Source organism: Novosphingobium sp. PC22D, from assembly GCF_002556635.1.
Taxonomy (GTDB): Bacteria; Pseudomonadota; Alphaproteobacteria; order Sphingomonadales; family Sphingomonadaceae; genus Novosphingobium.
The window spans coordinates 1-42,497 of record NZ_MWMO01000023.1 but is presented as its reverse complement, the minus strand read 5'-3'; the positions used below and the strand labels follow the sequence as shown (position 1 = coordinate 42,497).

Below are 42,497 nucleotides of genomic sequence, written 5' to 3'. Positions count from 1 at the left end.
AAAACCAAAGAGTCCTACCTCGGCTTCGTCAATCTCGTCTCAGCCCTGCAATGGATACCCTTTGTCCACGAAACCTAGTCGCCGTTCGCCGGCGCTGCCGCAAATGCCGAAAGCCGCCATTCGTTCATCCGGGCCGCGAACGCCCGCATCCGCCCCATCGTCCAACATAGGACGTTGATTTCATAGAGCCTGTTAGCGGGCGTTCGTGATCTTAGCGCATCCGGGGCTAGGCCCGACCCGTAACCAAGTATGCATGTGAGATGTGACGTCCCAGCCCGCGTTACGGAAGCTATCGCGGCAGCGAGCCTCAATTTCGCCATCGATTTGCAACACCGTATAGATGATATCACTAGAAAGTTGGTGGAGGTGAAGCTGGGTCGTTGATCAGATGAAGAGCGAACGCTTAGGTATTTTGATAGACACGAAAAAAATCCTTATACCTCGATAGTCATTAATATAAAGTGCGCCTGATGTTATCTAAGAAGATAGTGAATATTTGGAATTATTAGAATATTCTGTGGAACTGTTGCTAAAAAATCCTGTAATAATTAAAGTTATCACATAAGCCTGTTTGACGGCCCCTTATAAGGTGCATAGAACGGCTGCCGAGGCGGGCAGGGACGATCGAGCGTGGAAAAGACGGTTTTCTGGTCCTGGCAGAGCGATCTTGACGGCCGTGTCACGCGCGACTTGGTGCGTTCAGCGCTCGACCAGGCGATCGGCATGATCTCGGCCGATCTCGACGAGGCTGATCGTCCGAGCCTCACCTCTGACACGCAAGGAGTCGCCGGTTCGCCGGACATCGTCGCTACCATCCTGCGCAAGATCGACGAGACGGCGGTTTTCGTGGGCGATGTCACACCCATCGCAGTCTCGGCCGACGGGAAGGCGTGCGCCAATCCGAACGTGCTGATCGAGTTGGGCTACGCCCACCGCGCACTCGGTGAGAACCGGGTGCTGCAGGTCTGGAACACGGCGTTCGATGGGGCAACCCTCGATAAGCTGCCGTTCGACATGCGCGGGCGGCGCGGACCGATCGCGTTCCACCTGCCTGTTGGTGCCGATCGTGAAGAGCTGCGCCGCGTTCGCGCGGATCTCGCAAAGCGCTTGGTAGAGTATCTTGAGTTGGCGCTGGACCAGCTACCTGCGCCGCTTCCCGAAGCCGTTCATTGGCAGCCGCATTTTGCTGGTGATCCAGACCTATGGTTCGATCGCGCCGAACCGCAGTTAGTGACCAATCCGGCCCACGGTACGAGCAAGTTCCTCTGGAGGGACAAGCATCCCGGATATGCGCGGCTGATCCCCTCCAAATGGGCGACAAAGCCTGGCGTCAGGAAGGCGCTCGCAGAACATCCCGGTCATCCGGCGCTGCTCGCCCGCGCCAACTCTCTAACCTACGGCATCAGCCGGGGCGGGGCGGTCGTGTACTGGCCGGGAACAGAAGAACAGGGCGTGCATCCAACCGTCGCTGTAACCCAGTGGTTCGAGCGAACTGGGGAATTCTGGGGCGTCGGTGGGGGCTTCCTGTTTGACCGGGAGAACGATCGCCTCACCTTGGCGACCGGATACTTTTATCAGCGATGGCTTCATTTTCTCAAGCGCAACTGTGCGCTCGCACTCGAGCATGGTGGCTCGCTGCCGATTCATGTGCGCCTCGGGGTCAGTAGCATCAAAGGCAGTTGGTGGCCGCGCGGCCGGTTCGATTTTGGCGATGATGGCTATGCGGCGGTCGAAGATTCCTACGAGTATGACGCGACGCTGACCTCGATCGCGCCCGAAAATCTTCAGCGCATAGCGGTGGAGGCGTTTAACGGCCTTGCCGCGGCCTATGGCGTGGAGCCGTTTACTCACGAGCAGATTGTCAAAGAATCGAGGCTCTGAGCATGGACATGTTGCCCAGGCCTTCGCCGGAAGCCCCATCTCCTCCTGCCGCCGGGATCGATCTCGCTTGGGAGGTGACCAAGCTGAGCGCCCGGCAAACGATCACCGTGAACGCGGTTCTAATTGCAGCCTATCAAGCCGCCAGCTCGCCGCACTCGATCCGCGCGCTGAAATCGGACCTCGAGGCGTTCGACCTCTGGTGCCGACGGACAAAGCGGATAGCGCTGCCGGCGCCCCCCGAAATCGTGGCCGACTATCTCGGCTCTTGGGCGGGGCAGGGGCTACGGTCGCGTTTCCGGCGGCGACGGCGCAGTCAACTTCATCGGTATCTACTCGGGACGGTTCCATACGAACAACTCCTCCGACGCCCAACTCGGTCGTGTCTGGCCGGCGGTGTCCGTGAGAGAGGTTGTGGCAGCAGCCGAAGCCCGCGCCCTGGCTGCTCGGCAGGCCTAATATCGACCGCCCGGAAAATGACAAAGGCCTCTTCCGCTGGGACCGGCTGCGCACCTTGTGGGGTGAGCGCTGCAGGATCGGGAGGATCAATGCCACCAGGAGGCTCATCTGTCTGGCTAGACGGTGAGAGCTACCACATTCCCAGCCCCAAATAGCTTCTCGGCCGATTGCAGCGCCGTCGGCGACAAAGTCTGGGTTGCTAAGACAGCCAGCTTTTTCTTCGGCCTGGAAACCGCCACGTAAAAGAGATTCCGCGCCCGATAATACCCCTTCTCGTTCTTCGCGGTGATGGCGCCGGTCGTCAGCAGCTCAAGCAGCTGGGGCCAGTTATAATGGTTCCACCCGCCGCCAAGCACGACGATGACATTGTCGAACTCCGCACCCTTAACGCTGTGCTGTGTCGCAAACGGCGTCTGGCCTTCGATAAATTCGGCGAGCCGGACCAGTTCCTGGTACGGCGCCTCTCGAACGAGGCCATGCTCCTGAAGCGCGCGCGGCAACTCCGCACCATCTTCGGCTGCCGCAAGCTCCTGCTCGCGCCTAACAATCCGGTCCGGTAGCCGAGGTCGACCTGTCTCCTTCAAGAGGTCTACGACGTCGCCTATGCTTCCGTTGGCGCGCGCGTCCGCTAACGCGGCCATGTCGGTCGCCCACGCGACCTTGTCTTCGTGCGAGCTGAGCTCTGGTCGTGACCCAAGGATTCTGAACATGTCGCCGAAGCGCTTCTCGGTGAAAGCACGACACATCGGTTCCACGGTGTCGACAAGGAACGCGATCAACGGGTCCTCCTTCTTCGCGAAGGAGTCATTGTAACGATAAGCCTTGGCGATGGTGGGATAGCCGCGCTCAGCGGCAATCGCGTTATGCGTCAGCATAAGAATCTTCGTTTTCTCGGATGACAGATCCCACCCGTCCTGCTTCAGCCTCTCCGTCAGCTTCGCCATGAAACCCCGGCTGACCTCGGGCGGCGTGTCGTTCTTGGATGACGAGCTGCTGGTCCGTTCGCCGGTGTAGGAATTGGCATGAAAGAACCGTGCCTCGCCTTCAGCGCCGGGATCCTTGACGGCCTGCTTCAGCTCCGGTCGCAACGCGTTCAGCACGTTCACCACCGCGGGCACCGACCGAAAATTCGAACCCTTGTCGATCGGCTCAAGGGAGGGATAGGCCGCCAGACCATAGTCGCTTCGGTAGATGGTCTGCCAGTGATCCCCGAAGAAGCCGATCCTGGGACCGGTGCCGGTGGCTAGAAAGTGCTCTGCCAGCGCCGCCATGAAATGCGGGTCGGTGTCCTGATACTCGTCCACGAAAATGACGGGGTATGTGGCGGCAAACAGTGCCCGGAATTTCGGCTTGCCGAGCAGTTGCGCCATGAACCGCGGAACGTGGTCATGATGGAGAGTGATGCGCCTCTCGTCGATACCGAAGAAGCCCAGCTGATATTCCACGATCTGATCGGCGACCCCGCCTGCTTCAGCGATCTTGTCCTGCTTGCCCTCAAGGGCCGCGACGAGCGCCCGTAGATCCTTCTGGAACCTGGACATGAACCCCCAGCAGAACGCGTGGATGGTTTCCACAAGGATCGCTGGGTGCTGCTCGATCTCTTGCGCGATTTCCTCCCGCGCCACCTCGGTATAGGTTATGCAGGCGACCTTCTGGCCCACCCGCTGCAGGTCGCGACCGCGCTCGTTGATAAGCTTCTTGAGCGCCTCGACCAGCGAATAGGTCTTGCCGGCGCCGGCGCCGGCTTCCAATCGGAAGTTGCGACCTTCGTCCAAGCATGCGTCGACCCGTTTCTGCGCCTCCTTGGCAGCTTCGATCGCAGGGTTCGTCATAGATTGTACTGCTGCGCGGAGTTTGCAGGCGCGGCGGAACTGTCGTCTGAGCCTGTCGCGATCGGCGGCGCGTCCCCGCCGACACCAGCAAGCAGTGGCGAAGTTTCCGGAGGCGGTGGAGGCTCGGATAGCCAGGTCAGGCCTTGCTTAATGTATTTAGGAACGGCCCAATCAGCTTCCTGGATGGCGAACCGCAGGGCGGTCTCCGATTTGCTGAGGTCTTGTGCCATCTCCCACGCGAGCAATCCGCGATCGCCTTCCTCAGGCAGGCCAAACCGCTCAGGATTTGCGAGGATCAACGCATCCTCACAGCTCCGCCCGCACCAGCTCGAGCCATCTTCCGGCACCTGGTAAGCGATTGAGCGATAGAGGGAGAGCTTATCTTCCGGCGTCTTGGCGCAGAGCGCCTCGATGCTGATCTGCTGCCCCTTGGGGACCGAGAACCAGTTTCGGATCGCGGCGTTCGAGCTGTGCTCGCCTTCGGCGCAAGGACATTTGACCGCGCGCGGCTTATCCTTGGTCTTGTCGATCCGAACCGCATCGATGTCGGTGATGATCAGGCTCTTCAGTTCGAGGAAGTCGAGGAGTGGGTAGAAGATGTGCGCGTAGGCGCCGCCGACCTCGATCGTTGTGAGATATTGGCGGCCGAGCTTCCGTTCGGGCGCGAGCCCTTCGTCCACGAGCCGCACGATGCGGGGCATCAGGATACGCTCGGTGGTCCCCTCGACCAGGATCGCCTTGTCCGCGAAATACAAATCGCATTGGGTCAGGGTCATGTACTGATGGAGGAACTCGCGATCCTCCTGCGGGATAGCGGCGCTGCCTTTGCGGAAATCCTTGACCTTGGTACGCCGCGTCCCTGCCGCATCCTGGCTCGAACTCAGAAAATAGCGCACCGCTTCGAACGAGGCCGCGTTTGCAACGTGCGGCGAGTGTGTCGAGATGACGAACTGAACCTGCCAGACCGGCTCGCCAACATATTTGGCGGAAAGTGCCGCGACGGCGGCGTTCAACTGTGCGATCAGCACCTCTTGCATTTGGGGATGCAGGTGCGCCTCCGGCTCTTCGATGAAAACGAGATGCGTGCCGGGCCGGAGAGAGCGAGCGCGGTACGCCTTATGAAAGGTCTCGAGTTGCAACAGCATGTAGATCAGGTTGCGGGTGCCTAGGCCGTTATAACCCTCGGGTAGATGGACGCCGTGCTGGCCGGTGTAGAAGATCTTCGTGTGATCCGAGAGAAGCGTCTCGACGTTGAGCGACGTTTCAGGCCTCAACTCGGCGTCGTTGACACCCGGGAAGCCGAACGCGCTCAGTGCCGGCAGCAGGTCCTTCACCATCGTGTCGAAATCGTTCTGAATCGTCTGTTCGATCTGACTGACAGAGGTCTTCAGCGCGGCCGCTAGGGCTTGGTCGCTCTCCGCGGCCGTAATCGAGCTCGCGGTCTGGAATAGCGTTCCGAGGAGCCGCCCGATCACGGCGGTATCGCTCGGCTTGCTACTGTCGAGTGTTCGTTGAGCGCGCACGAAGCCGCATTGAACGAGCGCCGACAGTGCGCCGGTCCCGTCGAGCATGCGGAAGTTGGCCGGATCCGTGGGGTCGATCGCAGTCACACTTATGCGATAAGCTCGAGGCAATGTGTCACGGAGTTGGCGGTAAAAATGGGCGATTCCGTCGCTGCCGTCCTCTGCCTCCTGAACATCGAACAAGGTAGCGAGCGAGGCTGACGACGCGGCATATTCGATCCGCGCGATGGCGGTCGAGCAGCCAGGATCAAGGTCGATCACGAACGGTGCGAGAGGACCCAACTCGCCGATGTCGGGATCATATTTGATCGTGAGCGTAACCGCGATCGCCGGAAGGAGAGCGAGAACCTCCTCCGGGTCGCCACCGGACTCGCGCTTCGCCTTCGCTTCGAGAAACTTGCCTCGGGTGCTGGCCGAGAAATCCTCCAGCCTGAACTTGGGGCCGTGCTCACCTGCGAGACGATCAAAGATCTCCGTGAGCGAGGTTTTACCGCTGTTGTTCCGGCCGACGATGACGGTCGCAGTCGGTTCGAGCAGCAGCTCGACGTCTTCCAAGAGCCGGAATCCCTGCACCTGAATCTTTTCGATGAGCATGAATTCAATCTCAGCTTCGGATGGTTTGAACTAGACAGGCTCGCGGCGAGCGGATTGTTGTTAGCCGTCGTGCCGGCATTGCCTATAGAGAGCGGACCCGCCCGGCGGTGGGTATCGCCTAAGCCGCGGCACGGAGGAGTATCCTGTTTCCGGGTACGTGGCGGAAGGCGCGATCCCGGCACGTCAGCAATATGATCTGCATCCGCGTCGATGCCTCTGTCAGGATCTCGATCATCGTATCGAGACGGCCATCGTCGGAATATACCAGCGGATCGTCCAGGATCAGTGACACGGGCTTCCCTTGTTCAAGCAGCAAGTCCGCAAAGGCTATGCGGGTGAGGACGGCGAGCTGCTCCTGGGTGCCGCGAGAGAGATTGGCGCAGCTTTCGTCGACACCAGTCCGGCTGACGCTCGCCAGGGATAGATCCTCGGCAAAAGTAAGATCGCAGTCTGGCAGCAGTTGCGAGATATACCGCTTCGCGCGCTTCGCGACCGGACCGACGAACTTGGCGGCAGTCTCGTTTCTTGCGCTTTCCAGCGTGTCGCGGAGCAGCTTCAGCGTGTCTGCTTCCTCCGTGACGCGTTGGAGCGCAGCATTCGCCGCTTCGACTTCTTCTTGAGCCGCCGCAGCGCGATCGGCCAGGCCGAGGCCGCCTTCGCTTTCGATCGTCCCCTCAAGCCGGGCGATCTCAGTTTCGAGTCTCGTGCGCGTCTCAGCAGCGACCCGGACGCGATCATCAATGACCTCGATCTTGCGATTGATCGCGCCGACATCATGGGCCGATGCGTTCCGCTCGGCCTCTTCCAGGCGGACGGAGGCTTGCGCTGCCGTTTCCCGCGCCCGCTCTAGGTCCACATCAAGCGTCGCCCATTCCGGCCGAGTTTCGATCTCCTTGAGGAGCGCCGCCGCGTTGGTAAGGTCGCTTACCGCACCCGCTTCAATCAGTGCGAGCGGAGCATCGGCTTCTTCGGCACGTCGCAGCGCCGCGATCGCACTGTCCTGCGTCCCCTCAGCTCGCGCGAGCTTCGTGTCGGCAGCCTCGACGGCGGCGGCTAACGCGCTCACATCGGGAAGCGCCGCTTCCACCTCAGCCGCCTCCGGCTCAAGTTGAGCGACAAAGAGCTTTAACGCGTCGGCCCCGGCTGCGATTTGAAGTGTCTCGTCCGCGGGTGTCGCTGCATCGATCCGCGCAGCAAGCGTGCGAAGTTCGGCTGCGGCATCGCGAGCCGCCTCGTTGCGAGATCGAGCAGCCGCAAGATCGGCTACATGGAGCTCCTCGAGCGCAGACTGCCGTTTGCGGATTGCCGCAGCGAGGGTCTCTTCAGCGCTTGCAGCCGCGGCCGGCGGGCTGACGACCAACATGGTTCCTCCGATCGCGATGCTGGCAGCACGGGTGATGGTGCGCGCGCCAGCGGGCATCGGTTCACCGTCGATCGTTACTCCCTGGATGGCGCCGGACAGCGTCAGTCGGGTCGCGCCCGCGTCCACGACGGCTTGAGCTTGGCTCACCGCACGATCGTTCGCTTCGAGCGCTTCGAGCGCCTTGGCCGGAATGGCGGTCACGGCACGCGCCTTTGCCTCGCCATGCAACTGCTCGAGCTTCAGCAACTCGTCATGGCGACGGCGAGCGGCAGCGATCGCCGCTTGGCGGCGGCTGAGGCAGACAGCCTGTTCACCCGCTGCAAGCGCCGCTCGGGCGTCATGACGCTCGCCGCGCACCGCCTCGAGGTCCTCGCGTGCCGCAGCGAGCTTGGCCTTGCCGGTCGCAAGCGCCTCGCGGAGCTCGGCACGTTTTGCGCGCGCTGTTTCCACCGCAGTCGTGGCGCTATCGCGCGAGATCGTCGCCGCCCCGTGGCGAGATTTCAGATCTTCCAGCCCCTTCAGTTTCGCAACGGCCGCCTCCTCCTCGGCCTTTCGGGTCGATAGGATTTGCGCGGCCGCGCGGGCAATCTCAAGGGAGTCGACAAGCTCCTTGCGTGCTTGCGCATCTGTCTCGTCCGCAATCTCCCGCTGGATGATTTTGAGCCGCCCGCGCGCGGCATCGAGGTCGGAGAAGCTCCTCTCCAATGCGGCAAGGCGTTCACTCGCCTCGCGTGCGGCCGAGATCGCAGCTTCAGCCCGTTCCCGCGCGTCGTTCTGCCGGCCGCGCTTCTGGCCGGTCGGCGACCAGTAAAGTTCATATTGCGCGTCAATCCGTTGGCGCACGCGCCGATAGGCGTCTCCGCCCATAATCGAACCGACCTCAGCTTCGAGCGTGGACGCGATCGTGTCGCGAACGATCTGCCCAGGAGCCGAGACCGAGAGAGCCTCGGTCTGCGCGACCCACAGCAATCCCAGCGCCCCGTACGTTGAAACATCACCCCCGCGACTGGTGTCCCGGACCGAGCCAAACAGCGTGTTGAGCCGTGCTTCCGCGTCATCGCCTTGGGCCCGGCCCTGCGGGCCCGATATCTCAAGCGAGGGGCTCCTGAGGAAGCGCTTCGTCAACGACCAGGGAGAACCGTCGACGTCGAACGTCACCTTGATCTCGGGACCCACCGCCTCGCCGTACGGCGCAAAGGATTGGGCGAGCTGGTTACGCGTGTTGTGGCGAACGAAAAAGGCGGCACGGAGCGCCTCCAGCAACGTCGATTTGCCGGTCTCGTTCGGCTCGATGACGATGTTCAACCCGTCCGAGAGATCCTCGATTGCAAAGGGCGTCCGGAACTTCCGAAAGCCATCGACCGCAATTTGTCGGATGACGAGGCTCATGCCTCCTCCTGACGGCTGTACTCGACGAACAGTCGCTCGAGCGCGCGCTTCGCGATGATGCTGTCCGGACCGCCTGCGTCGATCTTCGCATTGAGCTTCGTCGCCGCCGCCCCGAGCATGCCTTCCACGGCCAGTGCTGCGAGGTCTTCCTCCCTCGGTCGTCCGACCAGATCGTCCGCACGAACGGCCAGGTGCCGCAGGCGATGACCCAAGTCGTTTTCGAGACGCGCGAGCATCGCGATCCGGTCGCCAAGGCTGGTGATGCCCGCCAAGCTTAGCTGGAGAAGCGTGTTGGGGGCATCGACATGGGCAAGGAGACGGTCGCATTCGGCATCTAAGGCAGCCTTGTCGTTGACCGTCCAATCGCGCGTGAGCCACTCGAAGCGGCCTGTTCGGATCGGCGTCACCGTCGGTGCAAGGTCGGGCTGGAGTTCGACAACGAGCGCGGAACCCGGTTCATCGCGCTGGAAGCGGTCCGTCTCCGGAGTTCCGGAATACCATGTCCGCGAATCGACCTTGAGAGTCCCCTGCCAGTCGCCGAGCGCGAGATAGTCGAGGTTCGACAGCCGAGCACGGTCCGGCGCGATCTGGTTCTTTGTCTCCCCGCGCGATCCAAAATCACGAACCGATCCGTGAGCGACGCCAATGCGTAGCCGGGCGCCTTGCGTCTCCATCGTATCGAAGAGCGTTGTCGGATCTTCCAAATTGTGCCGGTGGATGAGCGGTGCGGGCAACAACCAGATCTGCTCCTCGATCTCGCGGGGTTCGAGTTCCGAGAGGATGACGATCTTCTCGCCGGCTCGCTGCCGAACGCGATCCCACAGGCCACCATTGCGCGCGAAGTCGTGGTTCCCGGGCAGTAGCCACCAGCGGCAGGCGTGTCGGCCCATGCGCGAGATTGCCTGCACGATGGTGCGATCTTCCGGGCCTTCGGTATCGAATATGTCGCCGGCGACAATAACGTGCTGCGCGCCATGTTCGGTGGCGGCTCGTCCAAGCGCGTCGATTGCGTCGAAGCGGGCTTCCGTCAGGGCACCGCGAACGTCGGGATCGAAGCGACCATAGGGCTTTCCCAGCTGCCAGTCGGCGGAGTGAATGAACTTCATCTCGCCCTTATAGCGTCCCCGTGCGCAGACAGAAACTCCATCTGCTTTCATGAGGCGCAGGTCGTTCGTAATCTGCGAGAGTATCGCAACCCGAACACCGGGGAGGCATAAACGGCAGCTTTGTGCGGTCGGTTCTCTGCAAGCTGCCCTTCCGCTTCCGGCTCAGTTAGCGACATTATAGCCCCAACCCCCGCCCGCGCCCGAACGACCAGTCCACGCCGCCGTCGCCACGCATGACGCCGGAGATGTGCTTGCCCATCTGCCGGTCGAGCGAGGGGGACCAGGGCACGAGCTGGAATCCGAGCCCATTGTCGATCATAGCGAAGCGACCCGAGGCAAGGTTCAGACGCTGGCGCACCGTGCCCATGACGTAATCGCCGGTTTGTGACGGCGTATGCGGCAGGCCGATTTCCGCCGACAGTTTCTCGGCGGTGGCATCCAGTTCCCGCCGCCGGAGCGTATCGAGCAGATTGCGGGCGAAGACGATCTGTTGCCCTTGCCGCCGCGCCAGGCCCTCGTTGACGAGATGCTCCGCTCGGGCTTCCATTGCGTCCTTGACCTCCGCCCCAAAACCGCCGCCGAGATCACGCATGCTACCCGACATGTTCCGGCGATCGAGCCAGGTAGCACCGGGCGCGCGGACCTGTGCGTTCAGGTCGAAGTCCGAGCGCACGGCCAGTGCCATCCGCTGTCGGCCTTTGCGATCCTCGAAATGCCTTAGCTCGACGATTGCGCCGGGCCTGCAATCGCCGGTTGCGGCGATGTCGGGAAGCTGGATATGGTGCGTGTGTCCGTCGATGCCGTCGATGATCGCATAGGCCCTGCCGGTCAGATCGTCGTGCAACCCACGCTCGACCAGCCTGCCCATTACAGGCTGCCCAAGTTCGGGTTCAAGCACATAACTGGCGACGCCCCGGTCGATGCCCCGCTCTGTCATGGCGCGGTGCATCCGCTTGATGATGTCACCACGCGCCTGCAATTCGCGCAGCGCGGTTTCGGCATCGCCATGCATGGTCCACTGACCGGGCGCGACCTCGCCAGCGAGGCCAAGCCCTTCGAGCTTGCGCAAGCGGCCGATGCGCAGCGCATGATCCGGACCGGGCCGCGCTCCCCGTTCGGGCGCAGTGTCGATGATGCCGTTGCGGTCGCGCTCTCGTGCCAATCGGTGATCGATATCGGTCCAGCGTTCGGCTTCGACTTGCCGCTCCAGCGACTGGTGGATTTCGAGATCGGTGCGCAGGCCGAGTTCCTGCGTGACGATCTCGCGCGCCTGTGCCCGCATTCCCTCGCGGATGTAGTCGCGCGCAATCACGAGATCACGGCCGTCCTCGCCGACGCCGCGCACGATGACATGGACATGGGGGTTGTCGGTGTTCCAGTGCTCGACCCCGCGCCAGTCGAGACGGGTGCCGAGATCCCGTTCCATCTGCGTCATCAGTTCCCGCGTGAAAGTCTTGAGGTCGCGCATATGCCCGGCGTCATCGGGCGAGACGATAAAGCGGAAATGGTGCCGGTCATCCTCGCAGCGCGCGGCAAACTCGCTGCGGTCGAATTCGTCACCCTCGGTCCCGAATAGCATGCCACGCTCGCCATCACGGGTGACGCCGTCGCGTTGCAGGTAATCGAGATGTGCGCCAAGCGACGAGCGGCCTCCATGCCGGACCACGCGCGCCTTGATTACGACGTTGCGAGCCCGGCCACCGAGGCGATGGGCGGCGCGAATGCTCGCCGCACGCCCGCGTCCGAAGGTCGAAAACCCCGCACCTGAAGATCGCGCGCGTCCCGCGCCAAGGCCTCCAGCTCGCTGGGCGGCGGCAAGAGCCTGCGCGATGGCGGGCCGTGCGCGCTGCCCGCCTAGCGTGCGGATGCGGCCTGGCCGGACACGGAAGTCATCCTCGCCTTTCATGGCCGGGAATCCTGTGATGTGCGGCAAAGCCACGTAAACGGTGGGAAATGGCAAAAGGCACACATCGCGGACATTGCCGCGCACCTCGCGGCGGAACGCCGCAAAGCCTTGGTAAACAAGGCCACGACCGGCTGCGGATGGCTCCCCACATCGCGGCTTTTATCTTGCCATCGATTTTGCTTCGTCAATTCAATAGACTTGTCACTGCTCTGCCGCCCTCCAGCGGGGCGGAGAGCACGCCATTGGGCGCTGTGGGTGGCAACAGCCGTCATTGCCCTGAAAGCGATACGAAAAGACCGTTTGCCGGCGGCTCGACAGCACCGGGTGGCGCGGTCGGCGAAGAATCCGAAGCTTCGTCAGTCACTGCATCCTCCGTATTCGGGATGCCATCGGCCCGTGCGGGAAACAGGCCCGCGCGGCGCCAGGCAAATGGATCGGGCGGTGGCGCCGCAGCAAGCTTCGCGTAGCCGGAATTGCCCGTGACCGCTGTCAGCTTCGCGAGATAGGCGCGCGTCTCGCGTGGCAGCGGACGGCCCCGCGAAAGATACTGTTCGTAGCGACCCGGCCCGGCATTGTAGGCGGCGAGCATGGCGGCCTCACTGCCGTAGCGGTCGTGCATCTCGCGCAGATAGGCTGCGCCCGCCATGATATTGTCGCGCGGATCGAACGGGTCCGATCCCAGCTGATAGCGCACGCGCAGATTGGCCCAGGTCGCGGGCATGATCTGCATCAGGCCCATTGCGCCAGCGGTCGAAACAGCGCGCCTGTCGCCATTGCTCTCGACGCGCATGACGGCCCATATCCAGTCTTCGGGAATGCCGAACCGGCGTGCCGCTTCTGCCACATGCACTGCGTAGGGATGGCCTCCGGCAGTACCGTGTGCAGGTTCTGCCGTAGCCGAAGGCAAGCCGGCCATCTGCAAAGCGATTGCCAAAGCGGTGGCAAATGGCCTGCGTTTCATGGCGCGATTCCTCGCCAGATCAGCGGTCCGCCCGCCGTATCGCGGGTGAGCATCGGCGTCGCGCGGCCCAGCATTGTTGCCGCCTCAAGCGGGCCGAAATAGCGGCCGTCCATGCTGTCAGCCACGAACGGGTTCATGAACAGAAATTCGCCCGACCGAAGTTTGTGACACCCCTGCCAGACAGGCAGAAGGCGCCCCCGACTGTCGCGTTCAAGCGCGACGGCGACGGGCTGGCGATCGACGCTCACCATGTAGCCGATGCGGCAAACACGCTGCCCCGCTTTTGCCGCGACATGTTTCAGAAGCGGCACGCCTTCCGGGAGATAGCCGCGCTCGGCTATCCAGCGTGCCCATGGCTGCGGCGGGGTAACAGCTACCAATGCACCGGACGGCGGATCGTTGTCGGCGTGTATCCGGTAGAAACCGATCGGTGCGCTCGCGCTGGCGTTCCAGATGACGCGCGGACGCGGATCGGCAAGTGCCACCGCGACGAACAGAACGATAAACACCTGCACGGTAACGGCAGTGGCGACGACATAGCCAAGGCGAGTCATCCCTCGATCTCCCGTCGCTTGAGCCAGGCAAGGTGGCGTTCCATCGTATAGGGTCGTGGGCTCTGTCCGGCGGCGATACGGTTGTGAACATGGCGCCAATGGTCTGGTGCGGCTTCGCAAGGATCGACGCCGGCGGCCTCCACACTGTCGATCGCGGACAACACCTGATTGACCTTCGGCCAGCCCTCGATGTGCAGCAGAATTTCACCGCCGGGCCGCACGAACGGCAAGGTCGTGTATGCTTCGCCGGGCGCGACTGCGCGCAGCACATCTATGCGCGAACTGATCGTTCCATAGTCGTTCGCCATCCAACGCACGAATGCGAAGATCGCGTCGGGCCGGAATCCGACGACGCGGGTCTTGCGCGTGACAATGCGGTCCTGCGCGATCCGGCCGAAGCGTATCCAGTGCTCGAACTTTTTCTCGATCCACGTCAGCTCGACTTCGGTCAGCTGCTTGCCCGCAGAGCCCAATGCGCAGCCTCTGTGCGCACCACTGGGTGCGTCGTTATCCATTGCCGATCTCCTGTAAGGCGCCGTCGAGCAGACGCCTTGCCGACGAAGCAGCGCGCGATCTGTCCACAGCGGCGAGCTGCGTTAGCAAGAATCCGAAGGATTCGATTCTATTAGCACTGTTAGAAGGGGTGCGATTCCGTGAGGATTTCTGCGGGATTGCGGGCCACTCGCGTTCCCGATAGTCCGAGGATCGCGTTCCTGATGGTCCGAGTCCGGGTGTTCCCGATGGTCCGAACCTCATGACCGGCTATCCACAGGGTCAATGCCCATTCGGCGCATGGCGGCGTCGAGTGGATGCTCCGGGATGGGCGCGAAGTTCAGCCGATCACGGCCAAGTGCATGTTCGAGCTTGAGGACGTAACCGGGTAGAGGCTGGCGGGCGACGATCGCGCGCAACTCGAAAGCGAAGCGGCGCAGCGGCGAAAGCACGCCGGACTTCATGTGAAGGTGGGGAACGTCGAAGCTCCAACCGCCTTCCTGCCTCCCGCCATGCTTGCGCACGATGCGGTAAAGCCAGCGCTCCAATCCGCCAGTCAGATCGAAATAGGCCCGGTCTATCGTCAGCACGAGCGCGCGGTCGAGCACACCAGCATAGAACCAGTCCGGCAGGATCAACTCGATCCCGAGCGCCCGGCCCTGGCCGTCCGCTAGTTCACGCCATTCGTTGATCCACGAGAAGCGATGACGGCGACGCTGATGCTCCTGCCGGATCGACGTTGCGACAGTGGTGGATTGCAGCCGGTCGAGCGCAGCCTTGAGCCGTTCGTAGCTTGCCTTGCCGGTGCCGCGCCGGGTGAACGCCAATATCTCGTGTGGCGTCGTTATCATGAGACGCGAAGTGGGCCGGCCGGCATCGCGCGCCTCGATGAGCTGGCTTGCCGCCCAGATCAGCACGTCGGCATCCCAAATGGTCGCCATGCCATGTTCTGGCACGGCCTCGACCGATATGCGGGTCTTGCCCATACTGAAATCGATCGGCGCTATGCGCCTGCTCTTGGCCAGACTGAAAAATGGCCAGGCCATCAGATCCTGCGCATCGCGCGGCGTGAGATTGCCGGGAACCGAACGGAACAGTTCCAGCTGCGTCCGTTCGGCGCCGGAGCGGGTGGAAGGAGGCTGTGCAACGCCCATGGGTCTCAGCGTCGCACGCAACCAGTGGGGAGGCGCTTGGCTGGGTGGACAACGCCATTGCCAGGATCGGAGGTCGAACGGCGCAATCCCTGTTCAGCCCATGCTTCGAGATCGTCTACTCGATACACAATCCGTCCACCCAGCTTGTGGTAGGCAGGTCCGGTGCCGAAACAGCGGTGCTTCTCAAGCGTGCGGGGCGACAGACCCAGGTGAACAGCTGCGTCCGGGGTGCGCAAGTAACGCGGGCGTATTGGGGCTGGAACGGCGTCCATAAGAAATCTCCGCTAGGTGCTGGGGGCGGCGGCCAACTGCCGCCCCTCGCGGAGTGGAATGGCGCATCGGTGAGGTCGGGTGGGAGTGACAAGCTTGCAGGCCGAGCATCCGTCACCCCTTGGCGCCGCTGTGAGACTGTCCCGTTCAAAAAGATGAGGGGCGACCCCGGCCTCAACTGAGGCGGCAATGGGGCGGAATGTGGGAAAGGACTTGCCTGTAGCCGGTCGACGCCAATCTTCTTGCTTCCGCCATAAGGCGCAGCGTGTGGCGTCTCTCGCTCGAACCTTTCCATGTGGCGCCCTTCAACGGCCGCATTTTCGGAAAGATCTGGGAAAAGGCGATCTCGTGGGTGCTGGCTCCTGCCAGCCGCGCATCCAGGATGGTCAGCAGCCTTGCCAACCGCTGACGCTGGTATGCGGTGGGAGCAATCAGAGGGTTGGTGGCACGGCGCTTTCGGCCCCACAAGGCAACTAGAAAGTCTCGCATTGCCTCGGTCCGAAGGAGCACGAAGCCGTCGTCGGGCAAGACGAAGATAGCAGCGTCTGATTGACTGTTGCGCTGAACCCAGAGTCGAAATCGTGCCGAACCAATCTGTAAGATGGAATGTTCCCCATCCGTACAGCTGCAATTGTGGGTCCTGACCTTACTCCAGGGTGGCTTTCCAAGAATCAGGCTGGTGCGTCTTTGGCAGATGATTGTCGTGCCGAGCACGCCTGGAGACCAGTGCGCGGGTTCCATAATTGGAGATTTTTCCGGATCGCAGGGGAAAACTAAGGCCCCACCGTCGAGCCAGACCCTCCCTCTCTTTCACGGCAAGTTCGGGGGCTAATGCAACGCGTTGCTCGGTTCTGGAAAAGTCCCGGCGGTAATCCGGGTTTCGTCGCAAAAATTCCTGCGCGAAATCAGCGTAATCGTGGTTCTCATATCGACCGTTCGTGTCGGGCGATTGCCATGATGTATTACCAGACATCCTCGGTCTCCCAACCTAAGGGGCACAGGGCCGGGATGCAGGCTCCGACTTCGCCAGAGCGACAGCAAGTCACCAATTTTTCAGTACATTAGCCGCAAGTGAGGATACCGAAATCGGGGTAGAGTCACTTGAGAGGTCATCAATCGATCTCTGTGAACGCCTATCGTTGGGTGGCCAGTTGCCGATAGCCGGCACGGGCCATCCAGCGCGCACGCGCGAGATGAGTCTCGTAAACCGTTTTGGCCCGCTCAGGCTCAGCGTGCGCATCGATATGAAAGATGATGGCGGCAACCTCCCGCCAATCTGCGCCTTCCGCAACGGCGTCGAGCAAGCGGAGATAAGTCACGAAGTTCCGCTCGTCATAATCAGTGATGGTGTCAGCCTGAGGAGGAGTAACCTCAAATCCAGTCGAGATCATTTACGTTCTACCCGGCTTGCGGCAGCGGCCCGCCAAGAATGCTCTATCATCATTTGCTTGCAACGCGGTGACGAACCTCAGTGCCGGGAGAGGACAACAGATATCCGCCTACGAGCATAAGGGCGGCTTCCTTATCGATGCGATATTGCCATGAAAATATAGCAGCTTGGCGTGCAAGCACCGATTTGACGAGTATACTCCGTGGTTAAATACTCTGCAATGCCACTTTGTCAGTGGCATGAGCTTGCGTGAGACATTTGCGCTGAATCTCCGGCAGACCCGGGAAGCTGTGGGACTTTCTCAAGAGGAATTGGCTCACCGTGCCCAAATCGACCGCACCTATGTCAGCAGTCTTGAACGCTGCCAGTACGCTGCGACTCTGGATGTAATCGAAAGGCTGGCCAGGGCATTGAATGCCGACCCGGCCTCGTTGCTGCAAAAGCCGGTCGATCTTCATCAAAGCTAGGACCGCCAAGCTTTGATATGCTGGATCCGCGTGATCATCCACGCTCCGGAAACAACGGCAAGGTTCCAGCGCCAACCTCGTTGGACCGCGCCTCGCGTGTCAATTCGTAGGGGCGAAGGGCAGCGATGACGCGCGCAGTCAGGGTTTCGATGGCCACTTGCCGATTGAGCTTTCGCGTCGCTGTCATCACATCGCGTAGTGCATATCCGGGCGCAGTCGTCAGCGCGATTGCTATGACGTCGCGCAATTCATCGTTGTCGGGCCGAATCATCATGCACCCATGAGAACATAAATAGAACATATTGGCAATCGCTTCTCCTCATGGCTCGGAGCGGCAACGTCAATCTCTAGCGGATGACCGAGGAGCATGACGACTTGGCTCGCTTGCCGCTGATGACAACAAGTGTCGCCGAAAAATGGAAAGAACCCCGCCCGGCATGTGCCGGGCGGGGAGCCCCTGCGGGGGTTATTCGCCGTTCGTTTTCCGGCTGCGGGTCCAGATCAGGCTGAAGTTCTCGCCATCATCATCGGCGAAAAGGTTCGCGTAGATCGGAGCGACGAAACTCGGATCGTCCAGCTTAACCGAAAGGTAGTCGCGACCTTCCTGGCTCTGCTTGCTCCACGCGGCACCGATTTCGGCGCGGCCGACAAAGACTCGGTGCGAGGGCGCGTTTTCGCTTGCCTGTTCGCTTTCTTCGACGATGCGCACATTCTTCTGCTGCACGCTCATGGTGACGATTTCGCCCTTGTAACCGTTGGACGTCTTGGTGAAGTTGCCGATGTTGGCCATGATGAAATTCCTTTGCTGTTGCTCGAGCCTGCGCCCATCGCAGCCTCGATGGCTGGGCAAAGGCGGATGGGCGCGGCCGGCGCATCCCGTCAGGGACCGCAGCGAAGCGGAGGAGGGCAGCGGAGCGGGGCTATTTTGTTTCGCGATGCAAAAGAGCGCGCGAGCGCTCGGCGGAAAATAGCCCCGCGCTGCGCCTTTGCGCCCGAGGCCGCGCAAGGGCGAAGCCCGGCAGACGCCAGACACGCCATGAACGAGGCAGCCGGTGGAGCAGGCACTACAGCGATGGAAGAGGGACGAAGGCCAGCCTGACTTCGCGAGGCCCAACGAATGTGGGAACTATCGGTTAAGCGTGACCGCAAGGGAGGCTGAATGCCATCCGTTGGAGCCGAGCAGTACAGAAAAAGGTGGTCTCGCGGGCTTCTTGGGACCGTGGCGAGCGATGCCATGGAGGCGACAAGTTGGAACGGTCGTGCACCATCTTGGCGCTGGCGCCGCGATCTTAGATCCCGGTCGTCCTGCGGCTCTGCTCCGCCATGATGCGAAATTCGACCGGACCCGTGTTCAAGGCAAAACTGAACGGAGGACAAGGCGGGAAGCGGGATCGTCCCGCTTCCCGCTCCACGACCAAAACCATTCAGGCGGCCAACGACTCATTCTCCTCCAGGGCCGGCGCGTCGGGTCCGACCTCGATCCCGCGATCCCCACCGCCGCAGGTTTCCCTATCGGTATCGTCAGATTCGGTGAGCCAGCGCGCGCGATCGGCGGCGGCTACCGTCCCGACCCCGCCGCGCGCAGTATAGGCAGAAGGCGGGAATGTCATCCAGCGCGGCACCCACCGCTCGACCTTGGGGCGTTCGTTCGCGCCGGTCAGGTGGTCGGCGATCAGCCCCTTGAGCGTGGCGCCTTTTTCAGTCGCATTGGCGCTGGCGACGGCAGCGCCACCGACTTCGGACAGGATCGCCACCAGTACTTCCTTGTCGCGCAGAAGCGCGAAGAAGGCATCGTCGGCCTGCCAGTGATCAGCCATGTCGATGGCAAGGCGCGAACCGAGAAGTTCGATCAGCTCGCTGCCGATGGCAAGCGTCTCCGCCATGGCGAACGCCATGACCTGCATCACATGTTCATCGCTCAACGCCAGCAGGCGCAGCACCAGCGGCACAAGGTCGGCCCCATATCGGTCCTGACACAGACTCTCGCGCTCGACATCGAAGCCCAGCAGATCGAGAAGCTGTTGACGGCGCGCCGAATAGGCAGCCTCGGCGGAACAACCGGAAACGCTGTCATTTATCGCCGCATTGCGGCTGAAATGATCCGCCGGTTTGACGCTCCAGTGAACCGAACCGCAGATCATGTGCGCAACGGCCACTCGCAAGGCGAGCGCGGAGTCGCTTGCCAGAGCCTCGCGCACTACGGCATGCCGATGAAGATCGACATAGCTTGCCAGCGTCGCAGTCAGTTCGGGCCGGTTTGGCTTCTCGTCCACCTGCTCGCCGCGCGCGCGTTTCGCCGCCGCCTGCGCTTCGCGGCGGGTCACATAGCCTTCGTGGAACACCGCCTCGCCATTGACGCGCAACTGAATATAGACGCGCCCGCCTTTGCGCTTCGACGCATGGTCATATTCCCAGATCGAAAATTGCTCCATGGGCGGGACGATCACCGCCTCGGCCCAGCCCGCTTCGAGATAGGCAGCCTTACGCCTTTCGACCTCGGCCATCTGCGCTTGCCAGAAAGCATCGCTGTCCGCGAAATAGCCATCCTCGCCAAACAGATCGGCAACGATCTGGCCGGAATAGCTTTCCAGATCAAACAGTGCGACAGCGGTCGAAATCGACGTACCGCCGAACAGCCATGATTTGAGCTGGCTGCCGCGCGGGGCATAGGTTTCGGGATCGTCGAAGAGCGCCAGCCAAGCCTTTTGCTGCGCTTTGCTCGCGAGTGTTAGGTGACGCATGGTTGCGGCGTCGATCTCGTCGGCGCGGTAGGCTTCACGGATGCGCGGCAGGAGATTGCCGAGCGCGAGAATACGTTTCACCTGCGTTTCGGTGAGCGCGAAGATTGCGGCAATGTCATCAACGCTGCGTCCTTCCTTCACGAGGCGGGTGAAGCTCTCCCATTGCGTGACCTCATCGGGTTCCTGGCGCAGCAGGTTCTCGATCATCGAGATTTCGAGCGCCTCGGCGTCGTCGCCTTCGCCGATGACGATGCAGGGAAGGCTGCGTTCGCCGCCGCATTCCTTGGCGGCTTCGATACTGGCGAAATAGCGCCGCTTGCCCGCCAGTATCTCGAAATGCTCGGGTTTGCCGCCAACATCCCCCTTGGGGGAAGAAACGCTGCGGACGAACAGCGGCGAGAGCACGCCGCGCGCCTTCACCGATGGTAATATGTCACTGACGTCGGGCAGGTTGCGGCCGCGCCGCATATTGAGGGCCGAAACGGAAAGTCGCTCGAGCGGAATCTGGTCGATCTGCATGATATTACTCCTTTTGGTTCGCTTGGACTGGGGTGGCCCCGCCCTCCGTTCGGGGGACTTGGGAGGCGAAAGGCGGGGCCGGTTGGTCCCGCATCGGGCGGACGGCCAGATGCGGGCATCATTCGCCGCTATTGGCTTGGGGGCCTACGGCGGCGAATGTCTCCGCTCGCGCGACAGCGCCGCTTCCGCACGGGCAAGGTGATTGGGATGTTGGGTGATCTGGCCGCAAAGCCGCGCAGCTTCGGCGTAGACCGAAAGCGGGTGCGTCGCGGCGAAGGAAAGATCGCGCTCGATGGAGAGGCCGAATGGCAGGCGCACCGAAACGATTTCGGACAGGCTGGCCGATCCGAGTTCCGGAAAACCGAAACCAAGATCACACAGGCCGAACAGCGTATCTCCGTCGCCGTCGAGTTCGGAAAACAGCCAGGTCGCCGCGCCAACGGGATTGAAGAACTTGACGACCGGCAGGTGGTCGCCCTCGCATCGGCCATTGGCCAGCAGACTCTCGCGAAGGGATGGAGTGAGAAGGTCCATGTCAGCGCCTCCGGTTCAGAACATTTCGAGTTGGTTGCGGGCGTTCGTGTCGAACAGCCCATGATCGGCGGGCCGCTGATCCTTGCGGGGCAGCAACGGCGCATTCGCGAGCACGGCGAGCCGGTCGCCCAACGTCACCGGGGCAACTCCGGGCACCAAGGTCTGGCAACCGGCCTCGGTGTCCTCGGCCTCGAACGCACGGCCACGCGCGGGCCAGTCAGTCTCCCTGCTCACGCCGCCTGCTCCTTGGCGGCAGCGTCGTATTGCAGCAGAAACTCGGCAGCCTTGCTGGCATGACTGGCGGCCTTGAAGATCGCGCGATTGTCGGCGCGCAGCACTTCGAGCCAGCTGCCGAGATAGTCGGCATGGCGCACCGATGGTTCGATACCAAGCGCCGCACAGAGGAACGCGGAGGCCAGTTCGGCAACCAGTTCCTCACGCGCATAGGGAGCTGACCCAAAGCGTCCTGTCTGCTCGCGGTCGAGCCGCGAACGGTGGCCGGTCCAGTGGCCCAGCTCGTGCAGGGCGGTGCGGTAATAGTCGATCTGGTGATGAAAGGCCGGTTGTGGCGGCACCATCACGAAATCGGCAGACGGCGAATAGAAAGCCTGTGCCCCGCCAATCCTGAAATCCGCGCCGCTGGCTGCGATCAGGTCTTCGGCAGCGCGGTGCAACTCGCGTTCGGGCAATGGCGCTGGCTCGCTGACCAGCCCAGCGGGCAGGCCGTCGCACTGCGCGGCATTGAATACAGTAAACCGTTTGAGAAACGGGATTGAGCGGACTTCCTCGCCGCTCTCGACCTGCTCGCGCCCATGTCCGTTATCGGCGTCCTTCGGAGTGAAGCGGTCGGCATAGAATATCGTGCGCCCGCGTTCGCCCTTGCGAACGCAACCGCCAGCGGCCAGCGCCTGCCGAAAAGTGAGCCAGTCCTGCGAGGGATAGCCGCCCTCGATGACGGCTCCCCACAGAACAAGGATATTGATTCCCGAATAGGGCCGCTTGGTCACTGCATTGTGCGGCAGGCCCGGCGCGGCCTTGGCCTTGCTCCATGGCCTGACCCACGGGAATACGCCTTCGTCAAGCTGCCCGATGATCGTCGCTGTGACTTCATCGTAGAGCGAAGCGCGGGAACGCTCCCCGCGCGCGGCGCTGCGCGCCGCCCTTCCACGCCTGCCATCATTCCGAACCTTTGACTTTCCACGCGCCATCGTCGCCTCCCGAACTGCCCAAATCCGCACACCGGCCCCGGAAGGGGCGGGGTGGGCGGTGACAGCGACCAGAAAGGCGCGGGACGGACAGCCGCACCCGCATGGAGCGAGTGGCTGAATGGTCAGCCAATCCCAAAGGGCTGCAATGGTAATGGAAGACCCGGTCCCGCAGGGCCGGGTTGCGGCTGGCCGGACCGTGCCTAGACGGGAGCGCCGCCCACCCGCCACTTCCGCGGGCCGCACCAACAACGCCGGCGCGCTCGCGTGCCGTCCGCAGCAACCTGTTCTTGCCGCCAATCTCGGCGAGCGGCCAGCGAGCTGCGAAAGGAACGGGAATGCGCACCCTGAATGAAGGCGTAAGCTACCAGTTCGAGAACCGGGCGCTCCGACGGGGCCAGTCGTCGGGGAGGCCGGTTCTTGTGCCAGCCGCAGCCGTAATCAGAGTGCGTGCGGGGCCCGGAACGATGATGCCGCGCCCTCAGGAGCGCATCGCCAGATGCGCGGAAACGAGCGCGTCATAAGCCCCGCTCCGATTGACGGGCGTTGCGGGGTGTCCCCGCAGAAGGGGTAGCCGGAGACAGCGAAGCGGCTCAGGCTCAGGGGAAGGCTTTCCCCACCCCATGCTCCACCCGACCTTCTTTCCGCGGTTTGCAAGTATCCGGGGAGGCCTAAGACCTCCCCGGCTCAGTCCAGCGAGATTACACCATCGACAGCCTGCCATTCGGCAGGCCGTATCAACTGCTCATGAGCAATCCGGACCGACTGGATCTCCGCCTCGATTTCCCTGCGCCAATGGTCGAGAAATCCGAACAGGACCGGGAAATCCGGCGCCGCATCATACTCCTGCCACGCAAAGAGCTGCACAAGCGAAGGATGGTCGGGAAGGAAATAATAGATTTCCGCAGTCGTCAGCCCGTACCCTTCAATTTGGGCAATAAAGGCTCGATCGCTCATTGCACCGTGGGCCGCCCGGATTGAGGCTGGTCGACCAGATGCATGGCTGCGAGTACATCATCGACAGAGACCGGGCTTTCGAGGTCCGGAGGTTTCCGTAACGCCGGATGATCTCTCACGGCATACTGATCGGAGGCCCAGGAGGCCAGGATTGCGCGCTTCACCTCGGGCTCAAGCGAGGGACTGCGAGCGACATCGAAGGGATGAAGGTAGCGTGAGAAAGGTTGCGACATAGGAACTTCCTCCTTTCTGGCTCGTCGCTAGTTGCTCACTGCGGATCGCTCCGCCCGCAATATTTTGGACTTCGCGCATCGCTCGTCAAGATGCTGAGAAGAGGCACCAATATTGGCGTTTGGCACTTGGGACAATCGAGTGCCAAAAAATTTCTTCGGACCTCTTGAAGCCGTTTTTCCCCAAAACTAGATCGCGCGAGTCTCCTGCCGAAAGCGGGGGAGGCGCCTTTAGTCATATCGCTTGTACAATGGAGGTTATGCATGCATTTCCGCCCCTTGCACGATCGTGTGCTGGTTCGCCGCATCGAAGCGGAAGAGAAAACCGCAGGCGGCATTATCATCCCTGACACCGCGAAGGAGAAACCGACGGAGGGCGAAGTTGTCGCCGTTGGGCCCGGCGCGCGCGATGAAACCGGCAAGCTGGTCGAACTCGATGTCAAAGCCGGCGATCACATTCTGTTCGGAAAGTGGTCCGGCACCGAAGTGCGGATCGAAGGCGAAGATCTGCTCATCATGAAGGAGAGCGACGTCCTGGGCATTATCGAGCACACCGCCGAGCTCAAGAAAGCGGCGTAATCGAGAAAGCCCGATCTTCAGTTCAACCGAAGGAAGAGAAAGGAGCAGGCCAAAATGGCTGCAAAGGAAGTAAAATTTGCGTCGGACGCGCGTGATCGCATGCTCCGCGGCGTGGATACGCTTGCAAATGCGGTCAAGGTTACTCTCGGCCCCAAGGGCCGCAACGTGGTGATCGAAAAGAGCTTCGGTGCTCCCCGCATCACCAAGGACGGCGTGACCGTCGCCAAGGAAATCGAACTAAAGGACAAGTTCGAGAACATGGGCGCCCAGATGCTGCGCGAAGTGGCCAGCAAGCAGAACGACAAGGCAGGTGACGGTACCACGACCGCTACGGTCCTGGCACAGGCCATCGTGCGCGAAGGCGCCAAGGCCGTGGCCGCCGGCATGAACCCGATGGACCTCAAGCGGGGTATCGACACGGCCGTCAATGCGGTCGTCCAGGATCTGGAAAGCCACGCCAAGCAGGTCTCGGCCAATAGCGAGATCGCGCAGATCGCGACGATTTCCGCCAATGGCGATGCCGAAGTCGGCCGCATCCTTGCCGAAGCGATGGAAAAGGTCGGCAATGAAGGGGTCATTACGGTCGAGGAGGCCAAGAGCCTCGAAACCGAACTCGAAACCGTCGAGGGTATGCAGTTCGATCGCGGTTACCTCTCGCCTTACTTCGTGACCAATGCAGAAAAGCTGAAGGTGGAGCTCGAGGATCCCTATATCCTGATCCACGAGAAGAAGCTGTCGAACCTCCAGGCGCTGCTGCCGGTCCTTGAGCAGGTCGTGCAGTCGAGCCGTCCGCTCCTCATCATTGCCGAAGATGTCGAAGGTGAGGCCCTGGCCACGCTTGTCGTCAACAAGCTCCGCGGCGGCCTCAAGGTGGCTGCTGTCAAGGCGCCCGGCTTCGGTGATCGCCGCAAGGCCATGCTCGAGGATATCGCCATCCTCACGGCAGGCAACGTGGTCAGCGAGGAGCTTGGCACCAAGCTCGAGAACGTCACGCTCGGCATGCTGGGCCGCGCCAAGAAGGTCATCATTGACAAGGACAACACGACCATTGTCGATGGCGCCGGCAACCGCGCGGACATCGATGCGCGCGTCAGCCAGATCCGGGCGCAGATCGAGACCACGACCAGCGATTACGACCGTGAGAAGCTGCACGAGCGGGTGGCGAAGCTCGCCGGCGGTGTCGCCGTCATTCGTGTCGGCGGCGCAACCGAGGTCGAGGTCAAGGAGCGCAAGGACCGTGTCGACGATGCGCTGCACGCGACCCGCGCCGCGGTCGAGGAAGGCATCCTGCCGGGCGGCGGCATTGCCCTGCTGCGTTCGCTTAAGGCCCTCGATGGTCTCAAGGCAGCGAATGACGACCAGCAGTCGGGCATTGACATCGTCCGCCGCGCGCTGCGGGCCCCGGCACGGCAGATCGCGGACAATGCTGGCGAGGATGGCGCTTACATCGTCGGCAAGCTGCTCGAAAGCGATGACTATAACCAGGGCTTCAACGCCGCGACCGGCGAATACGAGGATCTGGTGAAGTCCGGTGTCATCGACCCGGCCAAGGTCGTCCGCACCGCGCTGCAGGATGCAGCGTCAGTCGCCTCGCTGCTTATTACCACCGAGGCACTGGTCGCTGAACTGCCGAAGGAAGACACGCCTGCTCCCATGCCGGCGATGGATTTCTAATACGGCCGCTGGCCCCGGCGCTCGCGCCGGGGCCCTTCACACTCTTTCTGGTTCCAATCGGCATGCGGGGAGCTGGGCAATTCTCCCTGCCTGCTCCGTGCATGGAGGATTGAAACATGAAGATTGCCCAGATTGCTCCGATCGCCGAAAGCGTACCGCCGCGCCTTTATGGAGGCACGGAAAGGATTGTTTCCTACCTGACCGAAGAACTGGTCCGCCAGGGCCATGATGTAACGCTATTCGCCAGCGGGGACTCAACGACCGCAGCGGAACTGGTTCCGATTACGGAGACCGCGCTCCGCCTCAATCCGTTGATTGTCGATGCCATTCCTCATCACATGATCCTGCTTGATGAGGTTGCGAGGCGGGCCCACGAGTTCGATGTTCTCCACTTCCATATCGACCTGTTGCATGCGCCGTTGACCCGCAGTTTTGCGAACAAGACGCTGACGACCCTTCACGGTCGTTTGGATCTTCCCGATCTTCAGCCCTTCTATCGCCGCTTCTCGGATATGCCCTTGGTGTCCATCTCGGACCACCAGCGTCAACCGATGCCGCCCGTCAACTGGGCGGGCACCGTCTACCACGGGCTTCCGCGCGATCTCTTGCCAGCCACACTGGAAGCGAAGGGAGACTATCTTGCCTTTCTCGGTCGCATTTCCCCTGAAAAGCGCCCCGACAGGGCAATTGAGATCGCTGCTCGTTCCGGCATGCCGCTCAGGATCGCCGCCAAGGTAGACAAGGCCGATCAGACATACTGGGATGAAATGATCGCTCCGATGATCGCGGCCAATCCCAATGTCGAATTCATCGGGGAGATCGACGAACATCAGAAGGCGGAATTTCTGGGCAATGCCCGTGCACTTCTGTTTCCAATCGACTGGCCCGAACCTTTTGGGCTGGTGATGATCGAGGCGATGGCCTGCGGTACGCCCGTCATCGCCTTTCGTTGCGGTTCCGTACCGGAAGTGATCGACGAAGGGGTGTCAGGTTACATTGTCACCGATGTGGACGAGGCGGTCCAGGCCGTGCAGCGGCTTGACGCGCTGGACCGTGCGGCCGTGCGAACGGCATTTGAAGCACGTTTCTCGGTCGAACGGATGGCCCAAGACTATGTGAAAATCTACAAGTCACTGCACAGAGGATATCTGGATGGCCTGGATGTCGACAGGTTAGTCGAAGCAGATCCGACACTCGAAAGTGAAGCCTGATTCAGGCGAGGGGAAGCGAGATGGATATGGCCGTAGCTGGTTCAGATTCTGCCCGGGCGACAGAGCCCAATGGCATCGCGAAAGCACCAACCCAGTTCTTCGTTCCGGCAACTGCCTCGTTGCATGAACGAAGACCGCGCACGCTCAAGCACGGCGATACGTTCGCGGTGTTCGATCACAGTGGCGATGCCATCAGCGGCCATGGAAGTCCGGAAGGGCTGTATCACCGGGATACACGCCATCTCTCGCATTTCTATCTGACACTCATGGGCGGAGTGCGGCCGATTCTTCTCAGTTCCGCATTGAGAGACGACAATGCGACGTTGACCTGTGATCTAACGAATCCGGATATCCACGATGAGGGTGGCGAATGCGTCTTGCGGAATGACCTCGTCCACATCCGCAGGACGCGCTTCCTCTGGAACGGCGTCGCATATGAACGGCTGTCACTCTTCAACTACGACGATCAGCCGCATCGATTGTCAGTGGAGATCGGTTACGCCGCTGATTTCGCCGATCTGTTCGAGGTGCGCGGCACGGTTCGCCCAAAGCGCGGAGAGCGATGCTCTCCGGTGTTCGGTGATGACCATGTGGTGCTGAGCTATATTGGCCGCGACAATCTGACGCGTCATACCACTCTGAGGTTTTCACCGCAGCCACAGGTTATCAGCCACGATCAGGCTGTCTTCTCATTCAAATTGGGGGCAGGCGAGCGGCAATCCATTCTTATTGAGGTGCATTGCGGGGAAGCGGATCTGAACCAGGATCTGCGTACCTCTTTCATACACTCGTTCCGGGCTGCAAGGAGGGCGTTGCGCGCATCTTCCTCGCGGGCTGCCGCAGTCGCATCATCCAATGAGATTTTCAATCAGGCGCTTCGCCGCTGTGTGGCCGACATCTACATGCTTGTCACAGACACGGAGCATGGCCCCTATCCATACGCCGGCATTCCCTGGTTCAGCACGATCTTCGGGCGCGACGCGCTTATTACAGCGTTGGAAACGCTGTGGATCGATCCGGAAATCGCTCGCGGTGTCCTGTCCTATCTCGCGGCGAAACAGGCAAAGGAATTCGATGCGGCCGCCGATGCAGAACCTGGCAAGATCCTCCATGAGGTTCGCCGCGGTGAAATGGCGGAATTGGGAGAAGTGCCGTTCCGCCACTACTATGGCAGCATCGATTCCACCCCCCTCTTTGTCATCCTGGCCGGCGCATACCTTCAGCGTACAGATGACGTCGAATTCGCCCGAGCCATCTGGCCGAATGTCGAAGCCGCCCTGCGTTGGATCCAGGACCATGGCGACCGGGATGGCGACGGCTATGTGGAATATGGCCGACACACGCAGGAAGGGCTGGCCAACCAGGGCTGGAAAGACAGTTACGACTCTGTTTTCCATGCAGACGGCCGCCTAGCAGCTGGACCGATCGCGCTCGCTGAAGTGCAAGCTTATGTCTATGGAGCGTGGGAAGCCGGGGCCGCGATGCTTGATCGACTGGGTAACGCCAAGGAGGCCCAGTCACTGAGAATGCGGGCCGAGGCGTTACGCGAGCGGTTCGACCGCGACTTCTACGACGAGGATCTCCGTACATACGTTCTTGCACTGGATGGAGAGAAACGGCCCTGCCGGGTTCGTTCGTCCAATGCGGGACACGTTCTCTTTACCGGGCTTGCCAAGCCCGAGCGCGCCGCTGCCGTCGTCGAGACGTTGATGTCGCCTTCCAGTTTTTCCGGCTGGGGCATTCGTACAATTGCCACTACCGAAGCCCGATACAATCCCATGAGTTATCATAATGGCTCGATCTGGCCGCATGACAACGCGTTGATTGCGGCGGGCTTCTCCCGTTATGGATTCCGGCTGGAGGCTTCGATGATTTTCGAGGCCTTGATGGGCGCTTCAACTTATGTCGACCTCCGCCGTCTTCCGGAGTTGTTCTGCGGCTTCCCCCGCCGTCCGGTCCAGGGTCCGACCTTTTATCCGGTGGCCTGCATTCCGCAGGCATGGTCCGCAGCCGCGCCGCTCTTTCTGATTCAATCGAGTCTCGGCCTCAGTTTCGATGCGAAGGCCGAACACATCATTTTCAGCGAACCTGTTTTGCCGAACTTTCTGGATGAACTCCACATTCGCCACGTTCGCGCCGGCGATGGACATGCCGACATCATGTTGAGGCGCTCGGGTGAGAAGGTTCTGGTCGATGTTCTGGATCGTACGGGCGACGTGCGAGTTCTGTCGATGGTCTGATGAGGAAGAGCCATGGAACGACTGATCGTCATTTCTAGTCTCGTTCATGCCTTAGCTGAAGGCGAAGCCGAAGCGCATGGAGGTGGCCTGCCGCAGCCAATCGTATCGGCAATGGCAGGTCGGAATGCGCTGTGGTTTGGCTGGTCCGGCAAAGTCACCGAACGCTTTACCGGTTCGTTGAAACTCGAATGCCGCGACGGGATGCGGGTGGCGAGTGTCGATCTGGACCCTGCCGATATTGATGAGTTCGTGAATGGGTATGCCAACCGGACATTGTGGCCGATGCTGCACGGCCGTACCGATCTTGCGGAATTCGAACGTCATTTTACGGACGGCTATGAGCGGGGCAATTCCCGTTTGGCTCGGTCTATTATGCCCTTGATCGAGGAGGACCACCTTGTCTGGGTGCACGATTATCCCTTGTTCCTGGTCGCAAACGAACTTCGCGCGTTGGGATGCGCCAACAGGATCGGCTTCTTCCTGCACACGCCCTGGCCGCACCGTTCGATACTGACCGCTCTGCCTGACCATGCCAGGATGGTTCAAGCCTTGCTGTGCTATGACGTTATCGGCTTTCAAACTGAAGATTACCGACAGGCCTTTCTCGACTATCTCGAGAGCGAACTCGGCATCTCTCCGATTGAAGATGACCTGATCGAATTCGAAGGCCGCTGTATCAGGGTTCTCGCTCTGCCCGTTGGTATTGATGCAGCCGAATATCGAGATTTGCTGGCCAGCCCCGAGGCACGGGCCAGCCATCAGGCTTCCATGGAAAGCGCGAATGGCAGGAGCATGATCGCCGGAGTCGATCGGCTGGACTTTTCAAAAGGGCTACCGCAGCGTTTTGCCGGTTATGACCGTTTCCTCTCCGCGCGGCCCGATATGCAGGAGCAGATTTTCCTGCTCCAGATCGCACCGCCCGCGCGCAATGACATTCCGTGCTACAGTCATATCCGCGAAGAACTCGAAGCTCTTTCAGGCCGCATCAACGGCAAACATGCGACCTCGAACTGGGTGCCGATCCGCTATGTGAACCGTGAGCACAGCAGGCAGCAACTTGCGGGAATCTTCCGGGCGGCCCGGATCGGGCTCGTGACTCCGCTTCAGGACGGCATGAACCTCGTGGCGAAGGAGTTCGTCGCGGCACAGGATCCTGAAAATCCCGGAGTGCTTATTCTGTCGAAATTCACCGGAGCGGCGGCTCAGCTGAAAGAGGCGCTCACCATCAATCCATTCAGCGCTGACGAATTGGCGGAAGCTATCGAACAGGCGCTCAAGATGCCGGTCGCAGAGCGCAAGCGTCGCTGGCGCTCGCTATACGACATCGTGAACCGGGAAGATGCGGCTTGGTGGTGTGACAGTTTTCTCCAGCGACTGCGCGGCTCATCCGAAATCGAAAGGCCGGTGCTCTTGTCGCAAGCGGCGTAGGAGCAATTCAGGCGTTCTTGCAGGGCTTGTCCAAAAGCCATGTCTTCACGCCAGATCGGGCGCGGAGCTGAAAAGCCTGCCTTCGCGGGTCATAGAAGCGCGCCTCGTCCGACAGGATGAAGAGATTTGCGAGAGCAGAGCGCGCCAATGCAGGATGCACTGATTCAGATCAGTGCGCCGCCTACCACCTGATGGAAGAAGAGCCTCATGGTTGGAGAGCTCTTACACTTTGTCTCTCTCAGCGGATGGGCTTCCAGCGCTTGCTTGTGGCGGTCCCGTACCTCCGATCGGACAGCCGGATCGGCTGCCTGCCTTACGCAAATAAGCGCCTGCCAAGTCGAGGCGTCGGCATGATCTTCATGCCGCTGGAAATGAAGGCCGGCCCAGTCTGGAAATTGCCTTAGGGAAGGAAGCACGATGGATCAGAATAAGAAGGGCCGCAAAACACGGGTACTGCATCGGGTCTCGGTCAGAGGTCTCTATGCTGCGTTGCTCCTCGGCGTATCCGTCAGCGCCAGCGCCCAGGAAAGCGACAAGGAATCTACAGCCCCGCCGAGCCAAGCGGAGGCGACGGAAGCAGTTGGAGCATCTGTTGGCGAGAAAGCAGGTGATGAAGTCACCAAGAAGCGCGCCGAACTTCTTTCCGAAGCTGTGGAGGCGCTCCAACAGACCAAACTTGCGATCGAGCATCTGGACAAGCAAGACGGAAAGAAAGCGCTGGATGCCCTCGCGACAGCTACGGGCAGGCTCGACATAATCTTGGCTCGGGATCCGGGCCTTGCGCTGGCGCCCGTTGATGTCGTGACCAGCCGCACAGACATCATCGCGACAGTCGCCGACGTCAGGAAAGTCCGGGACAGAATTGAAGCCCTGGTAAAGGAGGGGCGTCTGCAGGACGCGCGAGTGTTGATGGAAACCTTCGCCAGCGAGATTCGGATCCACACCACCAATATTCCCCTCGCAACATATCCTGCCGCCATCAGAGGGGCTGCTCGTCTCATCGATCAAGGCAAATTGGCTGAGGCAAAAACCGCTCTCAACACTGCTTTATCGGCCCTGGTGATCGAGGAAGAGATTCTGCCGCTTCCACTTTTGCGCGCTCAGGCGATGCTGAATGCCGCAGAGAAGCAGCTGCACGAAGGCTCTGCGAAGGCGGCGGACGAAGAGTCGGAGAAATCGCAAATCGACCCGACCATCTTCATCGACAATGCCTCGTATCAGGTGGAGCTCGCGAGGGCTCTGACATACGGCAATGACAGCCTTTATGAAAAGCTTGCTCGGGACATAGAGGATTTGAAGAAAAGGGTCTCTGCCAAAAACGAATCGGGGGATCTGTTTGAATCAATAGGCAAGCAGATCGATAATCTCGAAACGACAGTTAATGATTGACGAGAAGGAGGCGGAATTGTCTGACGAACCCTTCCTTGAAACTGTTCCAGGAAAGCTTCTCTGGATACTGGCAGCTTTGCTGGTGATCGCTCTCCTCGTTTGGTTCATTGGCCCGTTTGGCCAGGAGGAGGAAAAGGAGGTCACCTATGTTCCGGGCGCTAAGGATATCAGCGGTGGGGAATTGATAGTAACCGAACCTGATCCCCTCGCGGTCCCGGTGGAACTGCCCAAGACGCCAATGACGCCTGTTCCACCTGAAAAGGCGGAGTCAGCTTCAGAACAATAACCGCGCCTCTCACTCTGCCGTTCCCCGATCCGCGTTTTTGCCTCGCACTGACCTTTCACGTACTGGGTTGCCCGATATCGTGGTGGAGGCGCGGCTCTGGATGGCCTGAGGCAAGCGACTTTCGCGGGTTCCATCAAGACCACATAGACGTTCAAACCCTGCGTCGAATGGCGCGCGTATGAGCAGTGTCGCATTATGCGCGCAGGGCGGGAGTTACGCGGCGCGCGGACACGCTGCATTTCGCCGAATTTTCGGGTTCACCAGGAATTGAAACAGGTCGTCGTTCACCTAAATCAGTGCTGAATAACAGGTTGGAGGACCCACAGTGAACACGATGAAGACATTCATTCTGCTCGCTGCCTTGACCGCGCTTTTCATGGGCCTCGGCTACATGATCGGCGGCTCCAGCGGCGCATTGATCGCGCTCGTACTGGCGGCGGCGATGAACTTTTTCACATACTGGAATGCGGACAAAATCGTATTGTCCATGCACAGGGCTCGCGAAGTGAACGCCACCAGCGCCCCTGAATTCTATGGAATGGTTCGTGAGCTCGCGATCCGGGCCGGTTTGCCGGTTCCCAAAGTCTATATTATCGATAGCCCTCATCCGAACGCCTTTGCGACCGGACGCGATCCCGGCCACGCTGCGGTTGCAGCAACGACGGGTCTCTTGCGCATTCTTTCGCACGAAGAGATCGCAGCCGTGATGGCGCATGAGTTAGGTCACATCCGCAATCGCGATACGCTGATTATGACGATGGTAGCTACGATCGCCGGCGCCATCTCCATGATCGCTAATTTTGGCTTCTTCTTCAGCAATGACAACAGGTCCAATCCCTTGGCGCTGCTCGCGGCAGTCGTGGTCGCACCATTTGCGGCGATGATTGTGCAGATGGCTATAAGCCGTACTCGGGAATTTGGTGCTGACCGTGCCGGTGCGGAGATTTGCGGCAATCCTGCGGCCCTGGCTTCGGCTCTGAGGAAAATCGCCTCCCCGGCCCGGAGGATTCCTAACCCGGTTTCCGAACGCAATCCCGCAGCGGCACAACTCTACATCGTGCCAACGCACGTTTCAGAGCTGTTCTCGACGCATCCGGCGACCGAAAGGCGAATTGCTGCTTTGGAGGCTATGCGGGGCCAACAAGCAAACCGAGTGAGGCGCCCCAATGCGATTGGGCGGCTCGGACCATGCTGAGCGGTCAGGTTTGTGCAACAACGCAGGATAGTTGGGGCTGGTGGACGAAGACCCACGTCCATCGCCCCAACTGCCGCAGGTACATTCGGTGCAGGTGTGTTGGAGCGAGAGTATTCTGCTCCCTTGGCCGTGCGGTCGTCCAATTGCCATCCGCAGTGCGCTACACCTCAGCTTGCCGTTCAGCCGGTGCGGGGGCCAAGCAGAATAACCGCCGCCCCTATAAGGCAAATGGAAGCTCCCGCAATGTCCCAGCGGTCGGGGCGCAGGCCCTCAACCGCCCAGAGCCAACCCAACGACGCAAAGATATAGACACCTCCATAGGCCGCGTAAGCGCGGCCCGCAGCGTCGCTGTCCACCAATGTCAGCAGCCAGGCGAACAGTGCGAGTGATACTATTCCCGGCACAACCCATAACGGCGACTGTCCCATCCTCAGCCATACCCAGAAGGAAAAGCATCCGGCGATTTCGGTCAACGCTGCGCCAACATATACGAAGGGCGTGACTGTCATTCGCTTCCTTTCTCGACCATGTGCAGCGCGCGCTTGGAGGATCCGGCAATCCGCGACTGTCCACCATCCCATAACGCGACGAATGCGGCCCGTTCCCGTTACAACGCGGTGGTATTCGTTGCCTTGCCGAACTTGCCAATCGCGAGCGCCATTCCTGAGTCTGTAGCAGCCACAGAGTGCAGATAGTCGATCATTTACGGCAAATCGAAGTTACGGGCATTGATGATGCCGAAACGTCGGCGAAAATGTCATTCCAACCAATGCTTCATCTTTCGCAACCTCTCTGCTGCATGAGCCGGCGCTCGGTACAAATTGGGACAGTTTACCCGCCTGATGGGTAAACTTTCGGGACAGAGCGGCTTCATATTGCCTCCAACGCCTCCGCAGTGGAGCGTCATTGGAAAGGAACATGAACATGAAGAAGCTTGCACTTGTCACTGCCGCTTTCGCCACGGTCTTCAGCACCGCCGCCATGGCTGCCCCATCCTACGGCCAGAACAACGGCCGCGCGGGACACGGTGTGGAACAGCGCCACGACAGCCACCAGGACAACCGCAACTCGTCGTCTCGAGCCGAACAGCGCCGCGATAACGAACGGCAGGTCTACAAGACCTCGACGCATGGCTGGAAGAAGGGAGACCGTTTCGACAGCCGCAAGGCCGCCAACTTTCGGGTGATCTCGCAGCCCAAGGCCTATGGTCTGAAGGACGCCCCGCGCGGCTATCGCTGGGTACAGTCGGATAACGACGTGGTGCTGGTTGCGATTACCAGCGGCGTGGTTGCCGCGGTGCTTTCGAACATCCTTGCCTGATGGGGGCATGATGTCCAAAAACAGGCCCCGATGCCAAGAGCATCGGGGCCTTCCGGCACGAGGAGACGGGATTTTGGCGCAAACGCTTTCCGGACAGCCCCATATCCTTCTGGTGGAGGATGACCGGGACATTCGCGATCCGCTCGCGAGCTATCTCGGCAAGAACGGCTTTCGTGTGATCACCGCCGCCAATGCCGCCGATGCGCGTGAGATTGTGGCTGCCCATGCGATTGACCTGGCGCTGCTCGACATCATGATGCCGGGTGAGGACGGACTGGCGCTCGCGGGCTTTCTGCGCGCAACAGGCAGGCTGCCTATCATCTTCCTGACAGCCAAGGCGGAGGAAGTGGACCGGATCATCGGCCTGGAAATCGGCGCTGACGATTACGTCACCAAGCCTTTTTCACCGCGCGAACTGGCCGCCCGGATCAAGGCGGTGCTGCGGCGCGCGAACGAGGGCGGACAGGCTGTCCATCCTCCCGGCGCGGAGGCTTTTGCTTTCGGCCCCTGGGTTCTGCGCACCGGAGATCGCGAGCTTGTCGACAAGGACGGTGTCGCCGCGCCGCTCTCCGCGGGCGAGTTCAACCTGCTCCATGCCTTTGTCACCCATCCTCGCCGGGTGCTGAGCCGTGACCAGTTGCTCGACTTCACCCAGGGCCGCGAACTGGCCGCTTTCGAGCGCAGCATCGACAACCATATCAGCCGGCTGCGTCGCAAGATCGAGGCAGATCCGTCCGATCCGCAGCTTATCAAGACGATCTGGGGCGGCGGTTACATGCTGGCGGCCGATGTCAAACGGCTGTGACTCGCTTCCTGCCTCGGACGCTGACAACGCGTATGGTCCTGCTGCTGGGCCTGGCGCTGCTGCTGGCCCAGCTCGCCAGCTTCGCGCTGGTGTGGAACGACCGCCAGGAGATCAGCCGGGCGCGCAACGAGGCCCCCGCGATCACCCGCTTTGCCGAGGCGGCGGGCGACATCGCGGCGGCCGATCCTGAGTATCGCGATCTCCTCGTCAAGGATGCGTCCCGCCGCGGTGCCGGGTTCACGCTCGTCTCCAATCCGTCCATCACGGCAAGCGAACGCGACAGCGATCTCGAACAGCGTGTGAGCGAGGCGCTGGCAGATACCGGGCTCGGTAACACCGAAGTCGAGGCGGCTCGCCTTGCACCGGTCGGGGGAAGCGGTCCGGATGCGGACCGGCCGGTGCTGCGGATCGCGGCCCGGATCGCCGATGATACCTGGATCGCGGGGCGGTTCCGCTCGCGCCCGCAGGATCCGACGCTGATCTACAGACTCGGGGCCGCCACGTTGCTGCTGTACCTGTTCGTGCTCGGCGCCGCGGCCTGGGGCACCCGTAGCATCAACCGCCCGCTGCGCGAGCTGACCGATGCGGCGCACGAGTTCACCGGGCGCTCGTCCGCGCCTGCGCTACAGCCGCACGGTCCCGACGACGTGCGTGAGGCGATGGAGGCGTTCAACGCTATGAACGCGCGTATCATCTCGCTGCTCGAGGAGAAGGATTATCTGCTCGGGGCGATCGGCCACGATCTGCGTACGCCCCTGGCTTCGCTTCGCGTGCGGATCGAGAGTATGGAGCCGGAAGAGGACCGCGAGGCGGCGATCGCCAAGATCGAGGAAATGACCGCCATGCTCGAAGACATCCTGGTCCTCGCCCGCACCACCCGCGCGCAGCGCCGCCCGATGGACCTCACCGCGCTGGTCGAAGCGCTCGTCGAAGAATATGCCGAACTGGAGCGCCCCGTCACCTTCGAGCCCTCGTCGCGTGTGACCGCCGAGATCGCGCCCGACCTGCTGCGCCGCGCACTGCGCAACCTCATCGACAATGCGGTGATCTATGCCGGCTCCGCGCAGCTCAGGGTTCTCGGCGAGGACGGCAAGGCGATCGTCGAGCTGCGCGACAGCGGCTCCGGCATTCCGCCCGAAGAGCGCGAGCGGGTGGTCCAGCCGTTCCAGCGCCTCGAAACCTCGCGCAGCCGCGAAACCGGCGGCTCCGGCCTCGGCCTCGCCATTGCGCGCAGCATCGCCGAGAGCCATGGCGGCAGCCTCGAACTGCGTTCCAACGCGCCGCAAGGTCTGGCGGTAAGGCTGGGCATCGCCGAACGGGAAGCGTGAGATAGGATTGACGAGCTTCGCCAAAGGCGGTCAATAGTCGATTGTCTGGATCAGCAGACAAATGCGCCATTACGTGTAGCCAGAGTTTTGTCGAGTCATGGCAGCTAGGCGCCGGCACGAGACAGTCAGCTTTTTTCTGTGTGAAGCGAAATCCGGAAAATCCGCTGATATCCCGCGTGAAGTGACGATCATGTCCGTCGCGGTGTATCGGAACAGACTTCCTCACATGCCGGTAGGTAGAGAGTGACACAAAGGCCGAGGCCATCGACGCTTCCCGGCTCGGCGCTCACGCTTCCGCCGTGGCGTTCCATCGCGTGCCGTGTGATAGCAAGGCCAAGGCCCGTGCCGACCGGTTCGTCTCCGTCCCTGTCCGTCACTCGGCAGAACGGCGCGAAGATTGCGTCCAGCATCTCGTTGGGCACGCCGGGGCCCATATCGCAGACCCTGACGACAAGTCCATTCGCCGATGCATTCCCCTTGATCGCGACGACCGACCCGCTCGGCGCGAACTTGACCGCGTTGCGGATCACGTTCTCATAGGCGCGGTAGAGCAGTTCACCGTCGGCATTGACCACGAAGCGCGTCGGCAATCGACAGTCGATTGTGCATTGCCTGGCACGGGCCTCGAACTCGGCATCCTCGACGATAGCGTGGAGGAGATCGACAACGTCCAGCTTCATCGAATTGAGTTCAGCAACGCCGGAATTGAGCCGGGCCAGCGTCAGTATCTCGCCGATCAGCTTGTCGAGCCGCTCTACCTCGCGCTGCATGCGGTCGAGGCTGCCTTCAATCTGCTCGGGGGAACGCCGGGCGAGGCCGATCGCGACGTCCATCCGGGCGAGCGGGGATCGCAGTTCATGCGAAATGTCGTGAAGCAGTCGGTCTTGCGTTGCGACCAGCCTCTGAAGTCGGTCTGCCATACCGTCAAATTCGAGCGCCAGATCGGCGATCTCATCCACCCGGGTGCCCATGCGATCAGATAGACGGATTCCGAAATTGCCTTCGCCGATATCGTGAAAACCGGTGCGCAGAAGGGCGATAGGCTGCGACAGGTAAAAGGCCACGATGGCGCTGATGACCAGCGAGACGAAAAGGCCGGCTAGGACCGGAACCCAGATGCTCGGCCGGGTATCGTCGGCAATTTGGTAGGAAAGGCGGTAGCGCTCGCCTTGCGCAGAGATAATTGTCAGGCTGGCGGCATCGGACGGCATATCAGCGGTGCCGGCCAGCAGGTCTCCGGCTGCATTGCGCAGCGACACGTCATCCGCGCTGCGTGCGATCAGCCCCCGTGCCGCCTCCGGCCCGCTTTCCTGCAGCGCCTGCGCGATCGCAACAAATCCGGAGGAGTCGGCATTTCGTTCGGCAGCATCGCTCCTCGTCAGCTCGTAAAACCCTATGCCCAGCGCGAAAGACAGGAGGGTGGCCAGCGTGAACGCTGCGAAAAGCTTGCGAAACAGGCCGCCCGATCCCCGGGCGAGCGATAGCCGCGCATTAGGCCGTGGCAAGCTGGTAGCCCTGTCCGCGCACGCCGATGATCCAGCTTTCGCCATCGGGCCGCGGCCCGAGTTTCTGCCGGATCGAACTGATATGCACGTCGATCCGCCGGTCATAGGGTGTGAGCGCCCGGCCCAATCCATCAAGCGATAGCTGCTCCTTGGCGACTATCTGGCCACCGTGGCGGGCAAGCACTTCCAGCAGGCTGAACTCGGTGCTGGTAAGCGCCAGCACCTCGTCATGCCAGTGCGCTCGGCGCGATCCCGGCCACATCACCAGTGGCCCGGCCTCGATTGTTTCTCTGGCCTGCACAGCCGGATCGCCGGGCACACGGCGCAGGATCGCTCGCATCCGCGCCACCAGCTCGCCCGGTGAACAGGGCTTGGGCACGTAATCGTCGGCCCCCAGATCGAGCCCGGCGATGCGATCGACATCAGCCCCGCGTGCGGTCAGCAGCAGCACCGGGATATCGCTCTTGCGGCGGATCCGGCGCAGCAGGTCGATCCCGGTCACCCGCGGCAGCATCACGTCGAGCACGATCAGGTCGAAGGCGCCACTCAGCGCCTCGCTCTCGCCACTGGAACCGTCATGGGCGGCGGACACATTGAAGCCCTCCGCCTTGAGATACTGCGAGAGCATGAGCGTCAGTTCGCGGTCGTCGTCGATGAGCAATATATTGGGCATGATCTCATGTCGCCTATGACGCCTTCTCCCGGCGGCTCTCCAACTTTTACTGATCTTAACATGCATTTTGCATAACTTAACGTGGCCGAACACAAGTTTTGGCTGCACTGCGATAGTGGTGCAGCCCATATGAAGCTGCCCCGACGTGATGACGATATGCCGGTGATTCGCCGCAGGACAACCAGGCAGCGGCTGGTCATTGCCGCCGCGATGACCTCTGCCCTGTTGCTCGCCGGATGCACGCTCGGCCCCGATTATGAACAGCCCCGGCTGGCGGCAGTGCCGGTCCAGTGGGAAGCGCCGCAGCCCCACGACGGGGATCTCGCGAACCTCGCTGACTGGTGGGCGCAGCTCGACGATCCGGTGCTCGTCCGCCTGCAGCAGACCGCCGAGGACTTCAGCCCAAGCCTCGGTCAAGCCGTGGCGCGGATCGATCAGGCGCGCGCCAGCCTCGCCACCAGCCGGGCGGACGGCCTGCCGCAAGTCAATGGCAGCGGCTCCTATTCGGTCGCCGGCCAGATCGATATCGATTCCGGCGACGAAACGGACGAGAACGGCAATACAGTCACAACCGGCGATGGCCTCATCGTGACCAGCGACGGCCTCCAGGCCGGGCTCGACGCCAGCTGGGAAATCGACCTGTTCGGCAAGGTGCGCCGGCAGAACCAGGCCGAGCGCGCCCGGATCGAGGCGCGGGTGGACGATTGGCATGATGCGCGCGTCTCACTGTCCGCCGAAGTCGCCGATTACTACGTCCAGCTGCGGGGCTGCGAACAGCTTGCCGATCTATATGATCAGCAGGCCAGCTCGCAGGACGAAACCGCGCGCCTCACCCGCATCAGCGCCAATGCCGGATTTACCGCGCCTGCCGATGCCCGGCTGACCGAGGCCTCTGCCGCCAGCACGCGGGCTTCGCTGAAGGAGCAGCGGGCGCAATGCGACCTGCTGGTGAAGAGCCTCGTCACCCTCACCGGAATGAGCGAGGGCGAATTGCGCGCGCTGCTGGCGCCTCGCCGGGGCGAACTGCCCGGATCGCTCGAATTCCGAGTGGCTTCGGTGCCCGCCGATCTCGTGCGCCAACGCCCCGATGTCGCCGCAGCGGAACGCGAGTTGGCCGCGACCAGCGCCGAAATCGGGGCTGCCGAGGCCGATCTCTATCCCAGCCTGTCGCTGGGCGGGTCAATCCCGCTCGCCAGCGGGGTGGCGCAATGGTCGTTCGGACCCTCGCTCAGCCTGCCGATCTTCGACGGTGGCCGCGCCCGCGCCGGAGTGCGCAGTGCCGAGGCCTCCTACGACCTGCAATATCACACCTATCGCGAAGTCGTGTGGTCGGCCGTGCTCGAAGTGGAGCAGTCGCTGGTCCAGCTCGATGCCGCACGCGGCCGCGCCGACGATGCCGCCGAGGCGGCCGATGGCTATCAGGATTATTTCATCGCGATCGAGCGGCTGCGGGAGGTGGGATCGGCCAATGTGCTCGATCTCGAAAGTGCCCGCCGCAATGCGCTCGACGCCAAGCGCAATCTCGTGAGCCTGCGCACCGCCACCGCCCAGTACTGGATCGCCCTCTACAAGGCGCTCGGCGGCGGCTGGGACGAAGCGCAAAGCCCCGATTACACGATTCCAGCAGGAGACCAGACCTCGTGACCTCCATCAAGGCCAGAGGCCGCCGGTTCGCGGCCATCGCCGCGCTCGCGGCGGGCGCGCTGATGCTCAGCAACTGCTCCGCACCCGAAGAGGGCGACAGCAAACCAGCCGCCAGCCTGACCGTGCGCGTGACCACGCCGCAGGAAGACAGCTGGCCCGAAGTGCTGGCCGCGACCGGCGCGATCAAGCCGTGGCAGGAAATGGTGATCTCCGCCGAAACCGGCCCCTACCGGATCGCCCGGCTGAATGTCGATGTCGGCAGCTGGGTCGGCAAGGGCGCGGTGCTCGCCACGCTTTCGCGCGATACGCTGGAAGCCGAACGCGCCCGCCTGCAGGCGGCGATTGCGGAGGCTCAGGCCACTCTCAGCAAGGCCCAGAGCGATGTGCGCCGGGCCAATCTGGTGAAGGATACAGGCGCCCTGTCCGATCAGGAAATCGAGGGATACCGCGTTTCCGAACAGACCGCCCGTGCCAGCCTCGAAGCCGCCCGGGCCGAATTGCGCGCCAACAGCGTTTCGCTTTCGCAGACGGCAGTGCGCGCGCCCGACGGCGGTGTGGTGTCCTCGCGTTCGGCCGATCTGGGCAAGGTGGTAAGCGCGGGCGAGGAATTGTTCCGCATGGTCCGCCAGGGTATCGTCGAATGGCAAGCCGAGCTTACCGCAGAACAATTGCAGCGGGCCGAGGCCGGGCAGTTGGCCACCGTCACCCTGCCCGATGGCAATGAGGTGGTCGGTACCGTCCGTCTCGTCTCGCCCACACTCGATGGCGATACCAGCCGTGGTCTCGCCTATGTGCGCCTGCCTGTCTCCTCCGGAGCGCAGGCGGGCATGTATGCCAATGGCGGCATCGAACTCGATGCCCGCAAGGTCATGACCGTACCCGAAACGGCCGTGGTGCTGCGCGACGGCAAATCCTATGTCTTCGTGATCGGCAACAAGAATGTCGTCACCGAGACCGAGATCACCGCAGGCCAGCGGCGCGATACGCGGGTCGAGATTTCGGGCATCGGCAAGGGTACGAAGATCGTCGCCACCGGTGCATCCTTCCTCAGCGATGGCGCCACCGTGCGTGTGCAGAGCGATGGCAAGCAAGGCTCAAGCGCCCGGAAGGCCGCCGAGAAGGACGCCGAATAGTGAATATTTCCGCGCTATCCATCCGCCATCCGGTTCCGGCGGTGCTACTGTTCATCATGCTGACCGTCTTCGGCGTGATCGGCTTCCAACGGCTTGAAGTCCAGGATTTCCCGGATATGGACCAGCCAACGGTGACGATCAGCGCCTCGCTCGAAGGCGCTGCACCCGATCAGCTGGAAACCGAGGTGGCGCGCAAGATCGAAGATCAGCTGACCTCGCTGCGCAAACTCGATCACGTCACCACGACGATCACGGAGGGCAGCGTCTCGATCTCGGTTTCCTTCGACATCGACAAGGATTCGAATGAGGCGGTCGAGGAAGTGCGCAATGCGGTGGACGGCGCGCAGTCCGAATTGCCCGCATCGATGCAGCAGCCGACCGTCTCCAAGAATACCGAGGACAATTCGGCGCTGCTGACCTATGTCATCACCTCGCCGAATTACGACGAGGAGGAACTGTCGTGGTTCGTCGACAACGATCTGTCTAAGAGCCTGATCTGAAATTAAGTTGAGTGGTATCAGCGGGTTAGCTTGACGGCTGCCCAAGTCGTTGATTCAGCGGTT

39 protein-coding genes are annotated in these 42,497 nt (G+C 61.7%); 16 read left to right on the top strand and 23 right to left on the bottom strand.

Going from position 1 to position 42,497, the window contains the following annotated elements:
* Positions 1-630: 630 nt before the first annotated feature.
* Positions 631-1,881, top strand: a complete 1,251-nt coding sequence (locus tag B2G71_RS21800) for a hypothetical protein (RefSeq protein ID WP_098108766.1) — start codon at positions 631-633, stop codon at positions 1,879-1,881.
* A 572-nt stretch (positions 1,882-2,453) separates the two neighbouring features.
* Here B2G71_RS21800 and B2G71_RS21790 read toward each other — a convergent pair.
* From B2G71_RS21790 to B2G71_RS21730, 12 genes are all read right to left on the bottom strand, one after another.
* Positions 2,454-4,169, bottom strand: coding sequence for a UvrD-helicase domain-containing protein (locus B2G71_RS21790; protein WP_098108765.1), 1,716 nt, complete (start codon positions 4,167-4,169; stop codon positions 2,454-2,456).
* A complete protein-coding gene (locus B2G71_RS21785; RefSeq protein WP_098108764.1) occupies positions 4,166-6,286 on the bottom strand; it encodes an AAA family ATPase in 2,121 nt (706 codons plus the stop codon). The genes B2G71_RS21790 and B2G71_RS21785 overlap by 4 nt, the downstream gene beginning before the upstream one ends.
* A 118-nt stretch (positions 6,287-6,404) precedes the next feature.
* Entirely contained in the window at positions 6,405-9,038 is a 2,634-nt protein-coding gene (locus B2G71_RS21780) for an AAA family ATPase (protein ID WP_098108763.1), read from the bottom strand.
* Positions 9,035-10,144, bottom strand: a complete 1,110-nt coding sequence (locus B2G71_RS21775) for a DNA repair exonuclease (protein ID WP_098108762.1) — start codon at positions 10,142-10,144, stop codon at positions 9,035-9,037. Before B2G71_RS21775 ends, B2G71_RS21780 begins: the two co-directional genes overlap by 4 nt.
* Positions 10,145-10,319: 175 nt before the next feature.
* Positions 10,320-12,050 carry a VirD2 family relaxase/mobilization nuclease gene (locus B2G71_RS21770; RefSeq protein WP_098108761.1) on the bottom strand — a complete coding sequence of 577 codons (1,731 nt, stop codon included), beginning with the start codon at positions 12,048-12,050 and terminating at the stop codon, positions 10,320-10,322.
* Positions 12,051-12,318: 268 nt separating this feature from the next.
* On the bottom strand, positions 12,319-12,966 hold the full coding sequence (locus tag B2G71_RS21765) for a lytic transglycosylase domain-containing protein (protein ID WP_098108760.1): 648 nt from the start codon (positions 12,964-12,966) through the stop codon (positions 12,319-12,321).
* 41 nt (positions 12,967-13,007) lie between these two features.
* Positions 13,008-13,565 (bottom strand): S26 family signal peptidase, encoded by a 558-nt coding sequence (locus B2G71_RS21760; RefSeq protein ID WP_098108759.1) that lies wholly within the window; start codon positions 13,563-13,565, stop codon positions 13,008-13,010.
* Positions 13,562-14,080: a DUF2840 domain-containing protein gene (locus B2G71_RS21755; RefSeq protein WP_098108758.1), complete on the bottom strand. Its 519-nt coding sequence runs from the start codon at positions 14,078-14,080 to the stop codon at positions 13,562-13,564. Before B2G71_RS21755 ends, B2G71_RS21760 begins: the two co-directional genes overlap by 4 nt.
* 237 nt (positions 14,081-14,317) lie before the next feature.
* A complete protein-coding gene (locus B2G71_RS21750; RefSeq protein ID WP_098108757.1) occupies positions 14,318-15,211 on the bottom strand; it encodes a replication initiator protein A in 894 nt (297 codons plus the stop codon).
* Positions 15,212-15,216: 5 nt separating this feature from the next.
* Positions 15,217-15,483 carry a helix-turn-helix domain-containing protein gene (locus tag B2G71_RS21745; RefSeq protein ID WP_082347998.1) on the bottom strand — a complete coding sequence of 89 codons (267 nt, stop codon included), beginning with the start codon at positions 15,481-15,483 and terminating at the stop codon, positions 15,217-15,219.
* 644 nt (positions 15,484-16,127) lie between these two features.
* A complete protein-coding gene (locus B2G71_RS24675) occupies positions 16,128-16,454 on the bottom strand; it encodes a DUF6499 domain-containing protein (RefSeq protein WP_240530289.1) in 327 nt (108 codons plus the stop codon).
* Between the two features lie 160 nt (positions 16,455-16,614).
* Positions 16,615-16,872, bottom strand: a complete 258-nt coding sequence (locus B2G71_RS21730; protein WP_046904224.1) for a DUF2285 domain-containing protein — start codon at positions 16,870-16,872, stop codon at positions 16,615-16,617.
* 238 nt (positions 16,873-17,110) lie between these two features.
* Here B2G71_RS21730 and B2G71_RS21725 point away from each other — a divergent pair, with 238 nt between their 5' ends.
* Complete coding sequence (locus tag B2G71_RS21725; RefSeq protein ID WP_082348000.1) at positions 17,111-17,338, top strand: helix-turn-helix transcriptional regulator; 228 nt, start codon at positions 17,111-17,113, stop codon at positions 17,336-17,338.
* 34 nt (positions 17,339-17,372) lie between these two features.
* Here the strand turns inward: B2G71_RS21725 and B2G71_RS21720 are convergent, their stop codons facing one another.
* The 8 genes from B2G71_RS21720 to B2G71_RS24670 form a co-directional block, all read right to left on the bottom strand.
* Entirely contained in the window at positions 17,373-17,609 is a 237-nt protein-coding gene (locus tag B2G71_RS21720; protein WP_141521655.1) for a hypothetical protein, read from the bottom strand.
* 195 nt (positions 17,610-17,804) lie between these two features.
* Positions 17,805-18,128 carry a DUF736 domain-containing protein gene (locus tag B2G71_RS21715; RefSeq protein WP_046904227.1) on the bottom strand — a complete coding sequence of 108 codons (324 nt, stop codon included), beginning with the start codon at positions 18,126-18,128 and terminating at the stop codon, positions 17,805-17,807.
* Positions 18,129-18,762: 634 nt separating this feature from the next.
* The gene (locus B2G71_RS21710; protein ID WP_098108754.1) at positions 18,763-20,598 is read right to left on the bottom strand and encodes a ParB/RepB/Spo0J family partition protein; all 1,836 of its coding nucleotides are present in this window, start codon (positions 20,596-20,598) and stop codon (positions 18,763-18,765) included.
* Between the two features lie 144 nt (positions 20,599-20,742).
* Positions 20,743-21,132 carry a DUF2958 domain-containing protein gene (locus tag B2G71_RS21705; RefSeq protein WP_098108753.1) on the bottom strand — a complete coding sequence of 130 codons (390 nt, stop codon included), beginning with the start codon at positions 21,130-21,132 and terminating at the stop codon, positions 20,743-20,745.
* 15 nt (positions 21,133-21,147) lie between these two features.
* Entirely contained in the window at positions 21,148-21,366 is a 219-nt protein-coding gene (locus tag B2G71_RS23875; RefSeq protein WP_046904230.1) for a hypothetical protein, read from the bottom strand.
* Positions 21,363-22,340, bottom strand: coding sequence for a zincin-like metallopeptidase domain-containing protein (locus tag B2G71_RS21700; protein WP_098108752.1), 978 nt, complete (start codon positions 22,338-22,340; stop codon positions 21,363-21,365). The genes B2G71_RS23875 and B2G71_RS21700 overlap by 4 nt, the downstream gene beginning before the upstream one ends.
* 684 nt (positions 22,341-23,024) lie before the next feature.
* A complete protein-coding gene (locus tag B2G71_RS21695; RefSeq protein WP_046904232.1) occupies positions 23,025-23,294 on the bottom strand; it encodes an usg protein in 270 nt (89 codons plus the stop codon).
* On the bottom strand, positions 23,291-23,527 hold the full coding sequence (locus tag B2G71_RS24670) for a hypothetical protein (protein ID WP_082348001.1): 237 nt from the start codon (positions 23,525-23,527) through the stop codon (positions 23,291-23,293). The genes B2G71_RS21695 and B2G71_RS24670 overlap by 4 nt, the downstream gene beginning before the upstream one ends.
* Positions 23,528-23,788: 261 nt before the next feature.
* Between B2G71_RS24670 and groES the strand changes: the two genes are divergently transcribed.
* From groES to htpX, 8 genes are all read left to right on the top strand, one after another.
* A complete protein-coding gene (gene groES, locus B2G71_RS21685) occupies positions 23,789-24,103 on the top strand; it encodes a co-chaperone GroES (RefSeq protein ID WP_098108751.1) in 315 nt (104 codons plus the stop codon).
* A gap of 54 nt (positions 24,104-24,157) precedes the next feature.
* Positions 24,158-25,777, top strand: a complete 1,620-nt coding sequence (gene groL, locus B2G71_RS21680) for a chaperonin GroEL (protein ID WP_098108750.1) — start codon at positions 24,158-24,160, stop codon at positions 25,775-25,777.
* Positions 25,778-25,893: 116 nt separating this feature from the next.
* Entirely contained in the window at positions 25,894-26,988 is a 1,095-nt protein-coding gene (locus B2G71_RS21675) for a glycosyltransferase family 4 protein (protein ID WP_098108749.1), read from the top strand.
* A 20-nt stretch (positions 26,989-27,008) separates the two neighbouring features.
* Positions 27,009-29,228 carry an amylo-alpha-1,6-glucosidase gene (locus B2G71_RS21670; RefSeq protein ID WP_206049482.1) on the top strand — a complete coding sequence of 740 codons (2,220 nt, stop codon included), beginning with the start codon at positions 27,009-27,011 and terminating at the stop codon, positions 29,226-29,228.
* Between the two features lie 12 nt (positions 29,229-29,240).
* Positions 29,241-30,656, top strand: coding sequence for a trehalose-6-phosphate synthase (locus tag B2G71_RS21665; RefSeq protein WP_098108748.1), 1,416 nt, complete (start codon positions 29,241-29,243; stop codon positions 30,654-30,656).
* Between the two features lie 417 nt (positions 30,657-31,073).
* Positions 31,074-32,045: a YfdX family protein gene (locus B2G71_RS21660; protein WP_098108747.1), complete on the top strand. Its 972-nt coding sequence runs from the start codon at positions 31,074-31,076 to the stop codon at positions 32,043-32,045.
* A complete protein-coding gene (locus tag B2G71_RS24665) occupies positions 32,038-32,331 on the top strand; it encodes a hypothetical protein (protein ID WP_240530288.1) in 294 nt (97 codons plus the stop codon). The genes B2G71_RS21660 and B2G71_RS24665 overlap by 8 nt, the downstream gene beginning before the upstream one ends.
* A 325-nt stretch (positions 32,332-32,656) precedes the next feature.
* On the top strand, positions 32,657-33,526 hold the full coding sequence (gene htpX / locus B2G71_RS21650; RefSeq protein ID WP_168176448.1) for a zinc metalloprotease HtpX: 870 nt from the start codon (positions 32,657-32,659) through the stop codon (positions 33,524-33,526).
* A gap of 179 nt (positions 33,527-33,705) precedes the next feature.
* Here htpX and B2G71_RS21645 read toward each other — a convergent pair whose 3' ends face one another.
* Positions 33,706-34,035, bottom strand: coding sequence for a YnfA family protein (locus B2G71_RS21645; RefSeq protein ID WP_098108745.1), 330 nt, complete (start codon positions 34,033-34,035; stop codon positions 33,706-33,708).
* A 415-nt stretch (positions 34,036-34,450) separates the two neighbouring features.
* Between B2G71_RS21645 and B2G71_RS21640 the strand changes: the two genes are divergently transcribed.
* The 3 genes from B2G71_RS21640 to B2G71_RS21630 are packed head-to-tail and all read left to right on the top strand — an operon-like array spanning position 34,451 to position 36,979.
* The gene (locus tag B2G71_RS21640) at positions 34,451-34,846 is read left to right on the top strand and encodes an RcnB family protein (protein WP_168176447.1); all 396 of its coding nucleotides are present in this window, start codon (positions 34,451-34,453) and stop codon (positions 34,844-34,846) included.
* The gene (locus B2G71_RS21635; RefSeq protein ID WP_240530287.1) at positions 34,839-35,651 is read left to right on the top strand and encodes a response regulator; all 813 of its coding nucleotides are present in this window, start codon (positions 34,839-34,841) and stop codon (positions 35,649-35,651) included. The genes B2G71_RS21640 and B2G71_RS21635 overlap by 8 nt, the downstream gene beginning before the upstream one ends.
* 32 nt (positions 35,652-35,683) lie before the next feature.
* The gene (locus B2G71_RS21630) at positions 35,684-36,979 is read left to right on the top strand and encodes an ATP-binding protein (protein WP_098108743.1); all 1,296 of its coding nucleotides are present in this window, start codon (positions 35,684-35,686) and stop codon (positions 36,977-36,979) included.
* Between the two features lie 188 nt (positions 36,980-37,167).
* Here B2G71_RS21630 and B2G71_RS21625 read toward each other — a convergent pair whose 3' ends face one another.
* Complete coding sequence (locus tag B2G71_RS21625) at positions 37,168-38,484, bottom strand: ATP-binding protein (RefSeq protein ID WP_168176446.1); 1,317 nt, start codon at positions 38,482-38,484, stop codon at positions 37,168-37,170.
* Positions 38,471-39,157: a response regulator transcription factor gene (locus B2G71_RS21620; protein WP_098108741.1), complete on the bottom strand. Its 687-nt coding sequence runs from the start codon at positions 39,155-39,157 to the stop codon at positions 38,471-38,473. Before B2G71_RS21620 ends, B2G71_RS21625 begins: the two co-directional genes overlap by 14 nt.
* 129 nt (positions 39,158-39,286) lie before the next feature.
* Between B2G71_RS21620 and B2G71_RS21615 the strand changes: the two genes are divergently transcribed.
* The 3 genes from B2G71_RS21615 to B2G71_RS21605 are packed head-to-tail and all read left to right on the top strand — an operon-like array spanning position 39,287 to position 42,434.
* Complete coding sequence (locus B2G71_RS21615; protein WP_240530286.1) at positions 39,287-40,801, top strand: efflux transporter outer membrane subunit; 1,515 nt, start codon at positions 39,287-39,289, stop codon at positions 40,799-40,801.
* Positions 40,798-41,934, top strand: a complete 1,137-nt coding sequence (locus tag B2G71_RS21610) for an efflux RND transporter periplasmic adaptor subunit (protein ID WP_240530285.1) — start codon at positions 40,798-40,800, stop codon at positions 41,932-41,934. The genes B2G71_RS21615 and B2G71_RS21610 overlap by 4 nt, the downstream gene beginning before the upstream one ends.
* Positions 41,934-42,434, top strand: coding sequence for an efflux RND transporter permease subunit (locus B2G71_RS21605; RefSeq protein WP_206049481.1), 501 nt, complete (start codon positions 41,934-41,936; stop codon positions 42,432-42,434). The genes B2G71_RS21610 and B2G71_RS21605 overlap by 1 nt, the downstream gene beginning before the upstream one ends.
* The last annotated feature ends 63 nt before the right edge of the window (positions 42,435-42,497 follow it).

Coding starts and splice junctions, on each gene's coding strand:
- B2G71_RS21790 (WP_098108765.1), bottom strand. CDS start 4,169: ATGACGAACCCTGCGATCGAAGCTGCCAAGGAGGCGCAGAAACGGGTC.
- B2G71_RS21785 (WP_098108764.1), bottom strand. CDS start 6,286: ATGCTCATCGAAAAGATTCAGGTGCAGGGATTCCGGCTCTTGGAAGAC.
- B2G71_RS21780 (WP_098108763.1), bottom strand. CDS start 9,038: ATGAGCCTCGTCATCCGACAAATTGCGGTCGATGGCTTTCGGAAGTTC.
- B2G71_RS21775 (WP_098108762.1), bottom strand. CDS start 10,144: ATGAAGTTCATTCACTCCGCCGACTGGCAGCTGGGAAAGCCCTATGGT.
- B2G71_RS21770 (WP_098108761.1), bottom strand. CDS start 12,050: ATGAAAGGCGAGGATGACTTCCGTGTCCGGCCAGGCCGCATCCGCACG.
- B2G71_RS21765 (WP_098108760.1), bottom strand. CDS start 12,966: ATGGCCGGCTTGCCTTCGGCTACGGCAGAACCTGCACACGGTACTGCC.
- B2G71_RS21760 (WP_098108759.1), bottom strand. CDS start 13,565: ATGACTCGCCTTGGCTATGTCGTCGCCACTGCCGTTACCGTGCAGGTG.
- B2G71_RS21755 (WP_098108758.1), bottom strand. CDS start 14,080: ATGGATAACGACGCACCCAGTGGTGCGCACAGAGGCTGCGCATTGGGC.
- B2G71_RS21750 (WP_098108757.1), bottom strand. CDS start 15,211: ATGGGCGTTGCACAGCCTCCTTCCACCCGCTCCGGCGCCGAACGGACG.
- B2G71_RS21745 (WP_082347998.1), bottom strand. CDS start 15,483: ATGGACGCCGTTCCAGCCCCAATACGCCCGCGTTACTTGCGCACCCCG.
- B2G71_RS24675 (WP_240530289.1), bottom strand. CDS start 16,454: ATGTCTGGTAATACATCATGGCAATCGCCCGACACGAACGGTCGATAT.
- B2G71_RS21730 (WP_046904224.1), bottom strand. CDS start 16,872: ATGATCTCGACTGGATTTGAGGTTACTCCTCCTCAGGCTGACACCATC.
- B2G71_RS21725 (WP_082348000.1), top strand. CDS start 17,111: ATGAGCTTGCGTGAGACATTTGCGCTGAATCTCCGGCAGACCCGGGAA.
- B2G71_RS21720 (WP_141521655.1), bottom strand. CDS start 17,609: ATGATTCGGCCCGACAACGATGAATTGCGCGACGTCATAGCAATCGCG.
- B2G71_RS21715 (WP_046904227.1), bottom strand. CDS start 18,128: ATGGCCAACATCGGCAACTTCACCAAGACGTCCAACGGTTACAAGGGC.
- B2G71_RS21710 (WP_098108754.1), bottom strand. CDS start 20,598: ATGCAGATCGACCAGATTCCGCTCGAGCGACTTTCCGTTTCGGCCCTC.
- B2G71_RS21705 (WP_098108753.1), bottom strand. CDS start 21,132: ATGGACCTTCTCACTCCATCCCTTCGCGAGAGTCTGCTGGCCAATGGC.
- B2G71_RS21700 (WP_098108752.1), bottom strand. CDS start 22,340: ATGGCGCGTGGAAAGTCAAAGGTTCGGAATGATGGCAGGCGTGGAAGG.
- B2G71_RS21695 (WP_046904232.1), bottom strand. CDS start 23,294: ATGAGCGATCGAGCCTTTATTGCCCAAATTGAAGGGTACGGGCTGACG.
- B2G71_RS24670 (WP_082348001.1), bottom strand. CDS start 23,527: ATGTCGCAACCTTTCTCACGCTACCTTCATCCCTTCGATGTCGCTCGC.
- groES (WP_098108751.1), top strand. CDS start 23,789: ATGCATTTCCGCCCCTTGCACGATCGTGTGCTGGTTCGCCGCATCGAA.
- groL (WP_098108750.1), top strand. CDS start 24,158: ATGGCTGCAAAGGAAGTAAAATTTGCGTCGGACGCGCGTGATCGCATG.
- B2G71_RS21675 (WP_098108749.1), top strand. CDS start 25,894: ATGAAGATTGCCCAGATTGCTCCGATCGCCGAAAGCGTACCGCCGCGC.
- B2G71_RS21670 (WP_206049482.1), top strand. CDS start 27,009: ATGGATATGGCCGTAGCTGGTTCAGATTCTGCCCGGGCGACAGAGCCC.
- B2G71_RS21665 (WP_098108748.1), top strand. CDS start 29,241: ATGGAACGACTGATCGTCATTTCTAGTCTCGTTCATGCCTTAGCTGAA.
- B2G71_RS21660 (WP_098108747.1), top strand. CDS start 31,074: ATGGATCAGAATAAGAAGGGCCGCAAAACACGGGTACTGCATCGGGTC.
- B2G71_RS24665 (WP_240530288.1), top strand. CDS start 32,038: ATGATTGACGAGAAGGAGGCGGAATTGTCTGACGAACCCTTCCTTGAA.
- B2G71_RS21645 (WP_098108745.1), bottom strand. CDS start 34,035: ATGACAGTCACGCCCTTCGTATATGTTGGCGCAGCGTTGACCGAAATC.
- B2G71_RS21640 (WP_168176447.1), top strand. CDS start 34,451: ATGAAGAAGCTTGCACTTGTCACTGCCGCTTTCGCCACGGTCTTCAGC.
- B2G71_RS21630 (WP_098108743.1), top strand. CDS start 35,684: ATGGTCCTGCTGCTGGGCCTGGCGCTGCTGCTGGCCCAGCTCGCCAGC.
- B2G71_RS21620 (WP_098108741.1), bottom strand. CDS start 39,157: ATGCCCAATATATTGCTCATCGACGACGACCGCGAACTGACGCTCATG.
- B2G71_RS21615 (WP_240530286.1), top strand. CDS start 39,287: ATGAAGCTGCCCCGACGTGATGACGATATGCCGGTGATTCGCCGCAGG.